General features: G+C 62.4%; 50 protein-coding genes, 1 tRNA gene, 1 other RNA gene and 1 pseudogene (1 of these 53 cut by a window edge). 22 read left to right on the top strand and 31 right to left on the bottom strand.

Translation table 11 applies throughout. The features are described 5' to 3' along the window. From AC1DLO_RS15315 to AC1DLO_RS15300, 4 genes are all read right to left on the bottom strand, one after another. A protein-coding gene (locus AC1DLO_RS15315) for a hypothetical protein (protein WP_476890624.1) crosses the window boundary here: on the bottom strand, positions 1-210 show its 5' end (the start). The gene continues 723 nt to the left of window position 1, outside the view; the window shows 210 of its 933 coding nt (coding positions 1-210); it begins with the start codon at positions 208-210; its stop codon lies beyond the left edge, outside the window. Positions 211-432: 222 nt separating this feature from the next. After that, positions 433-1,872, bottom strand: a complete 1,440-nt coding sequence (locus AC1DLO_RS15310) for a hypothetical protein (protein WP_476890623.1) — start codon at positions 1,870-1,872, stop codon at positions 433-435. Between the two features lie 21 nt (positions 1,873-1,893). Then, positions 1,894-3,351, bottom strand: a complete 1,458-nt coding sequence (locus AC1DLO_RS15305; RefSeq protein ID WP_476890671.1) for a glycogen synthase — start codon at positions 3,349-3,351, stop codon at positions 1,894-1,896. Between the two features lie 658 nt (positions 3,352-4,009). Then, complete coding sequence (locus AC1DLO_RS15300) at positions 4,010-4,300, bottom strand: DUF3040 domain-containing protein (protein WP_476890622.1); 291 nt, start codon at positions 4,298-4,300, stop codon at positions 4,010-4,012. Positions 4,301-4,692: 392 nt separating this feature from the next. Between AC1DLO_RS15300 and AC1DLO_RS15295 the strand changes: the two genes are divergently transcribed. Continuing rightward, positions 4,693-5,013 (top strand): hypothetical protein, encoded by a 321-nt coding sequence (locus AC1DLO_RS15295; protein WP_476890621.1) that lies wholly within the window; start codon positions 4,693-4,695, stop codon positions 5,011-5,013. 431 nt (positions 5,014-5,444) lie between these two features. Here AC1DLO_RS15295 and AC1DLO_RS15290 read toward each other — a convergent pair whose 3' ends face one another. Next, a complete protein-coding gene (locus tag AC1DLO_RS15290; RefSeq protein ID WP_476890620.1) occupies positions 5,445-5,750 on the bottom strand; it encodes a YegP family protein in 306 nt (101 codons plus the stop codon). Positions 5,751-6,675: 925 nt separating this feature from the next. Between AC1DLO_RS15290 and AC1DLO_RS15285 the strand changes: the two genes are divergently transcribed. Then, a complete protein-coding gene (locus tag AC1DLO_RS15285; RefSeq protein ID WP_476890619.1) occupies positions 6,676-6,981 on the top strand; it encodes a hypothetical protein in 306 nt (101 codons plus the stop codon). A gap of 88 nt (positions 6,982-7,069) precedes the next feature. Here AC1DLO_RS15285 and AC1DLO_RS15280 read toward each other — a convergent pair whose 3' ends face one another. Beyond that, positions 7,070-7,555 (bottom strand): GNAT family N-acetyltransferase, encoded by a 486-nt coding sequence (locus tag AC1DLO_RS15280; protein WP_476890670.1) that lies wholly within the window; start codon positions 7,553-7,555, stop codon positions 7,070-7,072. Positions 7,556-8,633: 1,078 nt separating this feature from the next. Between AC1DLO_RS15280 and AC1DLO_RS15275 the strand changes: the two genes are divergently transcribed. From AC1DLO_RS15275 to AC1DLO_RS15265, 3 genes are all read left to right on the top strand, one after another. Next, the gene (locus AC1DLO_RS15275) at positions 8,634-9,041 is read left to right on the top strand and encodes a hypothetical protein (protein ID WP_476890618.1); all 408 of its coding nucleotides are present in this window, start codon (positions 8,634-8,636) and stop codon (positions 9,039-9,041) included. A 47-nt stretch (positions 9,042-9,088) separates the two neighbouring features. Continuing rightward, the gene (locus tag AC1DLO_RS15270) at positions 9,089-9,514 is read left to right on the top strand and encodes a FliG C-terminal domain-containing protein (protein ID WP_476890617.1); all 426 of its coding nucleotides are present in this window, start codon (positions 9,089-9,091) and stop codon (positions 9,512-9,514) included. A gap of 265 nt (positions 9,515-9,779) precedes the next feature. Then, entirely contained in the window at positions 9,780-11,153 is a 1,374-nt protein-coding gene (locus AC1DLO_RS15265; RefSeq protein ID WP_476890616.1) for a sensor domain-containing phosphodiesterase, read from the top strand. A gap of 27 nt (positions 11,154-11,180) precedes the next feature. Here the strand turns inward: AC1DLO_RS15265 and AC1DLO_RS15260 are convergent, their stop codons facing one another. From AC1DLO_RS15260 to AC1DLO_RS15250, 3 genes are all read right to left on the bottom strand, one after another. After that, positions 11,181-11,636 carry a hypothetical protein gene (locus tag AC1DLO_RS15260; protein WP_476890615.1) on the bottom strand — a complete coding sequence of 152 codons (456 nt, stop codon included), beginning with the start codon at positions 11,634-11,636 and terminating at the stop codon, positions 11,181-11,183. A 1,667-nt stretch (positions 11,637-13,303) separates the two neighbouring features. Further along, the gene (locus tag AC1DLO_RS15255) at positions 13,304-14,803 is read right to left on the bottom strand and encodes a signal peptidase I (RefSeq protein WP_476890614.1); all 1,500 of its coding nucleotides are present in this window, start codon (positions 14,801-14,803) and stop codon (positions 13,304-13,306) included. Between the two features lie 124 nt (positions 14,804-14,927). Continuing rightward, positions 14,928-15,323 (bottom strand): hypothetical protein, encoded by a 396-nt coding sequence (locus AC1DLO_RS15250; RefSeq protein ID WP_476890613.1) that lies wholly within the window; start codon positions 15,321-15,323, stop codon positions 14,928-14,930. Between the two features lie 449 nt (positions 15,324-15,772). Between AC1DLO_RS15250 and AC1DLO_RS15245 the strand changes: the two genes are divergently transcribed. Then, a complete protein-coding gene (locus AC1DLO_RS15245) occupies positions 15,773-16,237 on the top strand; it encodes an Hpt domain-containing protein (protein ID WP_476890612.1) in 465 nt (154 codons plus the stop codon). Between the two features lie 372 nt (positions 16,238-16,609). Here the strand turns inward: AC1DLO_RS15245 and AC1DLO_RS15240 are convergent, their stop codons facing one another. Next, entirely contained in the window at positions 16,610-17,050 is a 441-nt protein-coding gene (locus AC1DLO_RS15240; RefSeq protein WP_476890611.1) for a response regulator transcription factor, read from the bottom strand. Positions 17,051-17,481: 431 nt separating this feature from the next. Here AC1DLO_RS15240 and AC1DLO_RS15235 point away from each other — a divergent pair, with 431 nt between their 5' ends. Next, on the top strand, positions 17,482-17,751 hold the full coding sequence (locus tag AC1DLO_RS15235) for a hypothetical protein (RefSeq protein ID WP_476890610.1): 270 nt from the start codon (positions 17,482-17,484) through the stop codon (positions 17,749-17,751). A gap of 1,809 nt (positions 17,752-19,560) precedes the next feature. Continuing rightward, positions 19,561-20,733, top strand: coding sequence for a serine hydrolase domain-containing protein (locus AC1DLO_RS15230; protein WP_476890609.1), 1,173 nt, complete (start codon positions 19,561-19,563; stop codon positions 20,731-20,733). Between the two features lie 256 nt (positions 20,734-20,989). Here the strand turns inward: AC1DLO_RS15230 and AC1DLO_RS15225 are convergent, their stop codons facing one another. Then, positions 20,990-21,319: a type II toxin-antitoxin system Phd/YefM family antitoxin gene (locus AC1DLO_RS15225; protein ID WP_476890608.1), complete on the bottom strand. Its 330-nt coding sequence runs from the start codon at positions 21,317-21,319 to the stop codon at positions 20,990-20,992. 658 nt (positions 21,320-21,977) lie between these two features. Here AC1DLO_RS15225 and AC1DLO_RS15220 point away from each other — a divergent pair. Further along, positions 21,978-22,211 (top strand): hypothetical protein, encoded by a 234-nt coding sequence (locus tag AC1DLO_RS15220; RefSeq protein ID WP_476890607.1) that lies wholly within the window; start codon positions 21,978-21,980, stop codon positions 22,209-22,211. A gap of 241 nt (positions 22,212-22,452) precedes the next feature. Continuing rightward, positions 22,453-25,278: an NACHT domain-containing protein gene (locus AC1DLO_RS15215; RefSeq protein ID WP_476890606.1), complete on the top strand. Its 2,826-nt coding sequence runs from the start codon at positions 22,453-22,455 to the stop codon at positions 25,276-25,278. 70 nt (positions 25,279-25,348) lie between these two features. Here AC1DLO_RS15215 and AC1DLO_RS15210 read toward each other — a convergent pair whose 3' ends face one another. Next, a complete protein-coding gene (locus AC1DLO_RS15210; protein WP_476890677.1) occupies positions 25,349-25,687 on the bottom strand; it encodes a hypothetical protein in 339 nt (112 codons plus the stop codon). A gap of 296 nt (positions 25,688-25,983) precedes the next feature. Then, positions 25,984-26,361 (bottom strand): annotated as a pseudogene (locus AC1DLO_RS15205) (NYN domain-containing protein); the annotation flags it as partial. A 491-nt stretch (positions 26,362-26,852) separates the two neighbouring features. Between AC1DLO_RS15205 and AC1DLO_RS15200 the strand changes: the two are divergent. From AC1DLO_RS15200 to AC1DLO_RS15175, 6 genes are all read left to right on the top strand, one after another. Then, positions 26,853-27,998: a GGDEF domain-containing protein gene (locus AC1DLO_RS15200; protein ID WP_476890605.1), complete on the top strand. Its 1,146-nt coding sequence runs from the start codon at positions 26,853-26,855 to the stop codon at positions 27,996-27,998. Positions 27,999-28,281: 283 nt separating this feature from the next. After that, the gene (locus tag AC1DLO_RS15195; protein ID WP_476890676.1) at positions 28,282-28,437 is read left to right on the top strand and encodes a hypothetical protein; all 156 of its coding nucleotides are present in this window, start codon (positions 28,282-28,284) and stop codon (positions 28,435-28,437) included. Then, on the top strand, positions 28,386-28,958 hold the full coding sequence (locus tag AC1DLO_RS15190) for an ABC transporter permease (RefSeq protein ID WP_476890669.1): 573 nt from the start codon (positions 28,386-28,388) through the stop codon (positions 28,956-28,958). The genes AC1DLO_RS15195 and AC1DLO_RS15190 overlap by 52 nt, the downstream gene beginning before the upstream one ends. Before the next feature lie 359 nt (positions 28,959-29,317). Then, entirely contained in the window at positions 29,318-30,868 is a 1,551-nt protein-coding gene (locus AC1DLO_RS15185) for a type I restriction-modification system subunit M (protein ID WP_476890604.1), read from the top strand. Then, positions 30,865-32,091: a restriction endonuclease subunit S gene (locus tag AC1DLO_RS15180; RefSeq protein ID WP_476890603.1), complete on the top strand. Its 1,227-nt coding sequence runs from the start codon at positions 30,865-30,867 to the stop codon at positions 32,089-32,091. The genes AC1DLO_RS15185 and AC1DLO_RS15180 overlap by 4 nt, the downstream gene beginning before the upstream one ends. After that, positions 32,091-35,411: a type I restriction endonuclease subunit R gene (locus tag AC1DLO_RS15175; protein WP_476890602.1), complete on the top strand. Its 3,321-nt coding sequence runs from the start codon at positions 32,091-32,093 to the stop codon at positions 35,409-35,411. The genes AC1DLO_RS15180 and AC1DLO_RS15175 overlap by 1 nt, the downstream gene beginning before the upstream one ends. A 78-nt stretch (positions 35,412-35,489) precedes the next feature. On the opposite strand, the gene AC1DLO_RS15170 is transcribed toward AC1DLO_RS15175, so the two are convergent. The 4 genes from AC1DLO_RS15170 to rnpB form a co-directional block, all read right to left on the bottom strand. Further along, positions 35,490-36,374: an HNH endonuclease family protein gene (locus tag AC1DLO_RS15170; protein ID WP_476890601.1), complete on the bottom strand. Its 885-nt coding sequence runs from the start codon at positions 36,372-36,374 to the stop codon at positions 35,490-35,492. A 168-nt stretch (positions 36,375-36,542) separates the two neighbouring features. Next, complete coding sequence (locus AC1DLO_RS15165; RefSeq protein WP_184741645.1) at positions 36,543-36,752, bottom strand: hypothetical protein; 210 nt, start codon at positions 36,750-36,752, stop codon at positions 36,543-36,545. An 87-nt stretch (positions 36,753-36,839) separates the two neighbouring features. Then, positions 36,840-38,324, bottom strand: a complete 1,485-nt coding sequence (locus tag AC1DLO_RS15160) for a glyceraldehyde-3-phosphate dehydrogenase (protein ID WP_476890600.1) — start codon at positions 38,322-38,324, stop codon at positions 36,840-36,842. 245 nt (positions 38,325-38,569) lie between these two features. Beyond that, an RNA gene (gene rnpB / locus AC1DLO_RS15155) (RNase P RNA component class A) lies at positions 38,570-38,958 on the bottom strand. Between the two features lie 56 nt (positions 38,959-39,014). On the opposite strand from rnpB, the gene AC1DLO_RS15150 reads away from it, so the two are divergent. After that, a complete protein-coding gene (locus tag AC1DLO_RS15150; RefSeq protein ID WP_476890599.1) occupies positions 39,015-39,779 on the top strand; it encodes a YaaA family protein in 765 nt (254 codons plus the stop codon). Positions 39,780-39,850: 71 nt separating this feature from the next. Here the strand turns inward: AC1DLO_RS15150 and AC1DLO_RS15145 are convergent, their stop codons facing one another. After that, a complete protein-coding gene (locus AC1DLO_RS15145) occupies positions 39,851-40,588 on the bottom strand; it encodes a zinc ribbon domain-containing protein (protein WP_476914517.1) in 738 nt (245 codons plus the stop codon). A 190-nt stretch (positions 40,589-40,778) separates the two neighbouring features. Further along, positions 40,779-41,696: a Nif3-like dinuclear metal center hexameric protein gene (locus tag AC1DLO_RS15140; protein ID WP_476890597.1), complete on the bottom strand. Its 918-nt coding sequence runs from the start codon at positions 41,694-41,696 to the stop codon at positions 40,779-40,781. Positions 41,697-41,841: 145 nt separating this feature from the next. On the opposite strand from AC1DLO_RS15140, the gene msrA reads away from it, so the two are divergent. From msrA to epsC, 3 genes are all read left to right on the top strand, one after another. Next, positions 41,842-42,366 carry a peptide-methionine (S)-S-oxide reductase MsrA gene (gene msrA / locus AC1DLO_RS15135; protein ID WP_184741640.1) on the top strand — a complete coding sequence of 175 codons (525 nt, stop codon included), beginning with the start codon at positions 41,842-41,844 and terminating at the stop codon, positions 42,364-42,366. A gap of 75 nt (positions 42,367-42,441) precedes the next feature. Continuing rightward, positions 42,442-43,377 (top strand): cysteine synthase A, encoded by a 936-nt coding sequence (gene cysK, locus AC1DLO_RS15130; RefSeq protein ID WP_184741639.1) that lies wholly within the window; start codon positions 42,442-42,444, stop codon positions 43,375-43,377. 50 nt (positions 43,378-43,427) lie between these two features. Continuing rightward, on the top strand, positions 43,428-44,012 hold the full coding sequence (epsC, locus tag AC1DLO_RS15125) for a serine O-acetyltransferase EpsC (RefSeq protein ID WP_078108643.1): 585 nt from the start codon (positions 43,428-43,430) through the stop codon (positions 44,010-44,012). Here the strand turns inward: epsC and AC1DLO_RS15120 are convergent. After that, on the bottom strand, positions 44,009-44,842 hold the full coding sequence (locus tag AC1DLO_RS15120) for an oxidoreductase (RefSeq protein WP_476890596.1): 834 nt from the start codon (positions 44,840-44,842) through the stop codon (positions 44,009-44,011). The two genes, epsC and AC1DLO_RS15120, sit on opposite strands and share 4 nt — an antisense overlap. A 172-nt stretch (positions 44,843-45,014) precedes the next feature. Next, positions 45,015-46,451: an NADP-dependent phosphogluconate dehydrogenase gene (gene gndA / locus AC1DLO_RS15115; RefSeq protein WP_476890595.1), complete on the bottom strand. Its 1,437-nt coding sequence runs from the start codon at positions 46,449-46,451 to the stop codon at positions 45,015-45,017. Positions 46,452-46,683: 232 nt separating this feature from the next. Between gndA and AC1DLO_RS15110 the strand changes: the two genes are divergently transcribed. Continuing rightward, positions 46,684-47,412, top strand: a complete 729-nt coding sequence (locus tag AC1DLO_RS15110; protein ID WP_476890594.1) for a FadR/GntR family transcriptional regulator — start codon at positions 46,684-46,686, stop codon at positions 47,410-47,412. 36 nt (positions 47,413-47,448) lie between these two features. On the opposite strand, the gene AC1DLO_RS15105 is transcribed toward AC1DLO_RS15110, so the two are convergent. The 3 genes from AC1DLO_RS15105 to AC1DLO_RS15095 are packed head-to-tail and all read right to left on the bottom strand — an operon-like array spanning position 47,449 to position 50,218. Next, a complete protein-coding gene (locus AC1DLO_RS15105) occupies positions 47,449-48,522 on the bottom strand; it encodes an L-idonate 5-dehydrogenase (protein WP_476890593.1) in 1,074 nt (357 codons plus the stop codon). Continuing rightward, the gene (locus tag AC1DLO_RS15100) at positions 48,522-49,292 is read right to left on the bottom strand and encodes an SDR family oxidoreductase (RefSeq protein ID WP_476890592.1); all 771 of its coding nucleotides are present in this window, start codon (positions 49,290-49,292) and stop codon (positions 48,522-48,524) included. Before AC1DLO_RS15100 ends, AC1DLO_RS15105 begins: the two co-directional genes overlap by 1 nt. A gap of 14 nt (positions 49,293-49,306) precedes the next feature. Continuing rightward, positions 49,307-50,218, bottom strand: coding sequence for an NAD(P)-dependent oxidoreductase (locus AC1DLO_RS15095; RefSeq protein ID WP_476890591.1), 912 nt, complete (start codon positions 50,216-50,218; stop codon positions 49,307-49,309). A gap of 71 nt (positions 50,219-50,289) precedes the next feature. Here AC1DLO_RS15095 and AC1DLO_RS15090 point away from each other — a divergent pair, with 71 nt between their 5' ends. Then, complete coding sequence (locus AC1DLO_RS15090; protein ID WP_476914516.1) at positions 50,290-51,357, top strand: D-2-hydroxyacid dehydrogenase; 1,068 nt, start codon at positions 50,290-50,292, stop codon at positions 51,355-51,357. Positions 51,358-51,638: 281 nt separating this feature from the next. Here the strand turns inward: AC1DLO_RS15090 and AC1DLO_RS15085 are convergent, their stop codons facing one another. The 7 genes from AC1DLO_RS15085 to AC1DLO_RS15055 form a co-directional block, all read right to left on the bottom strand. After that, on the bottom strand, positions 51,639-52,994 hold the full coding sequence (locus AC1DLO_RS15085) for an MFS transporter (protein WP_311770641.1): 1,356 nt from the start codon (positions 52,992-52,994) through the stop codon (positions 51,639-51,641). Between the two features lie 153 nt (positions 52,995-53,147). Continuing rightward, positions 53,148-53,945, bottom strand: a complete 798-nt coding sequence (locus AC1DLO_RS15080; protein WP_184741631.1) for an IclR family transcriptional regulator — start codon at positions 53,943-53,945, stop codon at positions 53,148-53,150. 290 nt (positions 53,946-54,235) lie between these two features. Next, positions 54,236-54,760 carry a methyltransferase family protein gene (locus tag AC1DLO_RS15075; protein WP_476890589.1) on the bottom strand — a complete coding sequence of 175 codons (525 nt, stop codon included), beginning with the start codon at positions 54,758-54,760 and terminating at the stop codon, positions 54,236-54,238. Positions 54,761-54,876: 116 nt separating this feature from the next. Then, positions 54,877-54,949, bottom strand: a tRNA-Val gene (locus AC1DLO_RS15070). Between the two features lie 56 nt (positions 54,950-55,005). Then, a complete protein-coding gene (locus AC1DLO_RS15065) occupies positions 55,006-55,962 on the bottom strand; it encodes an NAD-dependent protein deacetylase (protein ID WP_476890588.1) in 957 nt (318 codons plus the stop codon). A 5-nt stretch (positions 55,963-55,967) separates the two neighbouring features. Next, positions 55,968-56,471 (bottom strand): peroxiredoxin, encoded by a 504-nt coding sequence (locus AC1DLO_RS15060; RefSeq protein WP_395893842.1) that lies wholly within the window; start codon positions 56,469-56,471, stop codon positions 55,968-55,970. Next, positions 56,468-56,890, bottom strand: coding sequence for a DUF3052 domain-containing protein (locus AC1DLO_RS15055; protein ID WP_059387755.1), 423 nt, complete (start codon positions 56,888-56,890; stop codon positions 56,468-56,470). The genes AC1DLO_RS15060 and AC1DLO_RS15055 overlap by 4 nt, the downstream gene beginning before the upstream one ends. Positions 56,891-57,427 lie beyond the last annotated feature (537 nt).

Here is a 57,427-nt window from a genome sequence, read left to right as displayed (position 1 = left end):
GAAGCCCATCTCGGGCGGCCAGAACCCGCCCGTGTGGGGGCGGGCGAAGAGCTGTTCGCCTGTCTGGCGCCACGCATCGAGCTGGTCGGGCCAGTCCTGGGCGGATATGAGGGGGAGGACGGGGTGGTGGTACGCGGTGGCCAAGATGTCGATGATGGCGGTGTTCTGCCAGTGCCAAAGCAGCGATCCGCAGTCCACGATCCCGTACACGCGGGACTGGAAGGCCGGATCCGCGAGCGTCTCGAGCAGGATTCCTGAGAGCGAGAGGTGGACCCGGCCGGTGTCCTCGTATGGCCACAGGGACCTTGGGATGCGGTCGAAGGGCGTAGAGGATCTCTCGGGCGGCCCACGGGTCGGCCTTGAGGAGGTGCTCGAGGTTGCCGGCGGGTTGGTGCAGGTTGAGCACCAGCGCGAAGTCGATCGGCCCGGCCATCAGTGGGCCTCGCAGGCTTGGATGGCGCGGCGGGCGAGCTCGGCACCGTAGTCGGTCCAGATGCCCTGGCCCCAGTAGCGGTAGCAGCTGGTCTCGCACGCCAGCAGCAGGAACAGCGCCCGCCGGTAGGCGGGATCGCTGCTGGGAACACCGGCGTTGAGGAATCGCTGGTTGAAGAGGGCGCTGGCCCGCTGCATCGGGGCAAGGACGCTGTCATAGCCGGAGACCCAGGAGATGTTGTTGGTCCAGCTGCCGCCGTCCATGTGGAACCTCCCGTCCTCGCCCGAGAGCTGGTCGATCACTTCTTCGAGCCGCTCGGGTCCCTCACCGGGGGCGAGCCGCTCCCAGACCCGGTGCTGCCCCGCCGGCTGGATCGGCGGCAGGTCCCCGAGGTCGACGCCGAGGGCGGTGAGGGCTTCGAGATACTCCGAAACGTTGAGAGCGGGTGTGGACGACCCGGAGGACTCGGCGATGACATCGAAGTATTTGGGAGGGAACTCGTTCATCATCACCCCGCCGTTCTCGCCATCTGCGATCTGGGTGACCAGCGGCGGGACCATCCGGCCGGCCAGCTGCAGGGGTGCGAGACCCTTGGCCTCGTAGTAAGGCTGCATCTGGCCGACCAGCTTGGTGTCGCTGCCTTGTGTCTTGACTACCGCGGTGATCGTGGCAGTCTCGCCTTTGGAGCTGGTGCAGGTGAGCCGGTGCGGAAGATGCGGGCGGTCTATGGGACGGCCGCCGGGGCGTTCGACGGTGTGCTCTTGGACCAGAACCCAGCTGTAGCCGCACTCGACCAGAGTGCGCACGAACTCATAGGCGACATCAGGCTGGTTCGGCAGAGCCATCTCGGCCGGCGAGAAACCCCGGACTCTGCCGAGCGCCTCGGTGCCGAAGATGGCGGCGAAATGGTGCTGCCAGGCGCGCACGTGCAGACGGAAGTCCTGGACGGGGGTGGAGGGGGCCACCGCGTGCCCCCAGGTCGATCCCAGCCACTCCACCGCACCTCGCCAAGGGTCTTCGCAGGTGATCCGGGCCAGCGCGTCGAACACGTCATCGCGGCCCATCTGGCGCATACCGTGCAGCAGGGTGCCCGAGTAGTCCAGCATCACCCGGGGTGCCAGTCCCCGCTCCAGGAGCTGCGGGATGAACTCGCCCATCCGCTTGTAGCACTGCGCGAAGGCCGGGGCGTTGTGGTTGTCGCCCTGGTCGGGGTGGTCCATCATCCACGCAAGGTTCGAGATTACCGCCGCGCTTTCCAGGTCCTGCCCGCCGGCGGGTATCAACGGTTGGTGCATGTGCAACGCCACGGCGAAACCGCTGCCCAGCCGGGCGAGATCCACCGCGTTGAACGCCCGCTGTCCACGGCCGGCTGCGATCGCCTGGGCGACCACGCTCTCCTCCCCGCAGATATTCGGCAAGCCATCCACATATTCGTCCATTGTTTTCCCTCCGGGGTGGGGCTATGCGTGGCGGATGTGGTCGTAGATGTTGAGATAATCCTGGCCTGGGCGTGCCCAGGAGTAGTCGCTGCGCATCGCGTTGAGCATCAGCTGGCGGAACTCCCCGGGGTAGTCGAACCATAGCCCGAACGCCCGGTCCAGCGCCGACTCGATGGCGGTGTTATCGCTCTGGTGGAACGCGTACCCGTTGCGCTGCCAGTCCGGGCGGTCCGAGAAGTCCCGGTCGAAGACGGTGTCGACCATGCCGCCCACCGCCCGCACCACCGGGACGGTGCCGTAGCGCATGGCGACCATGGGGGTCAGCCCGCACGGCTCGAACATCGACGGCACCACCACCATGTCCGCCCCCGCGTAGATCAGGTGCGCCAGTTCCTCGTCGTATCCGATTTCCAGGTGGCAGTCCGGGTTGTCGTTGAGGTAGTGCTTGAGATGCCGGAAGTGCCCGTTGATCCCGTTGTGCAGGCCGTCGCCCAGGAGCACGAACTGCGCCCCCTTCTCAAGGGCGTGGAACAGGGCGTGATGCACTAGTTCCATCCCCTTCTGCTCGTCGAGGCGTCCCACGTAGGCGACGATCGGGCTGAAGGTGTCCCGCATCCAGAGCCGTTCCCGCAGCCGTCTCTTCGCCTCGTACTTGCCCTCCACCTGCTCCGCCGAATAGCGGGCGGGGAGGAGAGGGTCGATCTCGGGGTTCCAGGTGTCGTAGTCCACACCGTTGAGCACCCCGCCGAACTTGTCCTGATGTGTCGACAAGGTGTGTCCCAGCCCGTCCCCGCCGTCGCCGTGGCGGGCCTCGACCGCATGGTTGGGTGAGACGGTGGTGGTGAAGTTCGAGTACACCACCCCGCCCTTCATCAGATTCACCGCCTGGAACCGGTGGTCGTCGCCGAGGCGGACACGGTCCAGGAAATAGTCGGGCCGGCCCAGCTGGGTGCTCCAAAGCTCCTGGGGGCCGGTCAGACCCTGGTGGCGGAAGTTGTGGATCGTGTAGCACACCCGCTGGTCGGGCATCACATGCCCGTACTGCTCATACAAGAGCACCGGGACTAGGCCGGTCTGCCAGTCGTGGCAGTGGATCACGTCCGGGCGTTTCCCCACCTTGTACAGGTATTCCATGGCGGCCTTGGAAAAGAACGTGAAGCGGTCCACGTCGTCGGGGTAGCCATACATGAGCTCCCGGTCGAAGAATCCCTCGTCCGAGTGCGGCTCGATGAAATAGCACCTCCGCCCGTGCACGTAGCCGAACCACACGCTGCAACGGACCGCGGCCCCGTGCCACGGCACCCATAGGTCGTGGTAGTCGATTGTCAACCCCCACACGTCCTCATACCGCATGCCCGCATACTTGGGCAGCACGATCTCCACCTCGTGCCCCCGGATTTCCAGCTCGCGGCTCAGTCCGAAAACCACATCGCCCAAGCCGCCCGCCTTGGCCACCGGCGCGCACTCGCTTGCCACCATCACCACGTACATGCCTCACCCGTTCTCCGTTGGTCGTCCCACTGTTCATCGCACCGTCGAACGGGTGTACCGGAAGCAGGGATCGCAGTGGACTCCTGACGTTCGGCGCAGCCCGGGCCAACGCTTCGAAAACGGTGAAACTGAGCTCTGAAAAAGCCATCACTCTTCGCTAACAGTCACACCCCGGGGTTTCGGTGAACAGCTTCGGTTGCAGAATTTTGAGTGAACATACGGTCCAAGCCGCCAAAGCAGAGGTGGCTGAGTGGGCCGTGGTCCCGGCAGCTGATCACCTCGGCCTCCCTGACTCCCCCATCGCTCCAGCGTCTGCTACCCGACATGGGTCCTCGGAGCGATAGCCGAGCGGGACAGAGCCCGCTGGGATCCCGACCTGGCCGAGTGGCCACGGGCAGCGGTAACAGTGCCACGACCCGAGGCAGGAACACGGCACCGCCTCGAATGCGGACCCCGTCTATCGATGACGAGCGCACCACCGATGGTCCGCCTTGGTCCCTTCGGAGCGATGATTGCCGTGCACCCGGTACCTGCGGCGATAGGCGGGAGCCCTCTCACCTGGAAATTCCGGCGGCACCGTGGCCGACGAAACAGGTCAGGTCATCGGGCTGTCCCCCTGGCCGCGGGGCCGCGCTCCTGACAATGGTCATCCCGGGCCTTTTCGCTTCAGGCAACCGGCCGCCCGGCGCCCGAGATACCCGCAGGCACCGCCGAGCATCACCAGAAATCCCAGGACGCCCAGACCCGGAAGCTGCGCGGCAATACCCATAATCAGCAGCCCAAAACCCACGAGGCCCAGCACGATCCCGGCGGACCTGCGAAACCACAACCCGGCAGGCTTCCCCGTAGCAAGTTCCCGGGCCAGGAGCGGGTCGTCAGCAGCCAGATCCTTTTCGAGTTCCCCGAGACGTCTGCGCTCATAGTCCGACAGCGGCATTGCAAACCCTTCCTCTCCCGTCCATGCCTTCAGCCACCGCACCAGCATGCCCACCGGCAGGCTTCCTTGCCTTCATTATCGACGTACAACCCACCGGGTTCCAGACCACCGGACGTCGCCCCATGCATGGCAAATTGACCTTTTGACCTCGTGGAATACCTCACGCCACAGCTGCGCACGGCACATGATCACGTGGCCGTTATGACCGGCGGAAGCCCGGCAGCCTTAGGTTCGGGGTGTGCCGGTCCTTTTGGCGAGACGTTCTGCAACCCGCCACCGACGGACCGCGGCACAGTCTCACCAGCTAGGCACAAAGCGCTATGATCCGATTGACGTCGGGGCGTACTCTGGACGGAATTCACAGTCAGGAAAGCCCGGAGAGGACGGGGTGTATGAGCCTCAAGGACGAGTGGGACCGGCTAGATTCCAAGACCCGGACCTGGCTTCTGGAAAATCCAGGATGCGTGACGCTGCCCCACGCCATGTCGAGCAAGATCAGCAAGGACGCACACGGGGACTTTTTGTGTGACCCGCACGGGCAGGTTGTGCTCTCTCTGGCCGACCACGATTTCATTCGGCAGAAAGCGGAGGCCGCCGGAACAATCCGCGTCCCGGCGACCGAATACCGGTTCTTCGATACGGCACCGTTGCCTGTTATCCGGAGAGCGCCGTCTGGCATGCCTGCCGCAGGGCCAACCGATGAGGCTCATTAAAGACCAGCTGGTTAAGGTCAGTTAGGAGCGGCAAACCGAACCTGGACAGTCCGCACCCGGCACCCCCTTGGTGTCGGGGTCGGTAATCTCGCCGTCTCAAAGACGGACGCGCATAAGATCTGCGTTGGCTACGTGGCGGACACGGACTGCGCGGGAGCGTGCCTCAGATCGGAGAGCATCATGCTCAAGACCTTGCTGTGCAAGTTGAACCTGCGCCACGATTGGCCACACGGAATTCACCCAGGATGGCGGCCGCTACAACCGCTGCACGCGATGCGGTCAGTTCGACGACCGTGGGGGCGGAGGGACTGGTGGGAGCGCTACTTGGGCGGGCCCGGCCGGCATGGGGTAAGCCCACGTACTCCATGCCGGCCCCGACTAACGAACCGTGGTCGCGGGACAAGATTGGTTCTGCCCTGCCTTGATGACGGTCAGGCAGCCTTATTCCGGTGGATGTCAGGGCCCGGGGCATCAGCTGCGAGGTCAGCCGGGTATCGCGGAGTCATGATCGGGGCGGCGGGTTGTGACCGGGGTGATGATCCGTGGGCGGGGATTTCAGGGCAGAGGTCGGTGATCAGGCCCATTCCGGCATACTCGCGAACGGCCGTAATGCCGGCGACAGCAGCGGGTTTGTCGGGAAATGATCTGGAGAGGGCCATTACGGTTCCGTCTTTTGCCTTGAGTCGGAATCTGAAGCTCATGTTCTCGTCGGTGAAGAGTTCGAATGTACCGGTCATGGGCATCCTCCTAGATGGGGGGAAACGAGCCGCTTGGGCTTGTCTTGTTAGGTCCGGGATGCGGTTTCGCACCTCGGCCTTCAGGTCGGGCATTGGAATTCTATATGTGATTTTGTGAGGTCCGCCACAGGCGGACCCAAAGCTTAGGGTACTTGGACGTCCAGCCTACTGGCGAGTATTCCGGAGGCTTTCGGGGGCGATGAGCGGCTGGGATGACAGGCGACTTCCACGCACCAAGCACATCAAACCCTACAAATCCGGGCCTGAAACAGGGGTGGGGACGCTCGAACGGACGTTAGAGTCGAATATTTCACTAAGTCACTCGTGGAAGCCTAATCGCCATGGATGGGGCTTTAAAGCCACGACCTACGGGCACGGCGGCTGGAATGTATGGCGGCGCCATGGCAACAGCGAGCGGGAGCCGGGGACCCGGCCGGCCATGCAGGGCTCAGCCGGTGGACGCGTCGCGGGGACCCGTTTCTTGGTGGACTGACTGGTCCGGTCCAAACGGAGCCGGGACCGCAAAGTCGACAGGCCTGCGGCGGGGGATGCCGGAATGATGGGTTATCGGTCGATGTCTAGCAACTGCAAGAGTCAGCATTGTCCCTCACGTTCTCTATGATCGCTTTCAGAATCCCCGTCCGACGAGTTCGCCGCGTTGCTGCGGACCGGCTGTCGGGCCTCGGGGCTGGTACACGTGCGCTCCGATGGAGGAGACCACCCGTGTCTGACTAACACCCTACGTCAGGAAATCCTGGACGGATATGCCCCAAATAAATTGATGGCCTGCGATCACTTAGCACCCGGCCTCGCCAGGCCAAAGGGGCGCAAATAATCTTCCTTCCGACTGTTGCCTGCATCACAGCCTGTTGTTTAGCCTTGTTCCGGGCCGCAGCGTCGCGGTTCCTGATCGGAAAGAGGACTCATGACCGAAAAGATCCGGCTTCTCGTAAAAATGGACATCGATGGTGCCCAGATCCGCATCACAGCCCAGGGGCGGCTAACCTCCCGGAGCCTCCACGCCCTTTATGTCGTCGCGAGGCGGGCCAACGCCCTCATGGATGGTCTGGCCCTTGAAGTCGACGTCACCGCGGCCAGCGTCGACCCTGCCGCCATGGAAGCGCTGCGACGCTGCTCGCAATCCCGCCGCCTTCCGGCCCTGATCGATCCCCAACAGTCAGATGTCAACATCTCCGTCAGGTCATCCGCCGACGCCGCCCTGGCCGCCTGACGGCAGATCGGAACCGAACGGGTGCAGAAACGGCCCCCGTATGCCCACCCCTTTCGAACCGGCATTGGGTTCTGCCGGGGGCGTTTCGTCAATCGTGCTCAGGTCCGGGGATGGCCGGAAGGCCAAGTGTCATGAAGACGCTGTTGGGGTCCGGCCGGTAACTGGCGAATGGCCCGCATTGGGTGAACCCGTATTTGCTGTACAGCCTCCGGGCCGGCGCGAAGAACTCCTGAGCCCCGGTTTCCAGATACAGGCGCCGGTAGCCCCGTTGGCTGGCTTCCTCGATGAGAACGGCGAGGAGCCGGGTTGCCACCCCTTGTCCTCGTGAAGATGCCGTGGTGCGCATTGATTTGAGCTCCGCGGCTGACGGCGTGAGTTCCTTCAGCGCCCCGCACCCAAGGAGCGCCCCCGCCCTCCTGAACGTCCATAACGTGATGCCCGGACCGGCCAACGCCGCATGGTCCAGGGCGTGCACGCTTCCCGCGGGCGATGCCCTGTACATGTCGTCCAGATGCTCACCCAACAGCTCCTGGACATCTTCACGTGACGGATCATCGACCATGATCTGAATCAAACCCATTCCCCCTGATACTGCGGTTCCTTCGACATACCCCTTGCCGGGCGCGGGGCCTGACCGGCATTAATGGCGGCTCCGTCCCTGACGAACCGGGCAAGTTCCCACGAGTCTGGCATACGTTTATGAAAATTCGCCCTCACCCTGCACGCCTCCAGGCGGCTTTCACGAGCGAACCTAGGTGGGTAGACGGGACGATTTGCCGCCGCAATGCCTTGTGGGTTGTGCAGTTGAAGCTGCACAGCTTCTTGTAGGTGAGGTTCAGTCAGTCCAGGGGACAAGAAAACGTACCGCGAGGACCACGCCGTAGATGATCACCGCTGAGAAAAGCAGGATCCGAACCCAGGCGGGCCCCGGCAAACGATGAAATATCCACGAAAACATGCGACTCATTTTTCCCCTCGTATTCGCAGTCATACTCAGGCCCATTCTGCCCGTGTCTGACCCGCAGTCCAAGAACAATCCGGGCGCCTTCCCGATCGTGGGCGGCCCGGTTCCACGCTCACTTGACCGGCGGGGCTGGGTAGAGTGCGGGCAGTGTCGGAAGCTCCAGAACCTACTGACGGACCTTGCACGCCGCAGGTGGTCTAAGCGTCGAGGGAGTGAGCGTCTCGCGCCCTTCCGCGAACAGTCGGGGAATCATTGATCCGGCTTTGAAGAGGCTGATCCTGACCGAACCCATGCCACACGGCTCAAGCCGCGCATTTCCCCGGGGTCCTGGGTGCCCGCAACGGGCGCCGCCCGGGCACCCGATATGCCTAAAACAATGCCGGGCGCGGGTTACTCAACCGTATTAGGTTTCAGCAATTGTGAACCGGGGCTTCTGGCACGCCGGGGGCAATACCTTTACGCGCTGGAGCCGGGCTTCGGAATTGCGATTCTCCCCATTGGAATGCACGGAGATGGCCTGACGCCGATGACGCTACGAAAATTCCGGCATTGTGAAGTTTTCCCTACCTGGCCGRCCGACCATGGCCCCGGAGCGTCAGCTCGGCGAGATGGTTGACCATTGCCGGGAGAGCTGAACGTCGGTACTCGAGATTGGATGACTTGATGGCATTTGATGTGACTGGCTCCGTTGGAGTCGGCGGCGGCGGGACCAATTCTGCCCAGCAGGCCGGACACCGCTGCAGGCCCATCTCGGAGCGGCAGGCGCACGGCCCGCGGCGGCCGCGATTTCGCCGCCGGGCTTCTGGAGGCGCCTTTCGGCGCGGACAAAGCCGCAGGCTTGATGGACCGGCTGGCGTCGACCATGGCCGGGAAGTCCTTCGAATTCCTCGAACTGATGGCACCGCAGCAAATACTCGAGCTGATCGACGGCGAACTGCCTCAAACCATTGCCCTGGTGCTGGCGCACCTCCGGCCCACCAAGGCCTCGGCCGTTGCATCCGGGCTCGATGACGACCCGGCGAGCGAAGTGGCCCGCTGCATCGCCACGATGGGCCCCGTGGCGCCCGACGTCGTGCCATCGTCGCTGAGGTTCTGAAGCAGCGTTCCCGGGCCGTCATACCGCAGGGCAAGGCCACGGACAATGTGGACGGGATCCAGCCGCTCGTGGACATCATCACCCGGGCAGACGTCAGGACCGAACGGACGGTGCTGGATGGTCTGGATGCCCTGGATCCTGAACTTGCCGGTGAGGTCCGCGCCCGGATGCTGACCTTCGTGGACATCGTGAAACTGGAACGGCGGGACATCCAGCAGACCCTGCGGGGCGTGAGCCCGGAGGTGCTGGCCATCGCAATGAAGGGGGTCCCGGCCGTGATACTGGACACAGTCCGCAGCAACATCTCCGCCCGCAACCAGGAAATCCTGGAGTTCGAGATGGCCAACTCCGGTCCCGTGCGTGCCTCCCAGGTGGAGGAAGCCCGATCGGAAATCGTGCGCGCCATCCGGGCAGGCACGGCCAACGGCACCATGGTGGTACGACGCACGGACGAAGACGACTACGTCGACTGACAGTGAGCGGTGACGGGCGACCCTGCACACACTCCGACTAAGGAACTGTCCATTGCGCAGGCGGCCAGGCCAACTCGCCGATCCGCCGTCAGAACCCAGGGGAAGTAGTTTCCCCCGACTCTGGAAGGCCACGCCGGGGCTTCCCGCCAGTGAAGCTGGGGGTGTCTTCCCGACCGCGTAACGGTAAGGGCACCGTTGGCGGTTTCTTCCCTGCCGGATTAATGTATGCAACAGGGGGAAGAAAATGGTAAAGCGGCGCAGAGGAATGATCGCGTCGCTAGTCGGCGGCCATTTGCTGCTGACCATAGTGTGTGTCCAGGTTGCGTTCGTTGTTGCCATCGCAGTGGCGCTGGGTTCCGGGATCGTCGCGGTAGTTTCGCCCGCAGCGGACCTGATCCTGGGTTTCTTCGCCGGGAGCCTTGTCCTGGTGGCGGTTTTCGCGACGGTGAAAGGAATCCGGGCCTTGCACGGGGAGCGTTCCCGTACCAGGGCCGCGTCCGAGCTCATGGAGACCGTCGCCCACGCGAGCCAGGAATGGCTTTGGGCGGTGGACGAGGACGAGAAGTTCACATTCTCCAGCCGGGCCAGCATGGCCTTGCTCGGTTACGAGCCGTCCGAACTCATCGGCAAGCCGTGCCGGATCGTGATTGATTCGGACGAGCTCGCCAGTGCACGGCAGATGGTCGCCGCCGCCATGGATGACCGCGGTTCGGGCTGGAGCAATGTTGTTGTCATCTGCCGCCATCGCAACGGCGCACCGGTCTGGATGGAAGTGTCTGGCCGGGTGCGCCCCGACGCGGCTGGGCTCAGTGTCCGGTTCGAGGGCACGAGCCGGCCGCTTCCTCCCCAGAGCGCGCGTGCGCTGCTGAAGCAACGCATCAAAGAAAAAGTTGAAGGGGCACTCCAGGACCGGTCGATTCTGACGGCATTCCAGCCGATCCACGACCTTGGGAGCGGAATGATCATCGGAGTTGAGGCGCTGGCCAGGTTCCCTGGCTTCGATGGCAGCGGACCGGACCACTGGTTCAACGAGGCCAGCACCGTCGGGCTCGGCGGGGAACTGGAATTCGCCGCCCTTGAATCGGCGCTCGAAGCCGCAGGCAAGCTACCGGCCCACCTTTACGTGGCGCTGAACCTCTCACCCGAAACATGCCTGGATCCCCGGCTGCCCGGGTTCCTGGAACAGTCGCCCCTGGCGGATGACCGGATCGTCCTCGAACTGACCGAAAGACTGGCGGTGGACGAATACGCCCCGCTGCTGGCAGCAATGGCGCCCCTTCGCCGGCGCGGGCTGCGGATAGCGGTCGATGACGCCGGGTCCGGGTTCGCATCAATGCGGCATGTCCTGCGGCTCAGGCCGGACATCATCAAACTCGACCGGAGCCTCATCGCCGGGATCGACAATGACCAAGGCCAGCACGCCCTGGGCGCGGCCATGGTCATCTTCGCCAAGCAGATCGGCGCCAAGATCGTGGCCGAAGGAATCGAAACCGAAGAAGAACTCGCCGCCGTCACCAAACTCGGCATGGACGCAGGACAGGGATACTTCCTCGGCCGCCCCACGGTCCTCCCGGCAGACTGGGAAACCTGGCACCGCCTGCCCGTGAACGATTCGGACGAAACCGCCAACACGCCCTGAAAGCCAGGGTTCCTGCCCGCTCCGCGATCACCAAAGCAGCATTCGTGGGGACGACGGTTCCGGGGCCTGCGCGTTCCACGCATCCATTTGCCACAACGGGCCAGCCGACTCAATGGTCAGCACAACATCCGGCCGGCGGATACGGAACACCAGCCCAGGCCGCGGGTCAGGGAACACCTCAGCCGCGGGATGCACCGTCAGGAGCCCGTCAGCGACGAGCTCTTCCAGAACAGCATGCACGTCCTTGGTGCCCGCCCGGCGCTCAACTTCGGCGGTGTGCGTCACCCCCGCGCAACGGGCGTCGACCAGCTCCGCTTCATCAACCATCTCCAACAGGGCAACAAGCACCCGACGCCGTGTCTCCGATACATCCAGTCCGGCGATCCACTCGTCGAAGGCCTGGCGTTCCCGGAAACTCCGGGCCCGCAATGCTTCGGTCGCCGGCCATTTCACCCCGAACGGCAACAAACGAGCAAATTCCATCACTCCCCCTTGCTTTGGACGGGCCTACCAGGACCTCCCGACGTGGAAAGTCTATCGACTGGATCAAGCCCTGCGGCAGGGCAGGAACCGCCCTTCAGCCCAGCGACACATCCGGCCTGGTGCAGAGCGTCGGGGCTTTCCGGGTCCGTGTGCACCAAGAAGACGGCCACCGCGCCGCCGGTGAAACCGCCGCTGGCGGCTCCAGTGACGAAACGGCCAGCCCGCCTTTGATCATCAAATCCCCGACCAAGGCCACGATGCGGGCTAAAGGGAGGGCCCGGTCAGCACGGAAGCGTCGGTCCCAACGACGCGGTGCTCGTCCTCAGTTTCCATAGCTGGTGAAAGGATGAGCTGTCCTGCATCCCGATGAGAGACACCCAAAACAGTACCAATGTCGCTGACTGTCAACCCGATGCATTGAAGTTCACGTGCTGCAGCGCTGATGGCCAAAGCCGCACTAGTCTCGGCCTTGGTTGACTCACGGCGGAATCGCTTGGCCGCATCAATGGATTCACGCACAACAGCCGGGAGGACCACGTGAAGTTCAACCTCCACGTCGGCCTCCGGAACATCCGCTACCCACAAAATAGCTGACCGGATAGCCTCTTCCGCCTGGTCAAGACCCGCCACTTGACAAACAGCACCAGGCACTCCGACACACTGAAGAACCCACCAATCACCGGACCTCTCCGCCGTAACGGTATAGATCGTCATAGCCGCCACCCCCCAAACTCGTCCACGAACGTGCTCAAGGGCTGCCTTAACCGCCTCGTGGCCAATTCACCATGATCCTAAGCCATGCGGCGCGTCCCGCCCAGCATTTCGCTGGCCCTGAGGGAGGGTACATCCACTGCCCATTCCCGCGGATCCGGCCCCAGCAGGTTCCAACAGTCATCGCAACGGCTACTAGGGCCTCATTTGATCAAGCCCGGGAACTCCCAGGAGTGCTGAGATGAAGAGGGCTAACCCCAAAACCACCGCGACCGCATGCGGAAGGAATACGTTCGCCATCCACGGGGCGCGGGCGAGCAGGTGTTTGACATTCTCAGGGCTTCGCCTGACCGGTATGTCGGACCAGTAGACCCCGTCCTTACCGTCGAACCCCAACACCAGTCCACCTTCGGTGCGGAGACCTGCTGGTTGTTGAGTTCCAAATGATTGAGGTGAAAAGCTGCGACCTCGATGTCGCACATGCGTGAGTAATAGTGCATCTGGTGCTGCTTGTTCAGGCCGTCGATGAACCAGAAGGCCAGTGCGCTGGCAGCTCCGAGCCCAAACAGAGCGAAGTGGTTGGTTTGAAATCCAAGACCCGGAGCAGCCACAGACAAGGTGACCGACCACCCCCTTGACTGTCATCAGCCGGCTGTCAAATTCAGAGACGACCTTCATGATCGCCTCATGTTCACGCCCGAGGTCCGCCCTCAGAGCGTCCGTGTTCTTTGTATCCGAAGCTCGATTGCGTCGCATTACTCAGGGATGGACGTGACTGGCCCTGCGGGCAACGGCGTCCTACGGTGCAGTGCGTGCGCTAAATGGGCACCCGAACGGAACAGGGTGGTGATGACGTTAATGTCCCTGAAAGGCAAAGCCCGGATCGCTTCCGCCGTCGCCGCCGATGTTTGATTTGGCGATGTTGATTTGGTACGGACAGCTGAATCCCGTACGCGTCATGGCTGGACGTCGACCCATTCGGGTTGGGGTTCGACTAGTGCCGGTTCGGCTCCTGGACGGTAGCGGTAGGTGATGTTTTCGTCCTGGACGACGAACGTCTCCACGCCGCTGCGGGACCAGTGAAGGACGAGCAGGCCGTAGCGTTCGGCGAGCTTCGCCAGGGTCGAGAAGGTCGTGACGTCAATGACGGGACGGCCTTGCGGCACGGGCATGGGGTGGACCCGGACCAACAGTGCAGCGTAGCGGCGGCGGATGGCCGCTGCCTCGTCCGCGGGCGCGGTGCGGCGCGCAAAGACCACGGTGATGGCTGCGATGACCAGTGCGGCGAGCAGCAGGACGCCTGAGACGAAACGGGCAGCGATTGCGGTGATGTTCACGCCGTTCAGCCCGAGCGTGCGGGCCGTCATCACTGTCTGCTCCGTTGTGGTGTTGTCGGTGACGGTCAGGGTATCCGGTCCACCCGCGAGAGCGAGCTGGAGCGGGGTCAGGTTGAGCTTGAGGCCGGGCTGGAATTCAGCGCCCGTTGATGTCTTGACCTGTGGTGTCACGACGAGGGTGAGAGGTCCGGAGGGCAGGCCGGTGACAGCTGATGCGGCCTGCGCTTTGGCATCCAGTGCCTTCAGGTCCAGGGTGACTATGCCTTCGTATCCGGAGCCGCTGAAGGTCGTCGGTTGGGTCAGCGGGATGGTCGTGTGCCAGCCTCCCTGCGCGGAAAGGTCAGCTTTCACGGTCACGGTTCCCGGCTCGCCGTGATAGGTGAAGTGGACATCGACGGTGTTGGTGAGTTTGCGGAAGACCGGATCCGGGGAACTCGCGCTGGTTCCGTCGTAAGCCGGGCTTTGTCCGACGTCGGCGGTGTAGGAGAAGTTCATCCGCGTGCCGGTCTTGACCTGGGATGTGGCTGGCTCCTCGACCGGCCCGTACCACGCCAGCACTCCGAGGGCCATGCCCGTCATTGCGAAGACGGTTGCCAGGATGGTGGAAATCCGCAGCGAGGACGGAAGACTCCCCAAGGCAAGGGGCGGGGCAGGGCTTGAACTGATGTGGCGGGACAAGGCGGTTCTCCTTCGTTTGCGCCGGTGGCGGGTAGTTGCGGCCGCACCGCCCCCGGCAAGTAATACCAGTACGGCCAGGCCCAGAACCGGGGGGCTGGGAGCCCGGCTAAGCCATATGCCGCCCTCGGGTATGCGGAGTGCCAGTACCCCGAGGAGGTCATTGCGGGCGGGTTGTTCAGGGTCGAGCCAGGAGTTGTTGTCGCCTTTGAAGGTGTAATGGCCGTTCTCGATCGCAACAATGCGGTGCATCACCACGGTGTGCATGAGCTCACTGTGGTAGGCCACCACGTCACCTACCCGATAGTCCCCTGCGGGACGGACAACCGCCAGGTCCCCGGTCTGGAACTCGGGCTCCATGCTGATCCCGTGCGTCGAAACGTACGTGGTGGTTCCGCCCAATTGCGCCGGCGCAGCAAACCACCATGCGGCAGCAAGCAGCACGCAGAGGCTGATGGCAACGCCGTATCGGGCTGTCCGCGACCTGATGATCCTGCTCCCTTCGCAGTTTTCCGAACCGGTGTGGGATGGCCCGCTCCGGGGCCATCCCACACCGTTAGGGCCTGAACTAGAGGACGGTGAGACCGGTGGTGTCGAACGCGCTGAGCAGCGGGTTGTCAGCCGTGGCACAGGTGATCGTCATCGAGCCAGCAGTGTAGGTGCCGAGTGAACAGGCGTAGGGGTTGCCGCCTCCGAGTGCCGTGCTGCCGTTTTTCAGGGTCATTGACACGGTCTTGCCTGTCACGTCGGTGGAGCTGGTGAACACGACGCTGGCGAGCTTGGAATGATCGGTGGAGAGCAAAGTGTCGTTAACCGCGGTGATGGTGGCACCGGTGGCCACGCTCTCGCCATAGCCGGAGACGCCTCCGGCCGGCAGTGTGTTGCTGGCGGTGAAGGCGGAACCTGCGGCTGTGGCGAGCCCGGCGACTGACAGGGCGGTGATGAGCTTTACGGATTTACGCATGAGATTCTCTTTCGGTTTAGGAAGCCCGGCAGCCCCTGAGCGGGCCCCGCGGCGGTTGCAACCCCAGGTACAACTGGATGCCGCTGCCAACGAATACACGGCTAAGAAGTCACCGGAAAGCAGCAAGGTGTCTTGCGCTGCTTCTCCGCCGACCCGTGACTGAGCGGTGGGTTCATCGACAGTTCGAAGCTAACAGTCGGCAGCCGGGTTTACTCCGGTCCTTGGATTAACCTATACGAACCCTTGGTTTGGTCGGGTGAAACTGGGTGAATACTGGGGTGGAACTGCAGGACGCATCGAGCTGGAAAGGCTGCCACAGGTCGGCGGGCAGGCATGACGGGGTGTGACGGAGCACGGACCCGTTTCCCCAGCCCCAAGAAACACCCAAGATTTCCGCAGGATCGGCCAATGTCGGGCTATTCCGTCAGTGGGGGACGTACTTTGGGATGATGGCCACTTCAGCATCAGACCGCTCCGGCGACCCCGGTGCGGATCCCGTCGGCGAAGCGGAGTCCTCCAGGGTTCCCGCGGGCGGGGGCCTGTCCCTGAGCGGACGGGAGTTGCCGCTGCTGGATGCGGCGGTGCTAGAAGACCTGGAAGAACAGCTGGGGCAGCCGGACATGGCATGGAATTTTGCGCGTGACTATGCCTCCATCTGGGGGCAGCGGTACCTTCGCCTCGTTGCTTCTGTCGAGCGCAGGGACCGGATGGCAGCACTTGACGCGGTCATCAGCCTGAAAGTCTCTTCTGCCATGGTCGGAGGGTTACGGCTGGCGCATCTCGCGGAGATGTTGGAGGCTACCGTTCGCGAAGGGGACCTCGGTGACGGGGCTGCCCTCTTGGGCCTGATTGCAGTCCATGGCCGGGCGACGGTCAAAGAACTTCAGCTCAGGTACATCAGGACGGACGGATAACTGTCCAGTCCTTCCCAGCCTCCACCACGTTAAGCCGGAGCGTCCGGCCCTTGTGACCTCGCCACGGCCAACCGGTGCTACCTGCCCCGCGGATGGTCTGCAACCAACGACGCGACTCCGGCTCGTCACGGAGTGTGCGGTGAAGGTTCCCGATATGCGCCTCCACGGCACGTTCATCGGAGTCGCTGATCCAGATGACCTCGCTGTCCCCTCCCCGGATGGCACGGAGGAATTCAGACCGATCGTTCCGACTCCCCGAAGCAATTCGTGAAGGAGGTCGAACCAGCACCGCGTCAGCTCCGCTGCAATCCCGCCCACTGCTGCCGTCCGCCCTCTGTCATCCAGGCCAACCCGTTGCAGCACAGAACCTACTCACCATTCCGGGTCTCGGAAAGACGAATGCGCAGGCGAGGTTTCGGGCGAATGACCGCCCGCGGTCAGGGGCCGCGGCCGGCCCATCATCGCAACGATTCTGGCCCGCATCTCCCGCGGCCAGAAGGGCTTGGTGATGTACTCATCAGCCCCGGCATGATAAGCAGCCAGTTGATAGGGCTCGTCAGCCCTGCCTGTGAGCATCACGATATAGGCGTTGCTGAACTGTCGGATCCGGCGCAGGACCTCGAGCCCGTCAATGTCCGGCAGGCCTACGTCCACGGTCACGACATCGGGATTGATGTCCCGCACCACCTCAACGCCTTCGCGGCCGCCCGATGCAGTGTGGACTTCGAAACCCCATTGGAGAAGGATTCCCCCGATCAGGTTGCGCATGTCCTCATCGTCTTCTATTACTACAGCCACGCCCAAGTCGCTCATGGCCCCCCATGTGTACTTCAAGAATCCGCGTCAGCCCAGCACCGGCACGGTAGTCAGACCTATAGTTCCCAAGCTACAAGGAAAAGACGGACTTTGCATGAACTCTTTTGAAAAGCCGCCTGGGGTTGTTGGGTTGAGTCAGACGCAGCCGGCATCTTACAGGGCGGCCGTAGCCTTAAACGCCCGCATTGGCCTTGGCTGCGTTTCCGGAATGCCGGGGGTTTCTGCGGGCACCGAAGCGAAGATATGGGTACCGGTCCTTTCGCTGCTTGGCCGCGAAAGCCGTAGGTGAAGGACGCCGCCTGCTAGCAGACTCACAGGACCACCCCTGCCACCGCTCGTTGTTGGGGCGGGCAGCGCGGAAATTGATGGAGCCGCCGGACGCCCACTCTTCTGACAATTGAGGCTCCGCGTGTGCTTACAAAGAGTCGATGCGCCAACCTGAGTCCACCGGCATTGTTAAGCAAATCTTGAGCCTTTCTAAAGGTCATCTTGAGCTTGACTCTGTCTGCGGACATTTTCCGGTTACTATCGGCCGGGTTGCCCTACTGAAAGGCCATTTTGTTGTGGATTTCGTCCGTTATGCCACCGGCCTCGCGATCTTCCTGAGCGCCTCATTTGTGCTAATGTTTTCCGTACACCTGCTCGTGCTGTGGCATACGAAGCGCAAGAACACTGCCTCGCTCGTCCGTGAGAACTAGCCGCGACAATGCCCTACATCGACATCAACCCCCATCGCCCCCGCCCGAAATGGCCCGGATACGTCGTACTGGCTGTCCTGACGGTCCTAACGCTCGTTGTCGTCATCGCTGCTCTGGCTGGCCCTTAGCAGCCCCGGCCAAGACACATATCCAAAACCAGCGAATGACAGATGAACAGAACCACGGCGGTATTCGCCTTGGACACGCTTACCCTTCGGCACCCAACTTCGCCGCCCAGGGGGATAAACCCGCGCTCATCAAGGCCAGCAGGGAAATGCAATCAGTTCTCTTCTCTTGGAAATCGGGTTCCCGAGATCTTCTCTGCGGTCACCTGTTGACCTAGACTAAGCGAGTAATCGGTGCTTGTTCGGGGGGAGCAATGGAGAACCGAAAATCCGCATATAAGTGCCCGAAATGTCACACACGGCTACTTGAGACTTGGTACATCGAGATGGACGGGGATGTAACTCTGGAACGTCGGCAAATCGGCCGGCCGTACTGTCCCGACGGTCATTCCATCACCTACTGGAACCTGGCGGGTCAACCAATCCGTGCGGTCTAGACAGGGCGTGATGAACGGTTGGGGCGTCATACTCGATTCCGGTCTTGGAGTGCCCACTGCGATATAGCTCCGGCCGATGGGCGTATATCCCTGCCGGCAACCGGCCCGGCGGCCAGATGGGGACAACCCTTTCAACGGCCGCAGTGCATTAAGGTATGGACTTGGCCATTAGCCAAAGACCGGGACAGACGCCCGCAAGCGCCTCGAACTTGGTACACACGGCAAGGCAGCACCGTGGGTGGCGACTGAGTCCTTGAGGGTTGCATGGACTGCACTTCAGCTGCCTCAGCGGCCCCCGGAAAGTGCCCTGCGCGGCCATCTTCAAACGGAGACTCGTCCTTGCTGGCCACCGAACAGAGCGGACGACAAACAACCCCGATACCTCATTATTGTGAAAGCGACCGGGGCCGCTTCCAAGCTCGGGCGGGAACGGCTTGGCCGAATATAGGCAGGGGAAATGGCGAAACCTGGACAGTCGTATGACCCATCCGAAATACCCGAGGTAATCGTTTCGCCAGGCAAAGGCGGAAACGACAGCCTGGCGACTTTGCGAGAGCAGGCACAGGAAATCATCGATCAAGTTCTGAGCGGCACTGATCCCGCCGGTGAACGGATCCGGGCAAAATTGAGGGTGAGCATTTCCCGACATCCTGGAAGGCCGGACCAGGCGCTGCTCGAGCACCTCATGGACCGCAACAACTGACCGGCAGATTTCACAGGAGCCACGCGATAAAAAGCCCCTCACCGTGGGGGACGGTGAGGGGCTGAGTGTGTAACCGTAGGGCGGGTACACGGCCCGCTAGGTTGCCGGCTTCCCCAGCCTACGGGGCCGCATACCGGCGCGGATCCGGCGTGGGCCGGATTTACGAATCCTAGACGCCGGGCGCCGCGGCGCGCAACCTGCCCGGACCCGAAGCAACGATCCATTTTCCGAAGCTTCGCCTAATCATGATCAGATTTGTTGGACTGGCAATGTCTCCCTGTTTACCTACCAACCCCACGGCGGAGCGAGGCAGCGCGTCGTCGAGGCAGTGAGGACATCGCGGAAGGACCTGCCACACGGCTAACAAACTCACGGACCGATCGCGCATGATTCATCCGTATGTGAGTAGCGGGCGGGTTCCCCTGCGTGAGCGCGAGCCTTAGCATCGAAGTGCTGGAAAGACGGTGCCGACTCGAGTCTGGCCGGGCGTTGGCGCCGAGCACGGCCGAGTCCGATGTCACCGCGACCTGATCGGCGGCTTCCCATGAGCTCCAAGAACTTCGCCCTGAGGAGCGCGGCCCTCGCCGTTGTCCTCGCTCTCTCGGCCTGCACCTACACCGCCCCCGACAGAACAACGTCACCGACCGCCCCAGCCGCTACGGACTCGCTGGATCGTCAGGCGAAGCTGTTTATGGACCAGGGCGCCGTGTCCGCTGTGGTGCAGGTACGCTGGCCCGGCGGGGAGTGGTCCAAAGCGTACGGCGTCCGCGACCTCGACACCAAGGCCCCTGCACAGCCCACCGACCTGGCGGAAGTCGCGAGCATTACCAAGACGATGACCGCGGTCACCGTCCTCAAACTCGTCGATGACGGCCTCATCGGCCTCGACGACCCTGTGAACGACATCGTCCCCGGGTTCAAGACGCTGCTCCACCCGCCCGGGCCGATCACCGTTAGGCAACTGCTCGGCCACACGTCCGGGGTGCCCGAGTTCACGGACGTGCTCTACGAGAACGTGGACATCCGAGCGTCCATAGGCCAACTGCTGGTTACGCCCGAGACTGCGCTCCGAGTGGCGGGTACCCAGCCGTGGGATCTCTTCTCTGTGGGTAGCTTCAGCTACTCGAACACGGGCTATATGGCCTTGGGCCTCTTGGTCGAGGCACTCCGCCACAAGCCGTTCCCTCAGGTGCTCCGCGAGGAGGTTATCGACCCGCTCGGGCTCAAGGACACCACCACCGGACGGCTGAACCTCCATGAGGCACGGCTCCTGCACGGGTACATCGCGCTCCGTGGGGAGCGGCTGGACGTAACGGACAACTCGGACACAGCCGCCTCTCCGCATGCGGGCGTCACCTCGACCATGGCGGACGTGAACACGTTCTACGCCGCCCTCTTCCAAGGCAGACTCGTCTCGGCAAAGAGTCTGGCCGAGATGAAGAAGAAGCCAAGTCTGGCGCCCTACGCGCTCGGCGTCTGGACCACGCAGGGCGGATGCATGGGCGGGACCCGGTTCGAGGGGCGCGGCAGATTTTGGACATACTTGACCGTCGCGGTAACCTCCGAGGACGGGAAGTACGTGGCCTCCATGACCGTGGTGCCACCAGTGATCCCTTCCGACATCGAAGACCCCTCGACACAGGCCAAGCGCGATCTGTATATGGGCCAGATGGAATCCACCCTTAATGAAACGCTGGATCGCCTCTGCCAACACTGAAAAGCAGGTCGGGCGTCCATCCTGTCGAGGTGCCGCAAACACGTCCTAGCGGTAGGCGTCGCGGCGATGCGCGATCGAGACGATCTCGATCAGCACGATGTCCTCCACGATCCGGGAGATGACGCGCTACTCCCCCCGCATGGCCGAATACAAGGGGAACAACGGCTCCTGCAACTGCTTGCCCACACGTTGAGGGTTCTCACTCAGGGCGCCTCTTATGAACTCAAATGCCGCAGCCGCGACCTTCTCCGGCAGGTCATGGGTTAGGGCCCGTTTCGCCGACTTGGAAAATCTGACCTCGTAACGAGGGCTCATGCTTGGTCGTGCGCATGTCCGCCTTGACCTCGTCGATGGTGAAGGTTTCTCCGTCGGCCAGCTCCCTCAGTCCCTTGCCAATATCCTTGACGAGTTTCGCGTCGGACAAAACCGCTACCGTTTCGACCAAGGCGTCGTAATCGTCGGCGCCCAGGAGGACCGCGGCACGGGAACCGTTCCGGGTGATTTCGAATCGTTCATGCGTGGACGATGCCTGCTCCACGATCCGTGAGAAGTGCGCTCGAGCGTCTGCCACTGGAAGCGTTGTCATGTACATAATTCTAGCGCAATTGGCCAGGATCTAGGCCTGATCCGAATCGGTCGAATAGCCCGTGGCACTGGCCTTCCACTCGCTGCAGGAGCAACCGGCCGGCGAAGCAAGATCCTCATTCGCCAGGTCCGGCCGCCACCGGCCCCAAATGCCGTGCACCCCAGCGCCCGGTGAATATGGGTGCAGTGCGCTCTCCATATCCGACGGGATAACCCCATATCCAGAAATTTGGATATGCGGTTATAGGAAGTTATGACGCTCCGTCCCGATTGCTCTTATGGGTCGAGGTAGAATCCCGGTCGGAGGCGCGCAGACGGCCTCCGCCGCACGCGAGGGGGACGCCACATTGGCCAGGAGATTCAGCCGCAGACCGACCAGCACGATGACGTAGAGCGGCTCGATGTGCGGCCAACGCGGACAGCAGAGACATGCCGGTCCTTACCAGCCACAACACGATGAGATCACGGCATTGGCGATTCTGGTTGGGGCTTTTCGAGTTGTGCGCGGGATTGCTCACCGGTCTGGTCACCGTCACGAGCGCCGCGACGGGTATCGGACACTTACGGGATATGGCGGGTTCAGGGGTTGAACCCCGGCAGAGTGGATCGCCTACGTCTTCGCCGTTACCTTGGGCTTCGGCGCGGTATCCATCGCGCGCATGGTGATCGGGATCTGGAACCTCGCCACCCTCAAAAGAACAGCCCGATCGCCACTGATCGCCGCCATTGCGGTCTCCGCGGCGTCAATCGTGCTGACAACGGTCTTCATCGACGGGCCCCTGTTCGATCCGGTGAAGATCGTATGGACCGCCCTCTTCGCGGTAGTCAGCCTCTGGACTGTCGGCATCCTTCGACTCAAGAAACTCCCAGCTGGAATCTTCGTCGGTCAGTGAGGGACAGCCCCCGTCCGGGCAGGGTGACAAACTGAAGAGCCCACGGACCTTGAGTACCTCCCCGCACTGTGATGGTTGGTCGGTCGTGGCGATACTGAGCTGTCCGCGTAAGGGATCCTGGTGGCGTGCCAATGAAGGATCAGGCCGAGACACACTTAGACTTGGTTCGGTTTCCGTTCAAGGAACCGAGAGTGCCGTTGCCGCCGACAACCATTGTTCCGGTGCGAGCGAAGGGGGAGCCATGGCGGACGACTATCCGCTCGAGAGTCTGAGCGACCGCGCCTTCGAACAGCTATCCGTTGCCCTGTCATTGCAGGTTCTCGGACCCGGCGTCGAGGCCTTCGGAGCCGGCCCGGACGGAGGACGAGAAGCAACATACACCGGACCCGTGAACTGGTCGGCGACCACCGGCATGGGGTCCGACTCCTGGAATGGCTATGTTGTAATACAGGCCAAGCAAAAGGAATTCTCCGACGCCGATCCCCACAAAAACGCTGTCTGGCTTAGAGGACAGATCAAGGATGAACTGGACCGGTGGGAACACCCGGAAAGTCGACGGGGCAGGATCCCGGAGTACTTGGTGTTTGTCACCAATGTTCGACTGTCGAGCGTTGCCGGCTCTGGCGGCATTGACAAGCTTGACGCGTTCATGTCGGAGCGAAAAGCGGAGACTCTCGCTAAAAAGGGCTTCAAAGGGTGGAAGATCTGGCACCGGGACCAGCTCAACGGTCTCCTGACAATCAACGACTCCATCCGGCACGCATTTCCTGCCATGCTGACTGTCGGTGACGTGTTGAACCGACTGAACAGCCTCTCGACGAGACTTCCCCGTTCCGAAGAGCTGAGAGAGATCCTTGTCGACCACGCCAGGTCCTCGCTGAGCGGAGAGCGATGGGTAAACTTCTCCGAAGCCGGAGGAGACAGTCGAGACTCGGTGGAGAACGTCATTATCGATCTGCCCGCGCAGATGCAAGATGGCGCCAATGGTTTCGCGCTCCGCACTCTGCTGCAGCAGGGCGAGCATGTCCTGAGGGCATCAATGCAAGAGACCCACCGCCCACGTCACATAGTTCTGACCGGAGCGCCTGGAAACGGCAAAAGCACCCTCAGCAAATTCCTCATACAAACGTACCGGTCCGCGTTCGTCGAACTCGACCCGGTCTTACCGTCAATCCGTGAAGTCATCGGCGGAACCCACTCAGCACACCGACGCTTAAAGCTCGATGCTCCCAAAAACAAGCGCTGGCCGGTGAAGATCAATCTGGCCGAATACGCTGACACCATTGGACCGAACGGGGACAAACCGCTTATTCGCTGGATCAGTGAAGTCGTCACCAAGCGCTCATCGTTCAACATCGAACCGGCCATGCTCAACAGCTGGCTCCGGGTCTGGCCTTGGGCACTCGTGCTGGACGGTCTGGACGAAGTCACATCGCCCGAAGTGCGACGCAAGGTTCTCGACGAAATCGAGCATTTTGTTGAATACGCTGACTCCCTCGACGCTGACGTGCTGATCGTTGTAACAACCCGGCCTACCGGGTACACCGAGCGCGTCTCTCCCCGCGATTTCGTGCAGCTTGATTTGGGTTATTTGGAGCCGTCAAAAGCAGTTGAGTACGGAAGTGTTGTCATCAACCGTCGCCTCGCGTCCGACCATGAACGCTTGGACACCGCACTTTCGCAGTTCAAGAAGGCTGCCCGCGACCCGAATGCCGAGCGTCTTCTCAAGACACCTCTCCAGGTTCTGATCCTTACTTTCATCCTTGAACGCCTCGGTGCCCTTCCTGCCGATCGTTATCATCTTTTCTGGCGCTACTACGAAACGATCTACGATCGCGAAGCAGCCAAACCCACCTCTCTCAGGTCCCTCCTTGCCCATCACCGTGGTGACATCACAGAGCTACATGAACGCGTCGGCATCCTACTGCAAATGCATGCAGAGACACTGGGCCAGGCAAGGTCCAGGATGCCGCTCTCCGTGCTCCGTACCCTGGCGACGGAGCGGATGATTGAAGTCGGACACGACCCCAACACCGAGGCTAAGAAGATTGCACAGCGCATCGTCGACGCGGCAACTCACAGGTTGGTGCTGCTAGTCCCTAGCGAAGAAAACACTGTGAGTTTCGAGGTGCGCAGCCTCCAGGAAATGATGGCCGCCCGCGCGATCAGCTCGGGATCGGACGACGATGTCAAACATCGGTTGATGGTCACGGCACCAAGCCCACACTGGCGCAATACGTGGGTCTTCGTTGCCGGCAAGCTATTCACGGATGGGAGTGACCACCAAAGGGACCTGCTCACCAGCATCGTCTCAGCGGTTGACGAAAACAGCGCGCTTCCGAGCTGGCTGTGCCCGGTTGCACCTGAACTTGCCGCCGACATTCTTGACGACGGGTTGGCGGCTAGCAAGCCGAAATGGCAGAAGCGGTTTGTCGATGTCAGCCTTAAGACCTTCCAAGGATGGATTCCTCGGGACACACGCGGTCTGGCGGTGGGGCTTGCCGCGGCGGCGGAGGAGCAGAACCTTCGCATTCACATTCGGGGCGCGATCAAAGCGGCTCTGGCCGGCGCTCCCAAAAACCGCGCCGTCGCCTGCATCGTTCTGGACGACAGCCGCCTCGGTGGGGCGGCCCCGATACTTCCAAGCTCCAGCGAAAAGTATCGTGCGATGTGGACTGGTGTCCCGCCTGAAGAACCTGCCGCCACGATTGGCCTTGGAACCCTGCTGTCTGCGGGCGATCCCACCGAGCTCAGCCCCGCGTCAACAGTGTTGGTCCGGGAATGCCTAGACGAGCTCGACCGAGTGAAGCTCGTCGAAACCGTAAACTTGGGCCTTTGGCCGAAGCTCCCCGACGCCAGCGAAACTTTCCCCAAAACCCTCGCTACCTTCCAGAATGAGGAAGCGGCGACAGCCATGGAGCTTCTATGTGATCAACTCGAACCAGAACAATGGATGGCACAAGCTTTACTGGCACGCATCATGTGGCCCTCCCTGACCCGCCAACCGGTCGGGTCCCGCATCCAGCTGAACTTCAGCAACCCCTGGCCGGAGACACGGCAGGCATAAGATCTGCCCAATAAGGCAGCTTGGTCGAACGCCGCGTGACTGCACCATCCCGAGCGAAGTCGAAACCCCGTTAAATCAGCACTTCATTCAGATTAGTGCGTCCAGCTTTCCCCAGAACGCCAGGCCGCAAGGCTTTGCGGACTCCTTGCAGGTCGGTCTTGTATTCGCCGATCCGCTGGGCGCAGTCTTTCAGCAGTACCCGGTCGATCTCCACGGGAAGGATGGGCCTGTCGGCGAGCAGTTCGTTCAGTTCACCCTGAGACACGGATCCGTACCAGTTGGCTGCGACGCTTTCGCCGATTTCCTGGGCGACGTCCATGGGGCTGTCTTCGGGGACGAAGGCAGCGCCGGCTCCCCCCGGAGCTGTAGACCAGGTGCGCCTCTGCTGGATGTGCGTGGTGGGGAGCATGGTGAAGCGGACGCGTTGCGGGGCCCGGCTTTGCCACCGATGCAGCCGGCTTCGGAACGGGGCTCGGCAGCGGATGTCCTGCGTGGGCAGGGGGCGAGGGAAACGGCCTCGGGGCTTCTTGCACGATCTTCGTGAAGCCCTCGTCGATCAGTTCGGCCGGAAGCGTGATCATGCTTGTCCACCCGCAGGCCCAGGTGCTCCGCAACTGACATCACCCCGAGACGGTGCGCCGAGTCCGCGACACCTACCAGAACAACCTTCATGCCCAGGTCCTGGGCTTTTTCAACGGCTTCGGCCAGGTCGTCATCGCCGGATACCAGATAGGCAACCGATGCTGCACGGTTGCGGGCCACCCCGACCAGGTCCAGACCCAGTTTCAGGTCAACGCCCTTCTGTTCGCCGTTGAACGAGATTCTTCCGAGCCGGACCTTCACGCCAGGCAGCAGGCCGATCTGCTTGTGCTGATCGGTGAACAACGCGTCCTTGGACGCGTCATACCAATACGTACGCAACACATCAAGCCCGGAATGCTCCTCCGTGCACTTCATAATGCCCTGGATAAGCTTCTCGAAGTCGACGCGGAAAGCTGACCGGAGGGAGGTCCCCGCAACCTGTGTGCCGCCTACAGCCAGAAGGAAACCTGCATCGACGAAAATTGCGCGTTGGGAGACCATGGCCCCGACCCTACCGGCTGACAAAACCGATACCCCATGGGGAGGCAGCCTGTCGTAGGACGAGTGTGCTGCCAGTGGCAAGACTCCTCCTTACGGTTACAGTGCGGGTTCCCGCCGAATCGTGACGCGAAAATCCCAAGAATTTTTGCAGGGTGACTGCATGCCTGGGGGTGAGGCCGTTTAGCCGCTGGTACACATCAAGGCTTCAGGATGGATTTCGGGGACACGACGGTCATCGATTACCTTCCCCTCGATCTCCGGGCCGGCGAACCTTCGGGTTCCCTGGCAGCAACGGCTCGGGCGTAGCGATTCCGGTACGTATACGAAAGAAACCAACGACTGTGACCTTTGTGCCCGTTCCTGGATTCTCTGGCGCCAAGGGGATTGTGGCCGGGTGCGGTTCCTTCGTCGGGAGTGGAGGAAATATATGCGTTTCCTAGGGCACCGTCCACGGCGGATGGCTTACTCTGATGCGATCTGGGAGGAACGTCATGGTGCTCGATGTCTCAAGTCTGAAGATCACACTCGGGGTCGTCGCGCTGACCTTGAGCGTGCTGTTTTTCGGGTCGTACCGCCGGACTGGTTCCTCGTACAGCGGTTGGTGGTGCCTTACCCTGGGGTTGTTGATGGCCGGGAACCTCGCCTATCTACTGACTGGGACATCCCAACAGGTCTGGGCCGACCCGCTCGGGAATGCCCTGCTTGTCGCCGGTGCTTTCAGTGTCTGGGCCGGTTCGCGTTCCCTGCGCCTGCTCACGACATCCCGGTGGCTGCTGCTGGCCGGCCCCGCGGTCACCGCCATCGCTTCCGCAATCGAGAACCCGGCCTCAGATGCCTGGGCCGGCGGGCTGGTGTACCTGGCCATGATGGCCGCCGGCATGGGTCTCGCGGCCCGGGAACTGGCGCTCCTAAAGCCAGCGGATTCCCAGTCCCGCCACCCGCTGGCGCTGTCCGCGGGATTCCTGGCCGTCTATTACCTTGCCCGCGCCTGTGTCTACATTCTGGAGGGGCCCGACGGGCCCGTATTCACCACCTATTTCAGCTCGGCGTTCACGAGCATGCTTACCATCGTGCTTCTGGTGGTGGCGTCCTTCAGCATGACCGCGCTCAGCAACGAACAGCTCATCAACGGTCTCAACGACCGTGCCAGCCGTGACGGACTGACCGGCCTGCTCAACCGTACAACCTTCGAGGAGCAGGCCGAGCTGGAAGTCCGGCGGCTGCACGCAGCCGGTTCGGTCGCCGCTGTGATCCTCGCCGATCTGGACAACTTCAAAGCCGTCAACGACGCCCACGGCCACGCCGCCGGGGACGCCGCGATCCAGGCCTTCGCCGCAGCCTGCCGCGCCTCGATCCGCCACATGGACCTCGCCGGCCGTTACGGCGGTGAAGAATTCATCTTCCTGCTCCCGGGAGCCAGCGAAGAAAGCGCCGAAATGACCGCCGAAACCATCAACCTCCATCTGGCCTCCACACGATCCCCCGAGGGACTCCAGTTCCCCACCGTGAGCTACGGCATCGCCACCAGCACAAACACCGCCGACCTCACCGCGATGATCGCCGCCGCTGACAGCGCGCTCTACGAAGCGAAAAACCTCGGGCGGAACCGCATCGTCACCGCACGCCCCGGAACGTAGTTGACCCACCCGGGAGACCCGGACGGCACACGATTCCAGGCCCCGAATGCACCGCAAGAATCAATTACTACCGCGACCAGGATCGCGTCCCCTGAGCTGAGCGCCGCCGTCGGCCGGAACGTCACCTCAACACCGAAACGTTCCGCAACGGGCAGGTCTCCGGCGGACTCGGCACGGCCATCCCGCCGCTGACGTTCCTGCTTGTCTTCTACGTCAGCCTCATCCTGCTCTCCAGCCAGATGCTCAACAGCACACTGGAGGAGAAGGAAACCGGGTCACCGAGATGATCCTTACCACGCTGAACCCGACGACCCTTATCGTCGGGAAAATCATCTCGCTGTTCCTCGTTGGGCTCGTCCAGATCGGGGTGTTCCTCACCCCGATCATATCGGCTACGCCTTCTTCCGGGACCGGCTGGCGCTTCCCGACGTCGACCTAAGCTCCCTGGTCTTCGAACCCGGGCCGCTGATCACCGGGGCCCTGCTCCTGCTGGGCGGATTCACCCTGTTCACGGCTGTCCTCGTCGCCATCGGCGCGGTCATGCCCACCGCCAAGGAGGCCGGGGTCATCTTCGGCCCGCTCATGGCCCTGATCTTCGTCCCGTTCTACGCGATCAGCATGATCCTCAGCGACCCGCACTCCCCCGCCGTCCAGGCATTCACCTACTTCCCGCTCTCGGCCCCGGTGACCGCCATGCTCCGCAAGGCTTCGGAACGCTCAGCACCCCCGAAGCAATCATCGTCATCGCTGAACTCCTCATCCTCGGCATCCTGGTCCTGCGCCTGGCGGTCCACCTCTTCCGTTACGGATCCATCCAGTACTCCAGCAAACTCTCCATCACCAAAACCCTCCGCCACCGCCCGCCGGAACTCGCCGGAAAATAGGCTGAAAATCCGGAAAGGGGACTACTCCAGCGACACGGCAGCTAGCCCCTTCTGCTTCGGGGCCTGTTGCGCGTGAATTTCCCTCGACGCGTATTCCCGCCCGTTGCCCTTTGGGTCGACTGGCCACTCCGGCCACTGCCCCCGAAGTTCCGCGGGTCCGGGGGTAGCATCGGCCACGGCGACAACCGGTTCAATGGACACTGTGGATGGCTCCCTTTGGAGACCACGGCTACTACAAGGAACCTGCGGGTTTCATGGCGTCACACTCGCCGCCTATGCCTGGCGCGCGCCCATCGCGCGCGCGAAGCCTGCGCACAGTCGTGCGACGACCTCCTTCCGTCGCACAGGGCGGAAGGAAGTCGAACGGTAATCAGGTTACGCGCGACCCACCGTGAACGTGCCCTCGGTGTCGTCCTTTGCCGATACTCTCTAGCTGTGAAAACTTCCGATCTCGCCCGAGTGCGGGCCACGCTCTGGGCTGCCGCCGATGAACTGCGAGCCAACTCGAAACTCACCCCGGGCCAGTACCGCGACCCGGTGCTCGGGTTGGTGTTCCTCGCCTACGCCGAGAATCGATTTGAGGCTGTCCGTGGCGAGGTCGAGGCGAAGGCCAGCGCTCGGAACCCTGCAACGATCGCGGACTACAAGGCGAAGTCCGTGCTCTATGTCCCCAACAAGGCACGGCTGTCGAGTCTTGTTGACCTGCCTGAAGGCGATGACGTCGGCAAGGCCACCGACGAGGCGATCAAAGCCATCGAGAAGGACAACCCCGAACTCAAGGACATCCTGCCCCGCGGATACCAGAAGCTGGAACGGTCGACTCTGATTGAACTGCTGCGGCTCTTTGCACCGCTGCCCACCCAGCTCGAGGGCGACGCTTTCGGCTTCATCTACGAGGATTTCCTCTCCAACTTCGCATCGCAAGAAGGCAAGGGCGGCGGAGAGTACTTCACGCCCTACTCCATCGTCCGCCTCCTAGTCGAGATCCTGGAACCGTTCCAAGGTCGGGTCTTCGACCCGGCCTGCGGGTCGGGCGGCATGTTCGTCCAGTGCGCGAAGTTCGTTGAGCGGCACAACGAGAAGGCCGCCCGCAAACTCTCGGTCTTCGGAGCGGAAAAGACCGAGGACACAGTTCCGCTGGCCAAGATGAACCTTGCCCTCCACGGGCTCTCGGGCGACATCCGCCAGGCCAACAGCTACTACGAGGACCCCCATGGCGCGGTCGGCGCCTTCGACTACGTGATGGCCAACCCGCCGTTCAACGTCGACAAGATCAAGAAAGAACAGCTCGCCGGCGACAAGCGATTCCCGTTCGGCCTACCGAAGGCCGACAATGGCAACTTCCTGTGGATCCAGCAGTTCTACGCGGCGCTCACCCCGAAGGGCCGTGCCGGCTTCGTCATGGCGAACTCGGCCGGCGACGCGGGCCACTCGGAGAAAGAGGTTCGAACGCAGCTGATCGAGTCCGGTGCCGTCGACGTTATGATCGCCATCAGCTCCAACTTCTTCTACACCGTCACACTGCCCGTGACGCTTTGGTTCCTCGACAAGGCCAAAGTCGGTACGCCGCGCGAAGACACCGTGCTTTTCCTCGACGCCCGGCACATCTACAACCAGATCGACCGTGCCCACCGCGACTTCAAGCCCGAGCAGATAGAGTTCCTGGCCAACATTGTGCGGCTCTACCGCGGCGAGGAAGTCGAGTCCAATGACCGCAGCGAATCCCTGCTCAACGAGCACTTTCCCGAGGGGAAGTACGTCGACGTCGGTGGTCTCTGCAAGGTCGCAACTCGTGCCGAGATCGAGGGGAAAGGCTGGAGTCTCAACCCCGGTCGGTACACCGGTACCACAGCGGTCGACGAGAGCGACGTCGACTTCATGGGCCATCTCGAAGCGTTGTACGAGGACTTCACGATGCTGAGCGACAAGGCTGAGGCCCTGCGCGCAAAGGTCGATGTGGCCGTTAAAGGGATCCTCGAGGCATGAGCGAATGGCGCGTTGTCCCGCTGGGGGATGTGTGCGAGCTTAAGCGTGGCTATGACCTGCCCAACGGCTCGCGTAGGGATGGTCGGATTCCCGTTGTCTCTTCGTCCGGGACGACAGGATGGCATGACGAGGCGAAGGTGACTGCCCCCGGCGTCGTGACCGGCCGATATGGCACGCTCGGTCAGGTCTTCTACATAGCGGAGGACTTCTGGCCGCTGAATACTGCTCTGTACGTCCGTGACTTCAAGGGGAATGAACCTCGATTCGTTGCTGCCCTGCTGCGATCGATGAATCTGGCGCAGTACGACGGCGCGGCAGCCGTTCCTGGTTTGAACCGCAACCACGTACATACAGTGCCCGTCCGGGTGCCGGCGGTGCGGACGCAGGGAGAGATCGCTGACGTGGTCCAAGCCTTCGACGACCTGATCGAGAACAACCGACGGCGGGTCGAGGTGCTGGACGAGATGGCGCGGGCCATCTACCGCGAGTGGTTCGTGAAGTTCCGCTACCCCGGCCACGAAGGCATCCCTCTCGTCGACTCCGCCCTTGGCCCGCTCCCTCTGAACTGGGAGCTCGGCACCGTCGCTTCCGTTGCGCTGGGCCAGCGAAACGCGATCGCTGGCGGTCCCTTTGGGTCCAAGCTCGGTCGCAAGGATTACCAGCCATGCGGGGTGCCGGTGCTTCGCGGAAATAATCTCCGAGTTCACGGCGGCTTCGACGAGTCCGACTTTGTGTTTGTCTCTGAGGAGAAGGCGGCTGAACTTCGATCGGCTTGGGCCAAGCGGGGCGACATAGTAATTACCCAACGAGGTACGCTCGGACAGGTCGGGAGGATTCCGTCGGACTCGAAATTCGACTTGTACGTGCTATCACAGAGTCAAATGAAGGTCACGGTCGACGAGGAGCGGGCTGATCCGACGTTCATATACATGCAGTTGTGTTCCCCGGAAACAACTCAGCGGTTTGTCGCACAGGCGATCAGAACGGGGGTGCCCCACGTGAACCTTGGACTATTGCGCGAGTTCTCGGTAGTTGTTCCACCGCTTGGCCTTCAACTCAGGTTCTCCGCGGCGACTGCGCCGCTGCTTGAGTTTGCTGTCAGCTTGGAGCGCGAACGGGCCCGGCTATCGCAAATCCGGGACTTGCTGCTCCCGAAGCTGGTCACAGGGCAGATCGACGTGTCAACCCTCGATTTGGATGCGTTGCCGGAACTGGTCGCGTGATGGCTCCCACGGGTCCGGAGTACTTCTACGTCGAGAAGCCGAGCATCGAGTTGCTGGAGCGCCTTGGCTGGACACCTGTGGATGCCTTCCATGAGGTGCTCGGAGCCCAGGGAACCCTTGGCCGTGATTCCCAGCACGATGTCGTGCTCACGTACAGGCTGCGGTTCGCGATGCGGAAGCTCAACTCCGAAAACGTGCCCGACACTTCGATCAACGAGGCCATCGAGGTGCTCACCAAAGACCGCTCCGCCATGGACCGGGTGCGTGCCAACCGCGAGGTCCACAACCTGCTGCGTGACGGCTACCAAGCCGAGTGGACCGACGACAGCGGTGACAAGCAGATCGAGACGCTCCGCTACCTCGATCTGCGGAACCCCTTGAACAACGACCTCTTGGCTGCGCGGCAGCTCTGGGTCAAGGGCAACCTCCACAGCCGCCGCCTTGATCTTGCGTTGTTCGTTAACGGTGTCCCGTTGGTGCTGATGGAGTTCAAGGAGCCCAACGAGCCGGTTAAGTCCGCGTACGACGAAAATCTGACCGACTATCGCGACACCATCCAGCAACTCTTCATTCCGAACTGTTTCGTGCTGTTGTCCAACGGCAGCGTCGCCAAGGTCGGCTCGACGTACTCACCGTGGGAGTTTTTCAGCGATTGGATGGTCATAGACGCCCTCGGGGCCCGTGGCGCGATCGCCTTGGAGACAGCCCTGCGGGGCACATGTGACCCAGCAGTGCTGCTCGACCTGGTCGAGAACTTCGTCGCTTACATGGAGCGCCCCGGTGGACTGATTAAGGTCTTGGCGCGTTCGCACCAGTACCTCGGGGTTAATGCAGCCATTGAGAACCTTCACCAGGCGCGCACGGAGCAGGACAAACGCCTCGGTGTCTTCTGGCACACCCAGGGCTCAGGCAAGTCGCTGTCGATGTTGTGGTTCACGCAAAAAGTGCTGCGCCAGATGCCTGGCAGGTGGACGTTCGTAATGGTCACGGACCGCACCGAACTCGACACCCAGCTGCATGGAGAGTTTGCCGACGCCGGGGCGATCTCGCCCGAGGCGCGGGTGCATGCGGAGTCCGTCGCGCACCTGCGCGAACTTCTGGCTGCAGATCACCGGTACGTGTTCACCCTGATTCACAAGTTCCAGCCGTCCAAGGGCCTGGGGGAGCGGCAGATGCCGGTCCTATCAAGCCGTTCCGATGTCATCGTCATTACCGATGAGGCGCACCGAAGCCAGTACGACACGCTGGCCCTCAACATGCGCACGGCGTTGCCTAACGCCTCGATGATGGGCTTCACCGGCACCCCGCTGATCGCCGGGGAGGAGCAGGCGACTCGCGAGCAGTTCGGTGACTACGTCAGCATCTACAATTTCCGCGATGCCATGGAGGACGGTGCGACTGTCCCGCTCTACTACGAGAACCGCATCCCGGAGCTCCAACTTGTCAACGAGAACTTCTCGGACGAACTTGACGCGCTCCTTGAAGAAGCCGAGCTTGACGAGGACGCAGAGGGCCAGTTGGCTCGCGCCTTTGGTACGCAGTACACGCTCCTGACGCGTCCCGAGCGTCTGAAGGCCATCGCCAAGGATCTCGTGACTCACTTCGTGGGCCGCGGCTTCACCGGTAAGGCGATGTATGTCGGGCTCGACAAAGCCGCGGCAGTGCGGATGTACAACTTCGTCAAGGAAGCTTGGGCTGAACATCTGGACGAGTTACGGACAAAGCATGGTGCGCTCCCTGAGTTGGAGCGACCCTGGCTCGCATCGCGGATCGAACTGATGGAAACCACCGACATGGCGGTGGTGGTGTCGCAGAGTCAGAACGAACTCAAGATGCTCGACGACCTCGGACTCGACATCCGGCCACACCGCGTGCGAATGAATCGTGAGGATCTTGCCGAGAAGTTCAAGGACTCGGCGGACCCGCTGCGCTTGGTATTCGTCTGCGCGATGTGGATGACCGGTTTCGACGCGCCCAGCGTTTCGACCGTCTATCTCGACCGGCCCATGAAGAACCACACGCTGATGCAGACCATCGCCCGCGCCAACCGCGTCTTCCCAGAGAAGGACAACGGCCTGATCGTCGACTACGTCGGAGTCTTCCGGAATCTCGAGAAGGCCCTCTCTATCTATGGAGCCGCAGAGGCCGGCCAGTCGCCCATCGAGATCATCGACGCGCTCTCGAGCGAGCTGGATGCCGCGGTGGCCGAGTTGTTCCAGTTCTGCTCCGGCGTCGGGGTCGATCTCGCCGCGATGCGTGACGCGGAAGGGTTCGATCACATCGCCCAGCGCGACGCCGCAGTCGAGGCGCTGCTGGTGGACGAAGACACCCGGACTGACTTCCAGCAGACGGCCCGCCAGGTACGCAAGCTCTTCAAGGCCCTCCTCCCGGATCCCAAGGCAGCCGCCCAACAGCGCAACGTCGCCGCGATCCGGGTCCTCGCCGAATGCATCGCAGATGTCACGCGACCGCCTGGGGCCGACCTCGGAGTCGTCGCCGATGCGGTCGACGCCTTGCTCGACCGATCGGTCGGTGCGGAGGAGTACGTCATCCGGGCGGTTGCGGAGGGGACCAAGCCCGATCCGTTGATCGACCTGTCCTTGATTGACTTTGAGGGATTGGCAGCCAAGTTCGCGGGTCGCAAGCGAGCCGAGACGGACAGGCTGGCCCAACTTCTCCGCGAACGGGCCATCGGAGCAGCGACCCGAAACCCGACCCGGTACGAACTTGTCGAGCGGATCGAACAGCTGATCTCGGAGTACAACGCCGGAAGCGTGAACATCGACGAGTACCTCCGACGGCTGATCGAACTGTCTCAGACCCTCACCGAGGAGGAAGAACGGTCGGCACGAGAAGGCATGACCGAGGAGGGGCTCGCAATCTTCGATCTGCTGACCCAGCCCGATCCCGTGCTGACCCACGACGAGCGTGACACCGTGAAGGCCAGCGCCAAGAAGCTCCTGGAACATCTCCACGACAAGCTCGTTCAAGACTGGCGTCGCAAGGTCGACGTGATCAACGACGTTGACAGCACAATTCGCCGGGTCCTGGACCAAGGACTGCCCGAGACGCCCTACACACCTAACATCTTCACATCGAAGGTGCAGCTCGTGTTCGACCACGTCCTGGCCGCTTACGGCGACGATGGCAAGAGCGCCTACACCGCGACGGACGGTTTCCGCTCCCCCGCGCAGAGCCCTGAGTACGCCGGACCGTTAGACGTGAACAAGATCGCTGACGATGTCGTCGCACGCATCCACGACGACCCCGCGTTTGCCGCTCATATTGCGGCGCAGCTGGGCGTCACGGACGTTCGGTGATCCGCTGGTGCCCCTGACGCTCGCTCCGATCCTCAACTCGGTGGCGGCGGGCATCCCTCGACCGTGCTCTTGCTCGGATCAAGTCTTCATTCCCGTCGTCGGAATTGCCCCGCGTCCCGCGGGCACAAATCCGACTTTGGAAGTCCCGATAACGCGATCCGGCTGAGGATCAGGAGACCATAGTCCTTCCTGCCGCAGTGTGACCGCCTGACACAACCGCTTCGTGTGTATAAGTAAAACCGATCGGTCGCTTGCAACGGGCCCAGTGGGTCGGCAGGCGAAAGATGGGGAACGAAAGTGACACATGAAGCGTCCCCATAAAATTGCGGCGTCACCGGCACTTTTCTTCACGTTCGCTGGACCGTCGACGGCGATGAGGTTGAGGGGATCATTGGCGAGGCTTTGACGCTGCTTCGCGGTGAGCTGTTGGGCACCCTTCTGCCAAGCATCGCCGAGGGCCACCACATGGTCAATCTGCACGGCCGCGCTGCTTTCGGATCCTCTGCGGAAATGGATGTCCTGCCCGACGTAGGGCTCGCGGAGTTGTCCAGACGCGATCCTGCATTTGGAGCCTGTAGTGAACTCAACCGCCGTGAGGTCCCGCCTCAGGACGTCGTTCCGGGTATCGCAGCCGTTCCGGTCAACGTCGAGCCAGGCTTGGCCGAATTCGTTGCGGTCGTAGTTGTCCTTGGCGGCACGCCCCTTCACGGGGATCGCGTCTAGGGCATCAACGGCCAAACCGTCGGGAACTGGCTGCACGGACTCCACCGGCTTCATCCAGGCGGGGTCGAAGACGGGCGCTTCCGTGGGTCCATTGCCTGGGGATTCCGCGACGGCGAACTGGCCAGCGGCGAAGAACCATGCAAGGCCTCCAAGGGCACCGGCGACCAAGAGAATCAGCAGCACCCAGGCTTGAAGGGACTGGCGGCGGGCACGTCGATATGCAGCCCAAGTGGTGCTCAAGGAGTCGGATCCTTTCGAGGAGGAATACGTCCCTTGAGACTAGGTCAGGGCATCGACAACGAATGCCGATATCCACAGTGTGCAGGACAAGTCACTGTGCCGGAATCATCACCGCAGGGTAATGCCCTACGTCGGACAGATCACCGCGCAGGCGACTCGGGCGGCTTGCTATTGCTCCTTGGTGACGCGTTTCAAGTCATCAGCTGCGAGCTGAAGAAGTGACTCGAGTTGGACGACGCGGTCCTCGACGATATCACCCGCCGCGAACGCCCTCTTGGCCTCGTCGAGCAGGCGCTGGGCCTCTTTAAAGTTGGCTCGCGCCACGTCCAGTGCGTGTTCCAGGGTTGTGTCGTGTTCCAGAATCTTTTCGCGTTCCATGCGTCCATTCTGGTCAGGTTTCCCGGCTGATACCAGCGCATCAGCCGGGAAACCCCTGTGTGTCTTTCCTGGCCTTGGCCAAACCTGCTAGACGCCGGCCGGCTCCAACGAAGTGTTGACAGCGACGCCGCGTGCCGGGAACGACGGCGGGTTCACGCCGGCCATTTCTTCCATAACGCGCACTACCTGGCAGCTGTAGCCGAATTCGTTGTCGTACCAGACATACACCACGAGGTTCTTATCGTTCGCGATGGTGGCCAGGCCGTCCACGATGCCAGCACGGCGCGAACCGACGAAGTCGGTAGAGACGACCTCGGGCGAGTCGATGAAGTCGATCTGCTTCCGCAGCTCCGAGTGCAGCGACATCTCACGAAGGTAGTTGTTGACCTCGTCCTTCGTAGTTCCCTTTTCGAGGTTGAGGTTCAAGATGGCCATCGAAACGTCCGGGGTGGGAACGCGGATCGCGTTACCGGTCAGCTTGCCCTGCAGTTCCGGAAGCGCCTTTGCCACGGCCTTGGCCGCGCCGGTTTCGGTGATGACCATGTTGAGCGCGGCAGAGCGTCCACGACGGTCGCCCTTGTGGAAGTTGTCGATCAGGTTCTGGTCGTTCGTGAACGAGTGCACGGTTTCCACGTGGCCGTGGATGACGCCGAACTTGTCGTTGAGTGCCTTGAGCACCGGGGTGATGGCGTTGGTGGTGCAGGAGGCCGCAGTGACGATCTTGTCCGCGTCCTCGATGGAGGAGTGGTTGATGCCGTGGACGATGTTCTTAAGGTCGCCCTTGCCCGGAGCCGTGAGCAGGACGCGTGCGACGCCCTTGCTCTGGAGGTGCTGGGACAGGCCTTCGGCATCGCGCCAGCGGCCCGTGTTGTCGACCACCAGGGCATCCTTGATGCCGTAGGCCGTGTAGTCAACCGTGGAGGGGTTGTCTGAGTAGATGACCTGGATCTGGACACCATTGGCCGTGATCGTGTTGGCGGCCTCATCCACGCGGATGGTGCCTTCGAAGGAACCGTGCACGGAGTCGCGCCGCAACAGGCTGGCGCGCTTGACGAGGTCATTCTCGGCGCCCTTGCGGACAACGATGGCGCGCAGGCGCAGCCCGTGGCCGCCGCCGGCCTTTTCGATCAGGAGCCGGGCCAGGAGCCGGCCGATGCGGCCGAACCCGTAGAGTACGACGTCGGTGCTGGTGCGGTCGTCCGCGCCGCGGCGTCCCACGACCGCGGCGAGTTCGGCGCGGAGGAAGTCTTCGAGCGGGGTGCCCGGGGCCTCGGCCTTGTACTTCTCGTTGAGGCGGGCGATGTCGATCGCCGCGGCCCCGAGTTCAAGTTCGGCGAGGGTGTTGAGCAATGGCGCGGTTTCCTCGAGCAGGAGTTCGTCCTTGCTCATCCGGCGCGCAAAGCGGTGGGCCTTCAGGATGTTCATGGACGATTTGTTGATGAGGCTACGCCCGTGGATGCTGGTCACCACGTTGTTTTCACGGTACAGCCGGCCGATCACCGGGATCATGGCCTCGGCCAGCGCTTCGCGGCCCATCCACGTATCAAGACAAGAATCTGATGACTGGCTCACAGAACTACCTTCCTAGGGTCAGCTACATACGTCCTCGTACGTAGATGGCGGCCGCCCGGAGTAATCCTGCGGCACTGGCATCGGCGGGACTTCGGTCTGCCCGGACGCCTCGAACGTTGCAAAGAAAAACCGCCGGCTGCGAACGCAGAACCGGCGGTGGAACTTCTACGTTCAGTACCCATTCTAAGGTCTGGCACGGAAGGCTTTGGCAGCCGCGATGCGTGAATTCACTCACACACGGCTGGCGGATGGGACAGCCGATACGCCGGGTTCTGTCATTCCAAGCCGTTACCGGCAGGGAAGAGGCGGCCATCCATCTACGGATGCCGTTGCCGGCACCCTCCAGCGGCCTACCCGGACACTCGGGCGAGCAGCCCTCAAACGTGCCCTGTCTGGCCTTGCTCCGGGTGGGGTTTACCTAGCCTTCCCGGTCACCCGGGAAGCTGGTGGTCTCTTACACCACCGTTTCACCCTTACCTTGATCGCCTGTGCAGGCACACGCGATCAAGGCGGTCTGTTTTCTGTGGCACTGGCCTGCGGGTTACCCCGAGTGGGTGTTACCCACCACCCCGCTCTGTGGAGCCCGGACGTTCCTCGAGCCACTTGCGTGACGCGCGGCCGCCTGGCTGTCCCATCCTTTGTACAGTCTATCGTCGTCGAGCGGCGCTCCCGTCCCGGTAATATCGACAGGTGCTGATTCTCCTGCCGCCTTCCGAAGGTAAGACCCCCGCTGTCAAAGGCCCCGCCGTCGATTGGGAGTCCCTAAGCTTTCCGGAACTCAACAGCTACAGGGCTAAAGTGCTTGACGCCCTGGGTCTGGTCAGCGCGCACGAGGACGCCCTTGCGCTGTTAGGTGTGGGCGCATCCCTGAAGGACGACGTCGAACGCAACACCCGGCTCCACGCCGAACCAGCAGCCCCGGCCCATCAGGTGTATTCCGGGGTTCTCTACGACGCGCTTGGGTATAAGTCCCTGACGCTGGCACAGCGCCGCAAAGCGGCGGAGTCAATCCTCGTGGTGTCCGCCTTGTGGGGGGCCATTGGCTTCGGCGATCGCGTGCCCGCCTATAGGCTGTCCATGGGAACCGCATTGCCCGACGTCGGACGCCTCGCCTCATTCTGGAAGCCGCAGCTCACGCAGGCCCTCGCCTCGCGGGTGGAGGGCGAGCTGCTGGTGGACTGCCGCTCCAGCACCTACGCCGCGGCTTGGGCTCCGCCCGCGGCACAAACGGTCGCTGTCAACGTCTTTTCCGAGTCCAATGGAAAGCGCACCGTGATCAGCCACTTCGCCAAGCACACCCGCGGCGAACTGGCCCGGCATCTCCTGAGCCGTCGAGGCAAGGCTCCGGGAACCCCCGATCAATTGCTCAAAGCGGCAGCAGAGGTCTGGACCGCTGAACTAACGGAGGGGACGGCGCGCAAGCCGCACACCCTCAGCATCATCCTCCCCAACTGACTAGCAGTAGGTGTCGTTTTCAGCCCTGAAAACGACATTAACTGCGAGCCAGTTGGGTGGGAAACAGGCGGTTAGTTCCACTCGGCGGAGCGCACCAGGATACAGCCGGAATCCGGGCAGAAGACAATGTCGTCCTCGGCCGCCGCCCTGACCTCGGCAAGATCGCCGGCGCTGAGCGTCATGCCGGAGCCTTCGGACTTGCCATGGAACAGCCTGGCAGCCCCCACGCCGCGCTTGGCAAGGGTCTTTTCGTAGATTGCCAGCATCCCGGCGTCGAGACCGTCAGCGAAGCTGGTCCGCTGAGCGCRCACTTCCGTCTCCTCGGCAACAATCTCAGCGATCGCGGCGTCCAGCTCTGCACGAATGCCGGAGAAGGAACCCTGGATATCATCGACAATCTGCTGCTGCGCGGCTTGGCGCTCCCTCAGCCCGTCCAGGCGTTCGAGGATTTCCAGCTCGACGTCCTCAAGGTCGGAGCGGCGCTTGTTGAGTGACGCGATATCGCTCTGCAATGCAACGAGGTCCTTGGAGAGTCCGGTGCCGCTGTTCAGCCTGGCTTCGTCCCGCTCAATGCGGCCCGCAACTTGTTCGACGTCGGCTTCAGACCGGCGTAGTTCGGCTTCGGCATCGTGGACGGCGAGCTTCGCAGTTCCCAGTGCCCCGTTGGCCACGCCCAGGGCGTCCTGAAGATCGGTGATGCGGGGGTCGCTCTCCAAAGTGCGCCGGCGGTTGGCCAAGGATTTGAGCTTCGCGTCCAACCCCTGCAGTTCGAGCAATTTCAACTGTTCCGCCGGTGCTGCCTTGGCCACGCTTACCTCCGCTTGATCGTGCCGGAGAAGATACCCGCTCCCGGCCAGGCTCTCCAGCCTGTTTGTCTCGACTCTAGCGCCTAACGTGCTCCCCTGCCTCGCTACATCCCCACCGGCTCCCAAACCTCGCTGCGCTCGGTGTGGGTCCCTCGCCGGGGTGGGCCCTGGGACGGAGCTCGCACGCCAGGCTTTAGCCGGGAGTCAGGATGAAGTCCCAGGGATCGCTATTGGTGGAAGCGACCCGGATCTCGACGTCGTGCCCCTGGTCCGCGAGCACGTTCCCAAGCGCTTCGGCCGCGGCGGGCAACCATAGCCACTCGCTCGCGAAGTGCGATACGTCGATGAGGTACGGCCTCCCGTCAATGGCAGCTTCGCGTGCTTCCGACGCCGGGTGGTGGCGCATATCTGCCGTGACGTAGAGGTCCGCTTGGCTCGCCCGGACCGCGTCGAACAGACTGTCACCGGCTCCGCCGCACACAGCAACACGCCGCACCAGCCCGTCCTTGTCCCCGGCCACACGGACTCCCCCTGCTACCGAAGGCAGAATCTCGAACACACGCGCCGCGAAATCGCCCAGGGTCATGAGCTCCGGAAGGTCTCCAACCCGGCCGATGCCTTCTTCCGGCAGGCCGTGGGCAGCCGGGGCCAGCGGGACAACATTGTCCAGCCCGAACGCGTCGGCGAGGACATCTGAAACGCCTCCGACGGCGGAGTCCCCGTTGGTGTGCACGGTCAGCAGCCCGGTACCTGACTCTATGAGCCGGTGGACGGCGAGGCCTTTGGCGCTCGTGGCTGCCACAGAGGTGACACCCTTGAGCAGCAAGGGATGGTGGGTGACGAGGAGCTCGGCACCCCATTCAATGGCTTCGTCAATGGCTGCGAGGGTTGGATCCACTGCGAACATGACCTTCGTGACGGTCGTAGTGGGCCGCCCGACCACCAGGCCCACCTCATCCCAGTCCTCGGCGAGGGACTCAGGCCAGAGTTCCTCCACGGCCAGCAAAACCTGACCGAGCGTCGGGGTACTGGTTCCTGAAGTTCCGTCCGCACCGTCTTCCGGTTCTTCCCCGGATCCTGTATCTGCAACCGCGGTGTTCACAGCTTCCATGCACTACATTCTTGCGCATTTCGTGGCCATGACGCGCTTGCGCAACCGGACTGTCTGAGATTGCTGCCTGTGACGGCGTCTGCGCCGTCACACTCCCGTAAGGTTGTGCGGGAATCATCCAGGACTCCCGGCCATTGAAGAGATCATGAAAACTTTTGTGCTTGGCGGAGGCTGCTTCTGGTGCCTTGATGCTGTCTATCAGAAGACCAAGGGAGTCAGCTCCGTGGTTTCCGGATACACAGGAGGGCACATCCGCAACCCCGACTATTACGATGTCTGCTCCGGCATGACGGGCCACGCAGAGGTCGTCGCCGTGACTTTCGATGAGGACGTTATCCCGCCGGAGGTCATCCTTGACATGTTCTTTGCCCTGCACGATCCCACCACTCTCAACCGACAGGGCTACGACGTCGGAACCCAGTACCGTTCCTCGATGTTCTACACCACGACCGAAGAAAAGATCCTCTTCGAGGAAGCCATCCTCCGGAACCAGGAATTGTGGTCCAAGCCGATTGTGACCGAGGTCAGCAGGCTGCCGGAATTCTACGAAGCCGAGTCCATCCACCAGGACTACTACGCCAAGTTCCCGGAGCAGGGCTATTGCCAGGTGATCATCAACCCCAAGCTCGCCAAGGCCCGGAAATATTACTCTTCGTGGCTCCGCGCGTAGCAGCGTGTAGCACCGCTCGTTAGGCTGACCTCAGCAGTAGCTATTTCAGCGAATTCAGAGAATAGGCATGATTACATGGCACGGATCTACGACGACGTTACCCAGCTCATCGGCGGAACCCCCCTGGTCCGCTTGAACAGGCTCACTGAAGGCTTGGACGCCACGGTTGCCGTGAAGCTGGAGTTCTACAACCCCGCCAATAGCGTCAAGGACCGTATCGGTGTCGCCATCATCGACGCCGCCGAGAAATCTGGTGCGCTGAAACCGGGCGGCACCATCGTCGAGGGAACGTCGGGAAACACCGGCATCGCGCTGGCCCTGGTTGGCGCGGCGCGCGGTTACAAGGTCATCCTGACAATGCCAGAAACCATGTCCACCGAGCGCCGTGTCATGCTGCGCGCCTACGGTGCTGAGATTGTCCTGACTCCCGGCTCTGAAGGCATGCGCGGCGCCGTCGAAAAGGCCCAAGAGATTGTCGCCAACACAGAGAACTCCGTCTGGGCCCAGCAGTTCGCCAACGAGGCAAACCCGGAGATCCACCGCACCACCACGGCTGAGGAAATCTGGGCCGACACCGACGGCGGCGTGGACATCTTCGTCGGCGGAGTCGGCACGGGCGGCACCATCACCGGCGTCGGGCAGGTCCTGAAGGAGCGCAAGCCGGAGATCCAGATCGTGGCCGTCGAGCCCAAAGACTCCCCCATCCTGAACGGCGGCGCCCCAGGCCCGCACAAGATCCAGGGACTTGGCGCGAACTTCATCCCGGAAATCCTGGACACCAACGTTTACGACGAGGTGCTCGACGCAACGCTGGAGGACTCCGTGGCCACCGCCCGCGCCCTCGGCACGAAGGAAGGCATCCTCGGCGGCATCTCGGCCGGCGCAGCCGTCTGGGGTGCCCTGGAGCTCGCGAAGCGTCCCGAGAACAAGGACAAGCTCATCGTGGCGATCGTTCCCGACTTCGGCGAACGTTACATCTCCACCGTGCTTTTTGACGATATTCGCGGCTGATTGCAGACCCTGCGCAACCGCCTTCTTTCATTTCCTGTAGAAAGGTCTTTGTGAGCTTCTTCGCAAGACTTATGGAGGACCTCGAGGCCGCCCGGTCGCATGACCCGGCGGCCCGAGGCTCCTTTGAGAACTTTTTTGCATACTCCGGGCTGCATGCCATCTGGGCGCACCGCTTGACGCACAAACTGTGGCAGAACCCTGAGCTGCGCTTTCCGGCAAGGCTCATTTCGCAACTTGCCCGGTTCCTGACCGGAATCGAGATCCATCCAGGCGCGACCATCGGCCGGAGGTTCTTCATCGACCACGGCATGGGTGTGGTGATCGGTGAGACAGCGGAGATCGGCGAAGACGTCATGATCTACCACGGTGTGACGCTGGGCGGCCGCTCGCTGGCCAAAGTCAAGCGTCATCCCACCATCGGAGATCGGGTCACCATCGGAGCCGGAGCGAAGGTCCTTGGCCCCATCACCATCGGCGCGGACAGTGCCGTAGGCGCCAACGCCGTCGTGGTCAAAGACGCACCGCCCGAGTCGATCATCACCGGCGTTCCCGCAACGTGGCGGCACCGCGATGCCAAGAGCGAAACCAAACCGGCCGTCGACCCGGCCGAGTACTACATCGAATACCGGATCTAGGCAGCGAAGCGCTTGTAGGCGTTCCAAAACACGGTGTCGAAGGCCCGGTCCGGAAGGACCCTCCGCAACGTCAGGATGGTCCAGGCTCCCCTACCCACCGGGTAGCGGGTCCTGGGCCGTCGCGCGGTCGCAGCATGCACAATAGCACCCGCCACGGTGCGCGGGTGCGTCGACAGCGCGGTTCCCGACGTCGATGCCAAAGCGGCCGCGACGACGCCCGCCTGGTCCCGATAGGGTCCCTGTCCGGACACCGTCAGCAGGCTCTCCCCTGCGATGGTGCCCCATTCCGTGTCGGTTCCGGCGGGCTCGATGATTGCGACGTCGATGCCATGCGGCTTCAGCTCGAGCCGCAGCGAGTCGCTGAGGCCCTCGACGGCGAACTTGGTTGCGTGGTACCAAGCGCCCAAGGGTTCATACATCTTGCCGCCGATCGAGGACACGTTGATGATCCTGCCCGAACCCGCGGCACGCATCGCCGGAATCGCCAGTTGGCACATACGGGCGAGACCGAAGACGTTGACCTCGAATTGGCGCCGGCCCTCGTCGAGCGGTACCTCTTCCAACGAGCCGTAGGACCCGTATCCGGCGTTGTTGACCAGTACGTCGATCCGCCCCTGTTCGGCCAAGACAAGGTCTACGGCGGCCTTCATCGATTCTTCGACGGTGACGTCCAGGGACAACACCTTGATCCCCTGGGCTTTGAGGGGCTCCATCTTCTCGACCCTCCGCGCCCCCGCATACACCACCATCCCTGCTTTGCTGAGCTTGATGGCGGCTTCAAACCCGATTCCGGTTGACGCCCCTGTGACGAATGCGATGCGTTGCGGCATGGACTGCTCCCTCGTGTGGCGGGGTGTATTCGTGCACGGCCCGCCTACGGCAAAGGCCGGCGCCTCCCACAGTATCGGGGAAGTACCGGCCTTTGTCAGGAACAGAGTGGGCAGCAGGGTCAGTCTGGGCCCACGTGGCTTGGAGTCGACACTAAAGGGCCTGCCCCAATCTCTAGTGCGTGTCGACTGCCGAGATCTCGGACTTGTCTTCGCCCCACAGCGTGTGGAAGGTGCCTTCTGCGTCAACGCGGCCGTAGGTGTGCGCGCCGAAGAGGTCGCGCTGTCCCTGGATGACCGCTGCGGCGAGGCGCTTGCGGCGCAGTCCGTCGTAGTAGGCCAGCGAGGAGGAGAACACGGGAACCGGGATGCCCAGCTGGACCGCGGTTGCCACCACGCGGCGCCATGCCGGCAGGGCGCCGGCGATTGCCTTGGTGAAGGCCGGAGCGAACAGCAGGTTGGCCGGCTTCTCCTCTGCTGCGTAGGCGTTGGTGATTTCCTTGAGCAACTCCGCGCGGATGATGCAGCCGCCGCGCCACAGCGAAGCGATTTCATCGAGCTTGAGGTCCCAGCCGTATTCCTTGGCGGCCGAGGTCAGCATGTCCAGGCCCTGGGCGTAGGAAACCAGCTTGGACGCGTAAAGCGCCTGGCGGACGTCCTCGACGAAGTTCTCTGGAACGTCGACAGCGATTTCCTCGCCGGCGAGGAGCTCCTGGCCCAGCTTGCGCTGTTCCGCCTGCGAAGACAGGGCGCGTGCGAAGACGGATTCCGCGATGCCCGAAACCGGTGAACCGAGCTCGAGGGCGGAGATGACCGTCCAGCGGCCGGTGCCCTTCTGGCCGGCTGCGTCCACGACGACGTCGACGAACGGCTTGCCGGTCTTGGCGTCGACGTGGCCCAGAACCTCCGCGGAGATTTCGATCAGGAAGGAAGCGAGTTCGCCCTTGTTCCATTCGGCGAAGATCTTGGACTGCTCGGCCGGCTCGATTCCGGCGCCGGAGCGAAGGAGATCGAAGGCTTCGCCGATGACCTGCATGTCGGCGTATTCGATGCCGTTGTGGACCATCTTGACGAAGTGTCCGGCGCCGTCGGTGCCGATCCACGCGCAGCAGGGCTGGCCGTCAACTTTGGCGGAGATCTTTTCGAGCAGCGGGCCCAGAGCCTCGTAGGACTCCTTGGAACCACCGGGCATGATGGAGGGTCCGTTGAGGGCGCCCTCTTCGCCGCCGGAAACGCCGACGCCCACGAAGTGCAGGTCCTTCTCGGCCAGTGCGGATTCGCGGCGGCGGGTGTCCTCGTAGTGCGAGTTGCCGGCGTCGATCACGATGTCACCGGGCTCCAGCAGGGGAACGAGCTGGTCGATGACGGCGTCAACCGGCTTGCCGGCCTTCACCATGATCAGGACGCGGCGGGGCTTCTCGAGGGAGTCCACGAGTTCCTGGAGGGTTTCCGTGCGGATGAAGTCGCCGTCCGTGCCGTGCTTGGCCAGCAGGGCGTCGGTCTTTTCGACGGAGCGGTTGTGGAGGGCAACGGTGAAGCCGTTGCGGGCCAGGTTGCGGGCTAGATTGGCGCCCATCACCGCGAGGCCGGTGACACCGATGTGTGCTGACATCAAAACTCCAATTCATTCTTGTGCATTGAGTCCTGCTAGGAGCGAGGAAACGCTTTCTAGAGCAGTAGCTGGAATAAACCATACGTATTCGGACCACGTCTGGGAAAGTTGCGCCCACGTTTTGGAAACGTCCGCGTCACAAAAGAGTCTATGTTGCGAGCTCGCCCCCTGGGGAGTTCGCGGGCGCTCGGGCTTCCGGTGGCGGGCGGTCAACGCCACTATGCTTACGACTATGTCAACCAGTCTCCACTACCGCGCTGTCGAGCACCTGGGTACCCGGATCGTCGGCGGTAAGCTCCCCACCGGTCACGTCATGTTGGCTGAGCATCTTGAAGAGGAGCTCAAAGTGTCGCGGTCGGTGGTACGTGAGGCCGTCAGGGTACTGCAGTCTCTGGGACTGGTGGAAACCATCAAGCGTGTTGGCATCCGGGTCCTCCCCGCGCACCGCTGGAATCCCTTCGATCCGCTGGTCATCCGCTGGCGGCTGGCCGGAGAAGGCCGCGGCGCACAGTTGCGCTCCCTCGCCGAACTCCGCTCCGCCGTCGAGCCCGTAGCCGCGGAACTGGCCGCGGAAAACGCTCCGGAGTCCCTGCGAAGTGAGCTGCTGGAAATCTCCCTGGCCATGCGTGAGGCAGGCCGTACAGGCGACATGCCCACCTTCCTGGACCTGGACATCCGCTTTCACGCTCTGGTGCTGTCCGGTTCCGGCAATGAGATGTTCGCGAACCTGATCGGTCAGGTTACGGAGACCCTGACCGGCCGGACGGTCCACGGGCTCATGCCCGAACACCCGAAGGAAGCGGCCTTGCAATGGCATGTGGATGTGGCCCAGGGCATCAGCGACGGAGACGGCGACAAAGCCCGCGATGCCTCGTCCAACATCATGCGGGAGACCATCGCGGACTTGTCGCCCAGCTGGGAAGGCCAGCCTCGGGTTTTTGTTCCAGTCGAGCGGCGCTGACGGCTGCTCGCCGGCGCCGCTCGACTGCCTGAGAGCCTAGGCCACAGGCTGGAAGTTCAGCAGGACCTTCCCGGATTCGGCCGAGTTCCTGGCTACCTCGAAGGCCTCCAGACCGCGGTCCAGCGTGAATTCGTGGGTCACCACCGGATCCACGTAGAGCGAGCCGTCCGCGAGCGCCGCAATGACCTCGTCAATTTCGTTGTTGAAACGGAAGGAACCGAGCAGTTCGAGTTCGCGGGTGATGGCCAGCGAAATGAAGACCGGCTGCGGACCCGAGGGCAGCAACCCGACCATGACCACCTTGCCACCGCGGACGGCGCCCTTGATTGCGGATGCCAGTCCGAAGTGGCTGCCGGAGGACTCGATGACGACGTCGGCCTCCACCGCTGCGATCGCGTCGGCGTCATCGCCCTTCAGGACCTCGTCCGCACCCACTGCACGGGCGATCTCAAGCGGCTTGTCGTGCATGTCGACGGCCACGATCCGGGTTGCCCCCGCACGCTTGAGCACAGCGACCGCCAGCGCGCCGATCGGACCACTTCCGATCACCAGCGCCGTCTTTCCGGCCACGTCCCCGGCGCGGGCGACGGCGTGCCAGGCAACGCTGGCCGGCTCCACAAGCGCCGCCGTGCGTAAGTCCAGCGTGGCCGGAAGTGCCCGGAGCATGCGGGACGGCAGGGTGGCGTAGCGGCTGAAGGCGCCGTCCGTGTGTGGGAAACGTGCTGCACTGCCGAGGTAGGTGCAGCCGGGGGAAAGGTTGGGACGGTCTTCAGGATATTTGGCGGCGCCAGGAGCAGGGCTTGCCGGGTGGACGGCAACGGCGGTTCCGGCTGCCGGGCCGCTGCCATCGGCGGCCTGCTGGACCACGGTGCCGACGATTTCGTGGCCGAGTACCAGGGGCGCCTTGAGGATGGACTCGCCGGCCGCACCGTGAAGCCAGTAGTGCAGGTCCGAGCCGCAGATGCCACCGTAGGCGATCTCGACGACGGCCTGATCAGGAGCCGGTGCGCTGAGGGTTATGTCCTCGATGCGAAGGTCGCCGGCCGCATGGGCAACGACGGCGGGCGAAGTCCGGGGAAGCTCAAAGCCAGCGTGCTGGATATTGCTCATTAGACGACCACCGTCATTCCGCCGTCGACGAAGATCGTCTGGCCGTTGACGAAATTGGAAGCGTCCGAGGCGAGCCACACCGCAGGACCGGCGAGATCCTCCACGGTGCCCCATCGGTGGGCCGGCGTGCGGCCAAGTATCCACGAGTTGAAGTCGGGATCGTCCACGAGGTTCTGGGTCATTTCAGTGTGGATGTAACCAGGGGCAATGCCGTTGATCTGCAGGCCCGAGGCAGCCCATTCAGCGGTCATGGCGCGCGTGAGGTTGCGCAGGCCACCCTTGGCGGCGACATAGGGCGCGATCGTGGGACGCGCCAGGTCCGTCTGCACCGAGCAGATGTTGATGATCTTGCCGCGGCCTCGCGGGATCATGTGGCGTGCAGCTTCACGACCGACCAGGAAAGCGCTTGTGAGGTCGGTGGTGATGACCCGGTCCCAGTCCTTCACATCGAGGTCGAGCATGGCGACGCGGTGCTGGATGCCCGCATTGTTGACGAGGATATCGAGAGGGCCGACATTCTCTTCGACCCAGGCAACGCCGCGGGCTGCTTCGGAATCGCTGGTGACGTCAAACGCGCAGCTGTGGACGCGGCCGGGTCCGAAGTCCGCAGCCATGGCGGCTTCGGCGTCCTTGAGCCGTTCGGCGTTGATGCCGTTGAGGACGATCGTGGCACCGGCGTCGGCCAATCCGCGGGCCAGCGCGTTGCCGATGCCGCGGCTGGATCCCGTAACGAGCGCAACGCGCCCGGTGAGATCAAAGAGTCCACTCATAGTTGTTTCCTTACTTAGTTCAAAGGGCTTAGGGAAGAGTCGCTGAGGTTGGCGATGGCCTGGCGGACAACGGCGAGGTCCTGGTCGCCAAGGCCCTGATCAATCAGTTCGCGGTAGAGTTCGACGCCGGCAGTCGCCATCGGGACGGCGGCACCGGCCGCCTCGGCGCTTTCGAGCACGAAATTGAGGTCCTTGTGCATGAATTTCGCGGGACCCGTGGGCGTGTAGTCCTTGGCTGCAAGGCGTGGCCCGACGATCTCCAACACACGGCTTCCGGCAAGCCCGCCGGCCAGGACATCGAACAGGGCAGAAGCGTCCATGCCCGAACGCTCGGCGAGTTCGGCAGCTTCCGCAAGCGCCGCCGTCGTGGTCCCGACGATCAGCTGGTTGCAGGCCTTCGCCAGCGAACCGGCACCCAAGTTGCCCATGCGGCGGACCGTGGTGCCCATGGCCTGAAGCACGGGAAGCACCTGTTGGAAGTCTTCCTCTCCGGCTCCCACCATGATGGCCAGCGTGCCATCCTGCGCACCTTTGGTCCCGCCGCTCACAGGGGCGTCGACGACGACAGCGTTCCCGCCACTGGCGTCATGGACCGCTCTGCCGAATTCCTGGACGGCCGTGGGAGACACACTGCTCATGACGACAATTGTGGTTCCAGGGAGCGGGCTGGCCGAACGCCAGGAGTCGAGCAGCGGCGCGGCCGCGTCTTGGATATAAGAGAGATCCGGAAGCATGAAGATAATGGCGGCTTGGTCGCGCAGTCCGGCAACCGATTCCGAACGTTTCCCGCCGAGCTTCTCCAATTCGGCCAGTGCCTCGGCCGAACGGTTCCAAGCGGTCACTTCCCAGCCGCTGGCAAGTAGATTGGCGGCCATGGGGAAGCCCATGAGCCCGAGCCCCACAAAACCTACAGTCCTGGCAGTCATGTCCCGTTGCACCTCACTTCTTTGTGGTTCATATTTTCAAAAACTGTTCAATATCCTAGCCGCAATTCAGTATGATGAACACTATGACGACTGATGAACTTACCATCGCGATCGCAGTCCCGCTCGAAGCTGAGCATGTGGAGCGTATCCGCGCAGTAGATCCCGGCATTACTGTCCTTTACGAACCCGAGCTACTTCCCCCGGAACGCTTCCCGGCGGACCACTCCGGCGATCCGGACTTCAAGCGCACTCCGGAACAAGAGGAGCGCTACTGGTCCATGCTGAACAAGGCACAGGTCCTTTACGGTTTCCCCAATGAAAACCCGGCCGGACTGGCCCGCATCGCCCAGAGCAACCCGCACCTGCAGTGGATCCACGCCATGGCAGCGGGCGCCGGCGGCGCGGTCAAGGCTTCCGGCCTCGACAGCGAGACTCTGCAAAAGTTCAAGGTGACCACCTCCGCGGGCGTGCATGCCCTTCCGCTTGCGGAGTTTGCCGCCCTTGGCATCCTCAACGRCTTCAAGCGGAGCGCGGAACTCGCACAGGACCAGGCCGCCAAGGTCTGGCCAGAGCTACGAACTCCCACCAAACTTGTGAACGGTTCCAAGCTGGTCATCACCGGCCTCGGCGAGATCGGCATGGAAACTGCCCGCATCGCCCGCGCGTTGGGCATGAAAGTCAGCGGAACCAAGCGGAACGTCGAAACCATCGAGGGAATCGACGAAGTGGCCAACAACCAGGGCCTGGCAGGGCTCCTGGCGTCGGCTGACGCGGTCGTCAACACCTTGCCCGGCACGCCGTACACGGAGAAGCTCTTCAACAGCGAGGTCTTCTCGGCCATGAAGCCCGGCACGGTTTTTGTCAACGTTGGCCGCGGAACCGTGGTTGATGAGGAAGCGCTCCTCGAAGCCCTGGAAAATGGCCAGGTTTCCTACGCCTGCCTGGACGTTTTCGCCGTCGAGCCGCTGCCCCAGGACAGCCCACTGTGGAACCATCCGAAGGTCATGGTCTCCCCCCACACCTCGGCACTCAGCGCCGCAGAGAACCGCCTCATCGCCGAGCGCTTCGTCAGCAACCTGCGCACCTTCCTCGACGGCGGGGAACTCCCCCATCTGGTAGACACGGTGCACTTCTACTAAACCGTCCGCAACCAGCGCATTGCCCTTGCGGCCTCTCCGGTATTCCGGAGGGGCCGCTTTGCTGTGCGGCGGGCTTGCTGTACGAAGGCTTTGCTGTCCGGCGGGCTTGCTGTGCCAAACCAGGGCCTGTTTGCCATTCCGGCGCAACTAGCCGCCCATCTCCAAAACAAGCTCCGAGCTGGACCACGAACGCCGTGCATGACCCGCGCGCAACAAAGCGAGGCCCCCTCCGAACTTCGGAGGGGGCCACCACTGCTTGCCACGTCGTGGTACCGGGATCCTTACTTCGCGTCCTCCAGGGAAAGGAGGTCGCGGCCGGCTGTTTCCGGGGTGAAGAACGTGGTGATGTATGAAATCAGCGCCAGGACCAGCGAGTAGACCGCCAGGACCACCCAGGAGTTGCCTGTCACGGCAAGGAAGGCGGCACCAACCAGTGGAACGAGTCCGCCAGCCAGGACGGCAGACAGTTCGCGGCTCAATGCCACTCCGGTGAAACGGTACTGCGAGCCGAAGAGCTCAGGCAGCAGCGGGCACTGCGGGCCAAGCATGGACTGCACGCCAAGTGCGATGCCGACCACCATGACGGCCCACACGAGGGTGACGTTGCCGAGGGTCACCAGGTAGAACGCGGGAATCGCGAAGATTGCCTGGAACAGGGCGCCATAGCGGTAAACCTTGACGCGACCAATGCGGTCAGACAGGGCACCGAAGGAGACCACCATGACGGCCGCGAAGCCTGCTGCGATCAGAAGACCGACCGGGCCGATGAACTTGTCGCCAGGGAAGACGCCTTCCTTGACCGACATGAAGGAAATGAGCAGGGTCGAGTAGATCGAGGAGTTGCCGTTCTCGCCCATGCGGAGGCCAATTCCGATCAGCACGTTCTTCTTGGAGTGCCTCACGAGCTCGCCAACGGGGTTCTTCACCACGTTCTTGTGCTTTTCCAACTCTTGGAAGACCGGGGTCTCCTTGAGCCGGAGGCGGATGAAGACGGCCACGATGATCAGGATGAAGCTGGCGAGGAACGGCACGCGCCACAGCCAGCCTTCGAGTACGCTCTTGTTGGCCATGCCAATCAGCGCGAAGGTGCCTGCACCGAGGAGGGTCCCGAGCTGAATGCCAACGAACGGCAGTGACGCGAAGTAGCCGCGGCGCTTGGGTGGAGCGACTTCGGAGATCAGCGTGGTTGCGCCTGCCTGTTCAGCTCCGGCGCCGAGGCCCTGGATGATGCGAAGCGTCACGAGCAGGACAGCGCCAAGCATGCCTGCCTGGTCGAACGTCGGCAACAAGCCGATCGCGAAACTGGCAAGGCCCATCATGCCGATGGTCATGAGAAGGACCATCTTGCGGCCGAAGCGGTCTCCGATGAATCCGAAGAAGATACCGCCGAAGGGCCGCGCCGCGAATCCAACACCATAGGTTGCGAACGACGCGATCAATGCGCCGCTTTCACCCAAAGGCTTGAAGAACAGCGGTCCGAAGATCAGGGCCGAAGCCAGGCCGTAAATGTAGAAGTCGTAGTACTCCAGGGCGGATCCTACGGAGCTGGCAAGAGTTGCCCTTCGCAGCTGTTCCGGCTCAACTACTGCGCCGTCCATATCAGCAAGCTTTGTCTTAGTACGAGTTGTCACAAGCACTCCCTCAAGAACACTCCAGACCCCCGTTGGCCTGGCGAGATAGCGTCAGCCGCCATGGCGTGAATCACTATATTGAACAGAGTACAGCACGTTGGACAAGTTTCAAGTGGTGTAATCAGATTTATGTATGACCCCCTCGGACTGCGAGATCAGTTAGCCCATCGGGTTGCCTAGCGAGTGGGCGAGCTCCTTAAGCTCCTTCACCATCAGGGCAGCCTGTTCCTCGGAGAATGTGGCCTTCAGGGCAGTCACCGAGAGACCGAGGCTAGGGCCGTGTGCCCCATGGGTAGGCACGGGCACGGCAAGGCAAACCACGCCAAGGGTGGATTCCTCGTCCTCCAGGGCGTAGCCCTGCTTGCGGATGGCAAGCACCTGGGACTTGAGTTCAGCGGCACTCCGAAGGGACTTGGGAGTCATGACAGGAAGTTCCACATCGTCCGGGAACATCTCTTCGATGTCATGGTCATGAAGCTGGGCTAGGAGCACTTTGCCGACTGCACTCAGGGAAAGCGGCATTTTGTCGCCGATGTTTGACGTAAGTCGAACGGCCGGGTGGCCTTCGTAGCGCGCCAGGTAGATGATGTGATCGCCGTCGATCATCGCGATCCGAACCGTTTCGCCGGACAGCGTTGGCGCCTGCTCGCAGAACTTGTAGAACTCCTGAACCTCGTCGAGCCGGCTGAGGTAGGCGGCACCAAGTTCAACCAGTTTCCGTCCGAGCGAGAAGTCGGCACCTTCGCGGGTTATAAGCCGGGCCTCCTCGAGGGCAAGCAGCAGGTTTGACGTGGAGGATTTCGGAATCCCCAGCTCCCTCGAAAGGTCACTGAGTGTCAGCCGACCCGAAGGAGCTTCAGCCAAGGCGTCCAGTACGGCAGCTGCGCGAGTCACGGCCGGCGCCGGCGAGGAGCTACCCAATCCATCGGCGGAACGGGGAGTGCGGGAATCGGCCATGATTCTCCTTCGCAATAGTGCGTCTGGCGCAGAGCGGGCGCGTGCCGGCCAGAAATGCCGCCCTAGGGCAGCTGAACTCCGACCACGGCAATCACGCTTGTTCAATCCACTGAACAAATACCATCATAGTGGCTCACGGCTGGAAGGAGCCGTCCCGGACGTAGAACACCCTTCCTTCCCATATCCAGAAATTCTCTGTATATTCATCTTTGAGCTCTCCACCGCGGCATCCCCCAATAGTCGCGGTGGAGAGCTCTTCCAATTCCCCGCAGAACTGATCAGGTCCGACGCTAGCTCTGCCGCCAAGGGGTGAACCTCGGGAGCCAGCGCGGGACGTTGGCGCGGTAATCCTCATACTCCGCTCCGAATCTACGTGCGAGCGTTGGCTCCTCATACAATCTGACGAAGGCCACCACCGGAACCGCGCCCAGCGCCGCCAGGCCGAACAGCTTCGGCTGTCCCAGCAGGAGGCCCTGTCCGGTGATTGCAGCGCCAATTCCCACGTATATGGGGTTCCGCACGAATCTGTAGAACCCGCTGACTACGAGGTTCTTCGGCGGCGCAAAGGGTGCCGGGGTGCCCATTCCCTCAAGGGCGAACCGGACAAACGAATTGCTGATCACCGCTGCACCAGCGCCGATCAACAGAACACCTGCGCACTGGGCCGCCAGTCCGCCCGGCACGGGCCGTTGCACTTTCCAGCGGGTCACCACCCACGGCACCAAACCTGCGACGGTTGCCGGGGCAGCGGCGAACACCGCCGTTCCGATCTTCGCCAGCCTCTTGTCACGCGCTGCATCTCCGGACGCTGTCATGCTGCCATTCTGAACCGCCAAATGATTGGCGACAACCACCGGAGCCCCAACACACATGGAATAAAAGAAAGAGCCCCTGAGCTGCGTTTTCGCAGCTCAGGGGCTCTTTCATTGGGTGGGTCCTACCGGGATCGAACCGATGACATCCACGGTGTAAACGTGGCGCTCTACCAGCTGAGCTAAAGACCCAAACACTGATTTCAACGCCTTCGACGCTTCAACCAACGAACATGTACTCTACCGGATCATTCGCCCGGAACACTAATCGGCGAATCCGCGGGCAGCAGATCGGGAAGTTCCGCGGCAAGCCACGCCAACGCGCCGCTGACCCCGGCTTCCACTTTGAGGCTCGCGAACTCGTCGCCGCGGGTCGGTCCTCGGTTGATGATCACCACAGGCTTGCCGAGTTTGGCTGCATGTCTGACGAACCTCAGGCCGCTCATGACCGTCAACGAAGATCCAGCCACCAGGAGGGCCCCGGCTTCGTTCACCATGGAATAGGCTCGCTGCACCCGATCTTTGGGCACATTTTCGCCGAAGTACACGAAGTCGGGCTTGAGCGTTCCTCCGCAAACAGGGCAAACGGCGACGACGAAAGATCGGATGAGCTCGGGATCCTCCACAGAGGCATCCGCGTCGGGAGCCATTTCCACGACGCCGGAAGCTTGGGCAGCCTCCAGGAATCCTGGATTGATTTCCTCAAGGATGGATGCCACGAGCCTTCGCGTGAAGACGTGTCCCCCGTCAAGGCAAATCACGCGATCATAGCGGCCGTGCAAGTCCACCACGTTGACGCTGCCTGCGTCCTCATGCAGGCGGTCCACGTTTTGCGTGATGAGTCCCGTGATCAGCCCGCGGCGCTCAAGGAGGGCGACGGCGGCGTGCCCGGCATTGGGATCCGCATGCCGGAGATGGGACCATCCAAGGTGGTTCCTCGCCCAGTATCTGCGCCGGTTGGCGGAACTTTCAATGAACTCCTGGAAGGTCATGGGATTCCGTGGCGCGGCTCCGGGACCCCTGTAGTCAGGGATTCCGGAATCCGTACTCAGGCCGGCGCCTGTCAGAACAGCAAGCCGCTTGCCGCCGAGAATCACTGCGGCTTGGCGGAGAGCTTCGAGCTCATCAGCGTCCAACCCAACCGTGCGAGCCGGCGGCAGAATGGCAAAGCCAGTCATTCCGACGCCGGGCCGCTGGGTACTCATCGGCATTAGGCCTGGCCGAGCCCGGACAACGCCTCACGATATTCCGCTAGATCGCGTGCTTGGCCGCGCGGATTGACGACGACATAACGGACGATGCCCGCGGCATCGATGATGAACGTGCCCCTCAAGGACATACCGGTAGCGGAGTCGAACACCCCATACTTTTCAGCGACCGCGCCGTGCGGCCAGAAGTCGGCCAGCAGATCAAACTCGTAGCTTTCCTTCTCCGCGTAGGCCCGTAAAGCAAACTTGCTGTCAACCGATATGCCAAGGACAGTGGCGTTGGCATGTTCGAAAATACCGAGATTGTCACGGATCTCACACAGTTCCCCGGTGCAGATCCCGGAGAAGGCGAAGGGATAGAACACAAGCACAACGTTGCGGCCGCGAAGACCGGACAAACGAACCGGCTCCCCATACTGGTTCACCAGCTCAAAATCCGGGGCTTCCTGGCCTACAACGGGAACTCCGGGGCGCAGCCCGGCAGGGTTCAACTTGGTGTGCGTCACTTGTTCTTCTTGCGTGCCACCAGCCGGGTAGCGCTCCAGTCCTTGGAGACGCCTGCCGAAGTAGTGCAGTGCAATCCCGCCGTAGGAGCTGCGTCCTGAATATCCGAGGGCGACACGTAGTTGTCGCGGCCCGATTTAGGAGTCAGAACCCAAACCACACCGCCTTCACCCAAGGTAGTCAGTGAATCCACCAGCGCATCAACAAGGTCTCCGTCGCCGTCGCGCCACCAAAAAATGACGGCATCCACTACCTCGTGATCGTCTTCATCGAGCAGTTCGGAACCAGTGAGTTCCTCAATGTCATCACGCAAATCGAAATCGACGTCATCGTCGTAACCGAGTTCCTGAATCAGATCCCCATCTTTGAAACCCAATCTTTCCGCCACATTTACCGATGTGGCGGCGTCGGCCTCGCTCACGTTTCCTCCTCTTGAAGTGATTTCGATTACTACAAGCCAACACCCTTTGGGCGTGGGCTTCAAGCCATTGTCCCGCGTTCCGCCATATTCCGCGCTCCAGCCACGCCTGCGTCGGGCTACAGCCATGAGTACATACGATGTAACAGTTTGAGTGTGACATACAACGCCATGGCGGCAGTGTGGCTACGCATCGCGGCTCGTACAAAGCTACAGTGGCCAGTGAAGACTTTGGCTGCAAGGGCAACCGCCCGCCGCGAATAGCGCAGCTTGAGCTCAAGAGAACCTGTCCGGCGCACATGACCGGGCTGTTGTAACCGATATGTCGCACACGCCGCGTTCATGACGGGCAGTTACCCTGCCGGACCTGAGGCGACGATGGATGCGCCAAAAGAGAGGTTGGACGTGGCTGCAGGAGAAGAGACCTCACACATCCTTAGCGGGTTGACTTCCCAGCTGCCTGATCGTGATCCGGAAGAGACTGCCGAGTGGGTTGAGTCTTTGGATGCGTTGATCAGGGAGCAGGGCACGGAGCGGGCG

Source organism: Arthrobacter sp. 01T419 (assembly GCF_056398865.1).
The sequence above is the reverse complement of the archived record's forward strand: the minus strand, read 5'-3'. Positions and strand labels throughout refer to the sequence as shown.

What these genes read in the sequence shown, in the direction of transcription:
- AC1DLO_RS15310 (WP_476890623.1), bottom strand. Translation starts at nt 1,872, where the DNA reads ATGGACGAATATGTGGATGGCTTGCCGAATATCTGCGGGGAGGAGAGC.
- AC1DLO_RS15305 (WP_476890671.1), bottom strand. Translation starts at nt 3,351, where the DNA reads ATGGTGGCAAGCGAGTGCGCGCCGGTGGCCAAGGCGGGCGGCTTGGGC.
- AC1DLO_RS15300 (WP_476890622.1), bottom strand. Translation starts at nt 4,300, where the DNA reads ATGCCGCTGTCGGACTATGAGCGCAGACGTCTCGGGGAACTCGAAAAG.
- AC1DLO_RS15295 (WP_476890621.1), top strand. Translation starts at nt 4,693, where the DNA reads ATGAGCCTCAAGGACGAGTGGGACCGGCTAGATTCCAAGACCCGGACC.
- AC1DLO_RS15290 (WP_476890620.1), bottom strand. Translation starts at nt 5,750, where the DNA reads ATGACCGGTACATTCGAACTCTTCACCGACGAGAACATGAGCTTCAGA.
- AC1DLO_RS15285 (WP_476890619.1), top strand. Translation starts at nt 6,676, where the DNA reads ATGACCGAAAAGATCCGGCTTCTCGTAAAAATGGACATCGATGGTGCC.
- AC1DLO_RS15265 (WP_476890616.1), top strand. Translation starts at nt 9,780, where the DNA reads ATGATCGCGTCGCTAGTCGGCGGCCATTTGCTGCTGACCATAGTGTGT.
- AC1DLO_RS15260 (WP_476890615.1), bottom strand. Translation starts at nt 11,636, where the DNA reads ATGGAATTTGCTCGTTTGTTGCCGTTCGGGGTGAAATGGCCGGCGACC.
- AC1DLO_RS15250 (WP_476890613.1), bottom strand. Translation starts at nt 15,323, where the DNA reads ATGCGTAAATCCGTAAAGCTCATCACCGCCCTGTCAGTCGCCGGGCTC.
- AC1DLO_RS15245 (WP_476890612.1), top strand. Translation starts at nt 15,773, where the DNA reads ATGGCCACTTCAGCATCAGACCGCTCCGGCGACCCCGGTGCGGATCCC.
- AC1DLO_RS15240 (WP_476890611.1), bottom strand. Translation starts at nt 17,050, where the DNA reads ATGAGCGACTTGGGCGTGGCTGTAGTAATAGAAGACGATGAGGACATG.
- AC1DLO_RS15235 (WP_476890610.1), top strand. Translation starts at nt 17,482, where the DNA reads ATGCGCCAACCTGAGTCCACCGGCATTGTTAAGCAAATCTTGAGCCTT.
- AC1DLO_RS15230 (WP_476890609.1), top strand. Translation starts at nt 19,561, where the DNA reads ATGAGCTCCAAGAACTTCGCCCTGAGGAGCGCGGCCCTCGCCGTTGTC.
- AC1DLO_RS15225 (WP_476890608.1), bottom strand. Translation starts at nt 21,319, where the DNA reads ATGACAACGCTTCCAGTGGCAGACGCTCGAGCGCACTTCTCACGGATC.
- AC1DLO_RS15220 (WP_476890607.1), top strand. Translation starts at nt 21,978, where the DNA reads ATGGTGATCGGGATCTGGAACCTCGCCACCCTCAAAAGAACAGCCCGA.
- AC1DLO_RS15215 (WP_476890606.1), top strand. Translation starts at nt 22,453, where the DNA reads ATGGCGGACGACTATCCGCTCGAGAGTCTGAGCGACCGCGCCTTCGAA.
- AC1DLO_RS15210 (WP_476890677.1), bottom strand. Translation starts at nt 25,687, where the DNA reads ATGCTCCCCACCACGCACATCCAGCAGAGGCGCACCTGGTCTACAGCT.
- AC1DLO_RS15200 (WP_476890605.1), top strand. Translation starts at nt 26,853, where the DNA reads ATGGTGCTCGATGTCTCAAGTCTGAAGATCACACTCGGGGTCGTCGCG.
- AC1DLO_RS15195 (WP_476890676.1), top strand. Translation starts at nt 28,282, where the DNA reads ATGATCCTTACCACGCTGAACCCGACGACCCTTATCGTCGGGAAAATC.
- AC1DLO_RS15180 (WP_476890603.1), top strand. Translation starts at nt 30,865, where the DNA reads ATGAGCGAATGGCGCGTTGTCCCGCTGGGGGATGTGTGCGAGCTTAAG.
- AC1DLO_RS15175 (WP_476890602.1), top strand. Translation starts at nt 32,091, where the DNA reads ATGGCTCCCACGGGTCCGGAGTACTTCTACGTCGAGAAGCCGAGCATC.
- AC1DLO_RS15165 (WP_184741645.1), bottom strand. Translation starts at nt 36,752, where the DNA reads ATGGAACGCGAAAAGATTCTGGAACACGACACAACCCTGGAACACGCA.
- AC1DLO_RS15140 (WP_476890597.1), bottom strand. Translation starts at nt 41,696, where the DNA reads ATGGAAGCTGTGAACACCGCGGTTGCAGATACAGGATCCGGGGAAGAA.
- msrA (WP_184741640.1), top strand. Translation starts at nt 41,842, where the DNA reads ATGAAAACTTTTGTGCTTGGCGGAGGCTGCTTCTGGTGCCTTGATGCT.
- cysK (WP_184741639.1), top strand. Translation starts at nt 42,442, where the DNA reads ATGGCACGGATCTACGACGACGTTACCCAGCTCATCGGCGGAACCCCC.
- AC1DLO_RS15120 (WP_476890596.1), bottom strand. Translation starts at nt 44,842, where the DNA reads ATGCCGCAACGCATCGCATTCGTCACAGGGGCGTCAACCGGAATCGGG.
- gndA (WP_476890595.1), bottom strand. Translation starts at nt 46,451, where the DNA reads ATGTCAGCACACATCGGTGTCACCGGCCTCGCGGTGATGGGCGCCAAT.
- AC1DLO_RS15110 (WP_476890594.1), top strand. Translation starts at nt 46,684, where the DNA reads ATGTCAACCAGTCTCCACTACCGCGCTGTCGAGCACCTGGGTACCCGG.
- AC1DLO_RS15105 (WP_476890593.1), bottom strand. Translation starts at nt 48,522, where the DNA reads ATGAGCAATATCCAGCACGCTGGCTTTGAGCTTCCCCGGACTTCGCCC.
- AC1DLO_RS15100 (WP_476890592.1), bottom strand. Translation starts at nt 49,292, where the DNA reads ATGAGTGGACTCTTTGATCTCACCGGGCGCGTTGCGCTCGTTACGGGA.
- AC1DLO_RS15095 (WP_476890591.1), bottom strand. Translation starts at nt 50,218, where the DNA reads ATGACTGCCAGGACTGTAGGTTTTGTGGGGCTCGGGCTCATGGGCTTC.
- AC1DLO_RS15080 (WP_184741631.1), bottom strand. Translation starts at nt 53,945, where the DNA reads ATGGCCGATTCCCGCACTCCCCGTTCCGCCGATGGATTGGGTAGCTCC.
- AC1DLO_RS15075 (WP_476890589.1), bottom strand. Translation starts at nt 54,760, where the DNA reads ATGACAGCGTCCGGAGATGCAGCGCGTGACAAGAGGCTGGCGAAGATC.
- AC1DLO_RS15065 (WP_476890588.1), bottom strand. Translation starts at nt 55,962, where the DNA reads ATGAGTACCCAGCGGCCCGGCGTCGGAATGACTGGCTTTGCCATTCTG.